The sequence below is a fragment of the Flavobacterium notoginsengisoli genome, assembly GCF_042686225.1.
GTDB classification, from domain to species: Bacteria; Bacteroidota; Bacteroidia; order Flavobacteriales; family Flavobacteriaceae; genus Flavobacterium; species Flavobacterium notoginsengisoli.
Genome location: NZ_JBHUOT010000014.1, coordinates 1 through 57,671, shown reverse-complemented (window position 1 = coordinate 57,671; position 57,671 = coordinate 1). Strand labels below are relative to the sequence as shown.

Below are 57,671 nucleotides of genomic sequence, written 5' to 3'. Positions count from 1 at the left end.
AAAATTCTTCTTTTTCTTTTTTTGTTTAAATCACTTTCGATTGAAGCCCATACATTATGGCCTGGACTTTTATCCAATAGTTCTAAGCTGTCTTTAAATATTTTGCCTATTTCTTTTTTATTTTCCATGGTTTGCCTGATAATTATGGAATGATTTTTTTGAAGTGATTTTTTCTTTTAGAATTAATTTTGCTCTGTGTAAATTAGATTTAGAAGTACTTTCAGATATAGAAAGCATTTCGGCAATTTCCTTATGACTATATCCATCAAGTTCATATAAATTGAAAACCAATCGATATTGATGAGGAAGTTCTTGTATTAATGACAGCAGGAAATCTATAGGGAAATCAAGTTCATTTTCATTAAGTGTAACTTCTTCCGGATTGTCATCTTTTATGGGAGTCAGAAAAAAAGAATTTTTGTATCTGCTGATTGCTTTATTGATTAAAATTCTTTTCATCCAGCCTTCAAAGCTCCCTGTATTTTTAAATTTTTTAATGTTGGTAAATATTTCAATAAAGGTATCATGGAGATTGTCTTCTGCTTCAGACTCATTTTGGCAATATTTTAGACTTATCACAAAAAGACTTTTATAATAGAGATTATAAAGTTCTTCTTGTGATTTTCGGTTTTGCCTGATGCAACCTTTTATGAGCTGGTCTAAATTCAAAAATTCAGTGGTTTATGGTTCTTAAATATATGAAATACAATGTTTTTATTTTTGATATTTAAAAGTATCTTATTGCTCTGGCTTTGATTGTATTTTTTTCAGGCACTTTTGACGTTGTGGTTTTTTCTCCCGTTTTAAAATTAATGGTACGTACTGAATTCTGATCTGTTTCGGTAGAAGTCCAATAGTTGAAATCGGTTAGTTCTCCCAGGTTTTTTAGATAAAGATTTTTATAGATAAGCTCTAATTCATCAACAGAAGGTAAAAACCAGTCATTGTAATAGTTTTGAGTATATTTTGTCGCCTCTTTTGCCAAAACAGTTCCGTTGTTTATGCTATTACAAACGGAAGGATTTAAATAATAATTGATTAGATTATCATGGTAATTTACTATTTGGGCGGTGTTGTAATATCCGCTTCCTAATTCTGTATTTCGTGCAGCAATTATAGACGAATTAGAACATCCCCATTCAGAATCTTTTAAATCTTTTGCAGCAACTTCGATATAACGCCATCCAAAACTATATTCGCCTTTGTCATAAAAAACAATTCCTTTTGAAGGACCAAAATCTCCAATATTATATACTTTTTGAGGAGTTAGCATAATTTCAAGATTAATGTTTTTAGGAAGCGTTTTTATCAAAATATTAGTGCCTTCCATTTCAATTTCCTGATCAAAACTCCAGTATTTTGCAATTTGCGAATCGCCTTCCAGTTTTATATTTAAATGCAGTTTATCGTCAACAAATAAAAAGAACCAGGAACCATTGTATTCTTTATTATTGTAATAGAAAACTAAACTGCTTCCGGGATTTATTGAAAATTTACCACTGAAATAAGTATTGTCATTGGTTTCAGCATATTTTACCCTCCAGAAAAACTTAGTCGGATTTTCAGTCGGAGGCACAACTATATCATTACAATATTGAATAATATCTTCTCTTGTACAGTTTTTAAGAGCTATATTTAATTCAGCATTATTATTTACAGCATATTTTGTGTTGTCTGCCAAAGTTGTGGTAATAGGATAACTGATACTCAACGACTGATCGCCTGAAAGATTTTCTAAGACGGTACTAAACTGAGCATCACTGTTTATACTTTTTATGCCAATTGTATTCAGATTAGCATCGTATAATCGTAAATTTAACGGATAAATAAACTCAACACATGGAGGTTCTTCGGCTTGTTGTGCTGTTTCCTGTACAGTTGTTTTTTGTAACGTCTGATAAAGATCAGAATCTTTTTTAATTGGAGCTCCGGCTTTACCGGAATCGAGCGTAATTTCGTTATGAAGGTTATCTTCAAAAGCGCATCCGGATAATAAAGAAGTAAAAAGCAGAAATATTGGCGCAACAGTTTTTAGTATGTAATTTTTCATCTTGACGACTTTTTAACTTGGTTTCTAATTAATAGTCTTTCAAAGTTGAAAAGGTTGCGTCTAAAATGATAAATATTTAAAAACCCAATTCAGAGGATTGAATTGGGGTTTTTAACAAGCGTGTGCCTCAGGTTGCAATTGCTTGATTAAAATGGGGGCAAAAAATCTTAATCTGAATAATCGTCAGAAGTATCTAAAATGTCGTCAAATATCTTTTTCAGCGATCTAATGTAAATTGGAAATGCAATTGACAATACAATATATTCAATTCTCATTACGGTAATGTCATCCAGAATTTTATATAGAGAAGGAATAATAGCTCCTAATGAAACCAGAACTCCAATCCACGGATTATTTATTGTTTTTTTTACGAGAGCTAAAATTTTCATTTCTGGTTGTCTGGTTAGTTCGATTCTCATCTACTATTACTTTTTTATTTGTTTATTTGTTTTCAGATGTAAAAGTAATTTTGATTTTTTCGGAAGGACTAAAAAATGTCATGAAAGCTCTTTTTTATGTCATGAAATCTTTATAAAATGATCTGCGGAAAGATTTTTCTTTAAATAAAAAAATCTCCTTGTATATAAAGGAGATTTGGTAGTTTGTCAGGATAAAATATTGATCTTTTTTATGAAATCTTTGTAAGTATCACTGAGGTTTATTTTATGATTACCTTTTAAGACAATGAGATTATCAGCCAGAATTATTTCTTCGATTTTATCTGAATTGACAATAGTGTTTCGATGTGTTCTGATGAATTTATTTTTATCTAATAAATCGCTGATTTTAGTTAACGAAATGAGAATGACAAACTTTTCTTTTTCGGTAATAATATTACAGTAGCGTTCTTCGACTTCAATGTAAATAATATCGTTTAGGGATACTTTTTTTAAGGCGTTTTTTTTCTTTATAAATAAAAAATCATTGCTGATTACAGTGTCTTGTTCTTCACTAAAAAATACATTTGTCTGAGCATAAAATTTCTCAACAGCCATTTCTATGGCGTATAAAATCTCAAGCTCATTAAAAGGTTTCATCAGGAAGCTGAAAGGTTTTGTAAGTTTAGCGCGTTCAAATATCTGGCGATCCTGAGAACTTGTCAAAAAAACAAATGGTTTTGAAGCATTCGGAATAATATTGATCGATTCAGCAAAGGTAATTCCGTCTGGTTTTCCGTCTAAGAAAACATCTATAATAATGATGTCGACCGTGTTTTCGTAAAAAAGTTTTAATGCATCAGTAAAGTTTCTGGCCACCCCTGCAACAGTAAAATTGTTTTGAAGCAATACTTTTACCAGAGCGTCACTTTGCTCTGGCGTATCTTCTATAATTAAAACATGAATATTATCCATTGTTTACTGTTTTTGGAAAAGTCAAAATCATTTTTGTTCCTTTGTTAAGATCGCTTTCTATGGCTAATTTACCATCATTTTTCCGAATCATTTGTTTGCATAGTTGTAAACCTAAACCAGTACCAATAATTTCAGAATTATCTTTTTTTGTTAGTAACTCGCTATCCGAAAGTAATGCTTCGATGGTTTCTTTTTTCATTCCAATTCCATTGTCCTGAATTATTAGTTGACAGGAATCAGAATCATTATTTTCGGTATAAAAACTAATTTTTCCGTTTTCATTAGAAAACTTAATCGCATTATCTAATAAATTCCGAAGTACAATTTTTAACGAATCAAGATCTACGAAGATAAAAATATTTTTTGAAACCAAATTTTCAAAAGTAATTTCTTTGTCCAGAAGCAATGGCTTGTAATTATATTCAATTTGTTGCACAATAGAATATAAATGCACCGATTCTTTATGAAAATATAATTGTTTGGTTTGTAACATAGCCCAATGCAATAAATTATCAAGTAAACTGTAAGCACTATTTGCAATACCGCTATTTTGTACAATTAGTTGATTTAATTCCTCATAATTTTTGGTTTCTAATGTGGAAGATAATTTTGCATTACTAGTTTTTAATGCATTTACAGAAGACCTTAAATCATGACTTACAATAGAGAATAATTGATCTTTTGTGGCATTGAGTTCGTCCAGTTTATTTTTTTGAAGCAATATGATTTTGGAGTTTTTAACTTTTTGGGCATACAGATAAACACCTCCGGTTAAAAGTAATAATAAGCCAATTGCAGCAAAAAAGAATCCGTTGCGTTGCGTATTTTTTAGTTTATTTTCAACCTGAAGGACTTTAATTTCTTTTTGTTTTTGAGCGACAGCAAATTTTTTCTCAAAATCAGCAACTGCCCAGACTTTATTTTGATTATTTAATGAATCTTTCCATTGTTCAGATTCTTTTCGATAAGATAAAGCTTCTTTAAAATTGCCCCTGTTTTCTTCTACAACAGCCATGTTTTTAGCAGCTACTCTCTTAGTATCTAGATCTTTAACTTTTTTTGATAATAAATAGGCATCTTTAAAATAAGGAATGGCCTGGGCATCTTTGTATTGCTCATAATATAAAGAAGCAATATTAAAATAAGAATTTATAAGTGGTAATGTATCATTACTACTTTGTAGCATTTCTGAATTTTTTAATAAATAAAATTCTGCTTTATCAAATTGACTTAAATGAAGATAACAGATACCAAGGTTGCCATAAACGCTATTTATATTGCAGTCATTGTTGTCTGTAGAAGGTTCAAGAACTTTTTGAAAATGAAGGATTGCTTTTTTAAATTCCTTTAAATCAATGTAATTACAGGCTAAATAATTATCAATATAATTATAGAAAACGAATTTTTTAGAAATTAATAAAAACTCTTTTTCAGCTTCTTTGAATAATTTTAATTGTCTAAAACTAAGTCCTCTTAATAAGTGACAGTAATCTGTCAGGGCTGTTTTTTTTGAGGAGCTTAATTGTTTCATCGAATAGACTAAAGTCGAATCCCAATTTTTTGTAGAATAAAAATATTGTGCTTTCCTGAAATTATCTTCAGACTTATATTCAAGAGATTTTAGTTTAATTTTAGTTTTTATAATTTCCTCACAATTTTTATTTTGTGAAAAAAGTAAAAACGGAAAAATTAATAGTACTAAAAATATTGAGAAACTGTTTTTAGACATTCAGAGGTTTATTTTTGATATGGAAACCATAAATAAAATATAAGTTTATGTCTTTTTTGATATTTCATTTATGGTTTCAGCTTATTTAAATTTTTATGGAGTTGTGACTTTTGTCTCAGTTCCTCTTGACGTTTCAGGATCAATATCTTTTAAGAAAGACAGAACTTCCGTAATATTACCAACCGTTTTAGAAGTATAATCAACTTCAACATACCAAACATCACAGCTTTCCGGAGTTTCTTCAGAAAAATCGTAATCATAAAACATTTGTAGAGTAGTGCCATCTATTTCAGTAGGTTCCTCAACAGTAGGATTATTTGTGTCTTCAGAGTTAATGTATAAAGTTGCTCTGATTTTTAAGGTAAGCGGACCTCCTTCCGGTGTGTAAAATCTTGCAGAAACTAATGGAGGAACGGGATAAGTAACAGTTTCAGGATGTGTAAAAATGAAATCTTGGGTATTGATTCTTGTGTTTTGTAAAACAGTGTAAGCCATTAACGTTGTTTTTTAGAGTTAAAATTTATCTTAAGGTATACTAAAGGTATTTTTTTTCTTGAAATAAAGCATAAAAATACCTTTAGTTTTTATCTAATTTAACTCTTGTTGAAGTAAAACATGCAAAAAAGGGGTTTCATCTTAAAGAATTAATCTATCCAAAAAGGAGGAACTATGTTAGATGAAAACTTTGTACAGTCACCACAAGCAGGTTTTACTAAAAAATAGGGAGAAAAACCGGAAAAATATATTAATTCGCGACTCCTGATTACAGAACGTAATTGTACAGCGGCGCATGGCGGATCTCCCGTACAGTCGGCAAATTCTTTCATTTCACAATCACTTTCATAATACGGAGGCAGAGGTTCTCTTGGAAATAAATCTTCATAATTAAAGTAGATTCTTTCTGAAGAAACTGCAGAAACTTCAAAGAAACCAATAACTTTTTCTGAAGGATTTTCTACTGATTTTATATTACCGTAGAAAAAACCGGGCTGCTTAGGAGAAAGGATACTTCCTGAAGATGATAAATCTTTTAAAGTTTTGTAATAAGTATGGGCAGCTAAATTTTGAATATATTGTTTTACAAAAATGGTATAACGATGTGAAATGATATAATTTTGATTACTAATAAAACGTACCGGAAAATGTACTCTATCTTCGCTGAGGGCATTAGTACTATTCAAAATTATGCTGTTTGATTTTTTGGTAGAGAAGCAGATTCTGACTTGCTTAGTTCTACGAACAATTGAGATATTTTCCGATGCAGGACTGCCGGGAGTGCCTTCTCTGGGATCTTCCGGAACAGCAGGGACATCAATTACAAAAGCTTCAAATGGACTCCATAATGGTGCAATAACTTTATAGGTTTCGGTATACTCGTATCTGTAATATTTTGAAGAATTGGTTGGATCAAAACTATTTACGTTGATTTGTACACCTCGCTCACCATTAACCGTTTCTACGGTAGCTGTAACATTATCAATTTTGGTTTCAGTAGTTAAAGCCTGTTCATCAGAAGTGTAGTTTTTGCCTGCACTTGTTTTAATTTTTAACTGATATTTTCTTCCCGGCTCAGCTTTAAAAGGAGTTATGGATTCGTAAACCGTATCTTTTTCTGCAAATTGATATTCATTTCCCTTATCGTCTAAAATAAATACATTTGCACCTTTTTCGAGTTTTGGACCAGTTTCTTCAAGCTCGTACACTTGTGAAAGTCTGATGGTCTGGTTTTTAAGTTCGTTTGTTATAGTTCCTTCAACCACAAGAGCACTTTCAAAACCGGTATTCTGAAAGACATATTGTTCTGTGCAGCTGCTAATCGCAAATGCTAAAATTAAGAACAGAGAGATTTTATATATATTCATGGTTCTAAAACTTAAAATTATTAGGTAATATCTTGAATTTAAAACTGTATTAATGTCGCCTGATTTACAGAATGAATTACTAATGTAAATATCAATTGTTTATTTTACACTAATAGTCTTAGAAACATAAACAGGTTGTCCGTTATCAGTAAAGCCTTCCAGTACAACTTCAAAATTTCCTTTAACATCAGAGGTGTAAAATGATAAATTATCTTCTTTTGTATCCAGTTTAATATTTGGTCTCCATAATAATTGATATCTGTAATCCGGGATTCTTTGTAATTTATTGCCTGCTGTATAATCAGGATTATTATAGATCTTTTCCGGATTAGGGCGTTGAATTTCCATTGTTTTTAAATATTTCTTAGCATAGTTTGTAGAAAATTCATTGCCTTTAGTTTCAAAACTAATTAATCCTCCGTATAAATTTGGTCCGTAAACATAAGGCTCCGTTATTAAACTTACTCTGCTTACATTTGCCATATTGTAATCAAAAAGATCACTTGGATCCTGAATCAATAATCCATCAACAAGGACCATTGGCGGACCATAAATCATTAAATCTTTTTGGTTATTTCGAATGTGCAGCTGATATTTACCGTTTTCTCTTCTATAATAAAGTTCAACAATAACTTCTACAATATTTTCTTTTAAAGTAGGAAATCGGGTATAATCATCTAAGACATACGATTTTTCAATAGTGGTAAAAAATGGATTCATAACCGCTTCAGTAACCAAACTGTCTTTCTTGATTTGATAGTAAGCATTTTGAATCTGACTGGCAGTAGATCTTTCTTCGATGTCTTTTCTTAATTCTGGTGATAAATTAAGTTTTGACGTAAATTGCAGTGAAGAAGTGTCAAACTTTGGAAATGCATCTAAATGAATAGTATATTCATTTCGCTTTTCGTCAATTACCTGTAATATTGCATTTGGGAAATTAGGAAACTGATCCAGTAAAAAAGCAAATTTTCCCTGAGCGTTGGTCTTCACAATTTTTAAAACATATTCTTTTCCCGGTAATGATAAAGCTATCGATTTATTGCTCAACTCACCATTGTTGGCAGATGTGATGTAACCTGTAATTAATTCAGATCTGATTTCCGGAATATAATCAAAAGTGTTTGGCGTATTTTTATAGGATTCCGCAGTTTTTTTTGCAAATTCTGAAGAAGTTAACTGTTTTGATGTGGGGATTTGGTCTTTTTTTCGAATCGAAACAGAATAGCTTCCTTTTTCTATTGTTTCGGTTAAAGATTTTAGTTTTAAATTGACTTTTTCTCTTGTATAATAGTTTTCTTTATCAAACACCAAATCAATTCTTTTATCATTTCCGGAGTTAGAATTTATTGTTTGAACCGCTACAGCTGTTTGCTTAGGATTAGAAATTTCAAAAGTGATGTTGTCATTAGGTTCCTGACTTTCAAACGGGTTTATAATAAAAATGTCTATTTCATTTTTTTGAGAATGTACATTGTTTAACATCCATTTTGTATATGCAATAACCTTGTAATTACCTGTTTTTAAGGTTGTAGGGATAAAATAGTCGCCGGTTCCTATTCCGTTATCCAGATAAACTTTGTTTTTCTGAATAGATGTCTTATCACTGTTTACAAGTTCAACATATGCGATTTTACTGATTTGACTTGTTTTGTTGTTTAATGGATTTAAACAATATAACTTGAAAAACAATGTCTCGCCAGTCAAAAATGTAGTGGTATTGGAGTGCAGAAAAATAGTTTCCTGAGTTGAAATATCAGGAATGGTATTTTTATTTTGTGAATTCTGTGCAAAAGTAAGTCCGCTCTTTATGAACAAAAGCATTAAGAGAGTCAATTGCTTAATTCTAAATGAGATAGTACTCTGATTATATATAGAAAAGTTTTTCATGAATTTTAAAGAATTAATCTACCCAAAAAGGAGGAACAATGTTAGAAGAAAATGAAGTACAGTCACCACAAGCTGGTTTTACCATTCCGTATTCATCTTCATAATTGGTTGATACTAATACTAATGATCGTGATCTTATTGCATCGCGTAACTGTGGTCCGCTGCAAGGAGGGAGTCCTGTGCAATCTACAAAATTTCTAATATCGCAATCTGATTCATAATAAGGTGGCAGAGGTTCTCTTGGAAATAAATCAGCATAATTAAAGAAGATTCTATCCGAAGAAACTGCAGAAACTTCAAAGAAACCAATAACTTTTTCTGAAGGATTTTCTACTGATTTTATGTTTCCGTAAAAAAATCCAGGTTGCTTTGGTGATAAAACACTTCCTGAAGAAGATAAATCTTTCAAAGTTTTGTAATAGGTATATGCGGCTAAATTTTGAATATATTGTTTTACAAAAATGGTATAACGATGTGAAATGATATAATTTTGATTACTAATAAAACGGACAGGAAAATGCACGCGATCTTCACTGAGACTATTAGTGTTGTTTAAAATTATATCATTAGATTTTTTGCTGGAATAACAAGTTCTGGTTTCTCTATTTCGGGGTCTTACTAAGATGTTTTCCCCGGCTGGAGAACCTGGAGTGCCTTCAACCGGATTTGCCGGAGTTGCAGGATAACTATCCATTACAGCTTCTCTGGGATCCCACACAGGAGCTACAATTTTATAGGTTTCGGCATATTCATATCGATAATATTTTGAAGTATTACTTGGGTCAAAACTATTTACATTGATTTGCACACCTCGTTCTCCATTTACTGTTTCTACAGTAGCTGTCACGTTATCAATTTTAGTTTCAGTAGTCAAAACCTGTTCATCAGAAGCATAGTTTTTACCTGCACTTGTTTTAATTTTTAATTGATATTTTCTTCCCGGCTCGGCTCTAAAAGGAGTTAAAGATTCATAAACCGTGTCTTTTTCTGTAAATTGATATTCATTTCCCTGATCGTCCAGAATAAACACATTTGCACCCTTTTCCATCCTTGGGCCTGTTTCTTCAAGCTGATAAACCTGGGAAAGTCTTATAATTTGATTTTTAAGTTCGTTTGTTATAGTTCCTTCAACCACAAGAGCGCTTTCAAAATCGGTATTTCGAAAGACATATTGTTCTGTGCAGCTGCTAATCGCAAATGCTAAAATGAAGAACAATGAGATTTTATATATATATTTTTTCACGGTTTTAAAACTTGAAATTATACGTAATACTTGGAATTGGAATTGAGAAAATAGAAGTTTTGTACGCTTTGATTTGTCCCTCTTTTGTTACAAAGAATACCGAATAAGGATTGTTTCTTCCTAATACATTGTAAACTGAAATATTCCAAAAACTATGAGCTAATTTTTTGATTTTATGATTTCCTTCAATATTCAAACCAAGATCCAGTCTAAAATAATCCGGAATTCTAAATTTGTTACGGTCGCTATATACAGTATATTGTTCGTTACCATAATCGTATCTCCCAATTGGATAAGTAATTGGTCTTCCGGTTTGATAAGCAAAGTTACTTGAAACACTATAACGTTTTGTAATTCTGTAGTTTAAAACAGCGCTGAAATCGTGTGGTTTATCAAAATTAGAGGCAAAATATTTTCCGTCATTTACTTTTTCCTGTTGAAACTGACTGTCAAGTTTTATTAAAGATCTTGAATAAGTATAACCAACCCATCCATTTAATTTACCTACTTGTTTTTTAAATAAAACCTCTATACCGTAAGCTTTACCTTCTCCTTGTAAAAGCTCTGTTTCAATGTTGTCGTTAAGTAGTAATTCAGCACCAACTTTATAATCCAGAATGTTTTTAGATCTTTTGTAGTACCCTTCTAAACTAACTTCGACATCGCCATCTTTTAAATTCTTGTAGAAACCTAAAGAAACTTGTTGTGCACTTTCCGGTTTGACGTTCAAATCTGAAAGTTTCCAGATATCGGTTGGAGACTGTGTTGTATTATTGGATAATAAATGAATGTACTGATAGGTTTTGTCATAACTTGCACGTACAGAAAAATCATCTGTAATAAAATACCTTGCGGCAAGTCGTGGTTCAAATCCGCCGTATCTTTTGATTACTTCATTATTGCCAAAAGTTTTTGTTTCAGTTACTGTAGCATCACTTATAGGCAGATTTTCTTCGTAAATTCTCTGAGTAGATTTACCTAAAGCGGCAAAGGTGGAATAACGCAAACCAAAATCCAGAAGGAATTTATCGCTTATTTTAAAATTGTCTCCAATATATGCAGCAGATTCCAAACCTTTCTCGGTTTCAATATCAATTGGAATTAAAGTCGACTGAGGATTTTTTGGATTTAAATATCCTGGATCAACAGCATATAGTTTTGTAGAAAGACCATAACTGAATTTATGTTTTGCATTGAATTGATATGTCATTTTTAGCATTGCCTGCGTCTCATCAATTTTATAGCCAAAATCAAAATTGTTTATTCCTTCAGACTGATAATCGATATTAAACTTGTATTCACTATTAGTAACTATCAGAGAGCCTTTATTTTTTTCATTAAAAGTATGATTCCATTTTAAAGTTGCTAATCTGTTACTGTATTTGTATAACGAATCTGAAGAGACACTAAATTTATCTTTACTATAATAGAGAGTAGATTCAATATCATTATTGGCGTTTATTTTATGATTGTATTTTAGGATAAGATCATAAAAAGAAGCTTGACTATTTTTTAGACTTTCATCATCCAGACTTTTTAAAATATAATCGGAGTAAGTTGCTCTTCCTCCTGCAATCAGACTTGATTTTCCTTTTACAACAGGTGTAGAAAGCATTAAATTACTCGTAACGGGACCAATACCGCCTTCTCCCTGAAATTCATTAACGTTACCGCTTTTAGATGAAATATCAAAAACAGATGATAATCTTCCTCCAAATTCAGCAGGAATACTTCCTTTATAAATGTCTACTTTTTTAGTGGTGTAAGGATTCAAAGCAGTAAAAAAGCCAAAGAAATGTGACGGATTGTATAAAGTAGCATGATCCAGTAAAAATAAATTCTGATCTTCTTTACCACCTCTGACATTAAATCCTGCAGATCCTTCTCCCGCTGTTTTTATCCCGGGCATAGTTAAAGCAACTTTAAGTATATCACGTTCGCCAAGAACCAACGGAACATTTTTAATTCCTTCAGCGTCAATGGTCGTTACTCCCGTTATGGCAGATTTTGCACTTTTACTTTTATTGGTTTTAATAAGTACTTCGTCCAGCTGGTTTATGTTGTCTGTTAAAGAAAAATTTAATGCACCATCATTATAAACCATAATGTTTTTAGTCACCTTATTGTATGAGAAACTTTCTGTTTCAACAACATTTAATCCTCCCGGAACCTGCAGGGTGTAATATCCTTTTTTGTCTGTCGTAGCAGAAAATTCAGAGTTTGGTACTTTTACTATAATATTAGCAAGTGCAGAATTGTTTTTTCCACCTCGTATAACTCCGGATAATGTATAGGTTGGTTTCTTTTTTTGATTTTTAACCTCTTTGCCAATAAGGACAAGATCCCTAATGTTTTTATTAGGATTTCGTGAGTTTGTTTTTTTTATCGAATCATATTGTTGATAAAATATTGGGGTTGTAATTTGTCCATTTTCATCTCTTTCAAGAGGAATTCCGAAATAATCATCAGGTAACTGACTATAAATGATACTGTTATTTGTAACAATAACTTTATTGTCAGAAATATAAAAGTTAAAGCTGGTATTTTGAAAAACATCTTCAAGAACTTCTCCAATTCTGGTGTCTTTATATCGTTTAACGATTGAAGTACTATCATTTTCAAACCATTTTTCGTCAAAGTAAAATTTATAATAAGATACTTTTTCAATGTCCTGAATAGCAGTTTTTATATTGGCATTTTTAAATTCAACTGATATTTTGTCACTGATTACCTGAGAATATATGATTTGTTGAAAGGCTATTAAAAATAGAATAAGAGTAATTTTTTTCATTTAATTAGAACTTTTTTTTAAAAGACCATTGATTTGTTTCGTTAGACTTTCCATGAATTGTGGTTTATTGGAACGTTCTAATTTTTTTTCAGTACTATAAATACCGTTTATTTCCTTTTTATAATTTGGAAAGATTTTCTTAAAATCTTTAGCTGTTTCAACCTTATAGAAATAGCTGTTGTATTTTAAGATATAGCTGATTTTATAAATGAAATTATAATAAATAATGTCTGCTTGCAGGGATTTTACTTTTTCTTTAGAATGTTTGATATAAAGAGAAACATTGTCGCCAACATATGTTTCTTCATATATACCTTTTATCGTGGAAGGAAATTTTATGGACTCTTCTTTAAGATTAACAAATTTTTTGTTTTTGATAAAGAAATAATCAACTTTTTCTGTAATCAGGTTGATTGGTAAATTCTCTGAAGATCCGTTTTGTTTATAGATAACCTGATCCTGTAGAATATCATATTTGAGATTAACACTAGAATAAATCTGATTTTCAAAACTAATATCGCCAAGATTAAACTCGTCAATATAGTATCTGTTTTTACCAGCCAGTGGACGAAAAGGCTCGCTGTGAACGATTCCGTTATTGATGTTTAGATTGTCTTTTCCTACTGCTTCATCGAAGTAATCGTACAATGACGATTTTTCAACAGATTGAGAGTGTAATTGCGATATATTTAATAAGCTTGTGAATATCGCAAGTGAAATGATTTTTTTTTGGTAATTTTTCAAGGGAACGTGATTAGTTGTTTTTGGATTGATTGGTTCCAAAAGTATTAAAAAAATGTTATAAAAATCACGTGTAGGTGTTAAAATGTAATAATTTTTTTATGTTATTAAAATCAAAAATACCAATCTGTTAATTGGATAGCAAAAATGCTAAATAGTGTTTCATGAAAAAAAAAAGATGCGTTTAAAACAATAAATCTACTTGCGAATTTATTTTTTCGAGATAATAATCTATTTTTCTAATGGCTCGATTAAAGAAAACATGCTGTTCTTTAATGCCGGACAGACCTAAAGGAATTGAATTAAGAATTTGTTGTTTGAAAAACTGATGTACATTTTTGCAGCTGTCTTCGTTATCTGTTATAAAATACCCTAAAAGTGTATAAGGAACAAACATGGTTAATTTATCTTCCGTTTCTATAAGCATGTTATTGTTTAATAATATGAGCTCATTATAATAGATAGAAAATTTTTCGTTTGGTTCGTTGCACTTCGTTTTTATCAGTTCAATAATTCTTTTTAGGTCAATGCAAAGAGCATTTGCACTTTTTAGACTTAGAAGACCAGCTTCGTAAAAATAGAGGATTTGTTGCAAACTACTGTTTATAGTGGTATCATTCCATACTTCATTTACGATTGTGTTCTCGTAGATTTTTTTTAATTTTTGCATGTATTCTGTAAAAGATTCGTCAATTACAAAATTTTCAAATGATGTTTTCTTTTGATTGGAATTTAAAAGATTCAGCCATACAAAAGCTTTAAATTTTGATAATATGGTTCCGTCCATAAAATAAAATAGCGGAATGTCTTTTGCAGAATAAAAGAGCTTTGTTTTTTTATTTTTTGTTAATACTTCGATATTTTCTGCAGATGATTTAAAATATTGAAGCATGTCTTTTAAGTTTTCAATTTCAATTGTTTTCTCAACAATTACCTTTCCCTTATTCGAAAATAAATTATCTAATGAAATGTTGAAATGACTAGCCAGTCTAATTGTTTCATCAATAGAAAATTTGCTTTTTCCTGAAATTCTTCGGTAGGAAGCATCGTAGCTAATTTCTAAAACACCGGCAATTTCATCAATCAAAGAAATGGACTGAGGGATTTTCTGTTTTATAGCTTTTAAAAATAATTCTTGTGATTTCATATTTTGCGATATTCACAAATTTATAAAATTTTTTTATTGGTTTTCGCAAATTGATATGTGATAAATGCAATAGGTTTGTCCTGTAATTTTAAAATAATGATTTATGAAAACATCAATTTTAATAATCTTAAGTTTTGTTTTTGGATGTTCTTACGGTCAGAATGCTGTTCTTGTTGAAAATGATTCTGTGGTATTGCATTCTCAAATTTTCAGTCTTTCGCCAATGTCTAAAAATGTAGATAAAGTAAACGGATTGGTTTTTGGAGTAGGGCATGTTGAAAATAAACGTGTTGCAAGTCAGACTATTAATGGTATAAATGCAGAAGTTAACCCTGCGCCGGTTGCAGGAGCATTTATAGCTTTTATGTCATTAGTTTATCTGCCTGAGATTATCAGGAATAATAAAAAATCGGATAGTATAAAAAACACTGAAGATTACTATAGGATTAAGAATATGAATTACGCTCCTCATTTAAAATTAAATGGTTTGAATGTTAGTTCAGGATGCTTTTTTACTACTACCAGCATGAACGGATTAAATATTTCTGCAGGAAATAAATTTAATGATTTTAATGGACTTTCGCTTACTGTTTTAGGAACGATTGCAGATCATCAAAACGGACTTTCGATTGGAATTTATAATGCTAATAATGATTTGACTGGTTCAACGGTTGGAATTTATAATCAATCCTACCAATTAAGCGGATTACATCTGGGAATTTTTAATCAAACCAGAATGAATAAAGGTTTGCAAATAGGAGTTTTGAATAAGTCAAATTCTAAAGGTTTTCAATTAGGTCTTTGGAATATAAATAATAAAAGGTCTATGCCTTTTTTTAATTGGTAAATTATGAGACAATTTTTAATGCTATTGATTTTTATATTTTCAGAATTTGCATTTGCTCAAAATGAATCTCAGAATTTGTCTGATACATATGAGAGGATTTATGTAGAAGCTGGATTTGTGCAGCCACTAGGGAAACTTTCTGAAAAGTTTGATTTATCGCCATCATTTGGTTTTTGGTTTAGAAATAAACTGAGCCAGGATGATTTTGTAGATTTTGGATTCAATTTTTTTGTACCAAAAAAGCCATTAAATGTCAATTTTGAATATCGGGATTCTATTGTACAGTACAAATCAAGCCATTTTGCAATTAATATCGGAACACGTTTTGCAAAAATTATCCCGCTATCGCAACGAAAAACAGATTTTAATTTAGAATGGAATTCCGGAATTGGGCTGGCTTTAAATTTTTATAACGCTCCAAAAGAATTAGAATTTGAAGATGGAGAGCATACAAAAGAAGTTTTAACTACATTTTATTTGTCACAAGGAATTAAGCTAAATTATAGAAATACAGGATTACAATGTCATTATCAATGGTCTCCTTACGGAATATTTAATGATAAAGTAGAAAAAAACTTTGGCTCTCAGACCCTGATGTTTGGGATAGTTTACAGGCAATAAATTAAACTTAAAAACCCCAAATCAAATACATGAATTGGGGTTTTCTATGAATAAACCTTTAGTAAACTAAGATCTGATTACTCTTTTTTCTCCTCACGTGGAGGTCTTGGAACTAGTGCTTTTTTAGACACTTTTTCTTTTTTAGTTTTAGGATCAATTCCGAGGTATTTCACTTGGAAAACGTCTCCCATTTTAACTACGTCAGCAACGTTTTCAGTACGTTCCCAAGCTAGTTCAGATACGTGAAGCAATACCTCGTTTCCTGGTGCAGCAGTATATTCAACTACAGCTCCGAAATCTAGCATTTTGATTACTTTAACTTCGTAAGCTTCTCCCATTTGAGGTTTGAAAGTTAAGGCATCGATTTTAGCCAATACTGTTTTGATACCTTCAGGGTCAGTTCCTAAGATTTCAACAACACCTTGCTCATCAACTTCGTTGATCACAATAGTTGTTCCAGTAGCTTTTTGTAATTCCTGAATTACTTTTCCACCAGGTCCAATTAATGCTCCAATAAAGTTTCCAGGAATAGTTCTGGTAATGATTTTCGGTGCATGAGCTTTTACGTCAGCTCTTGGAGCAGCGATTGTCTCAGTTAATTTTCCTAAGATATGTAAACGTCCATCACGAGCCTGAGCTAAAGCTTGCTCCATAATGTCATAACGTAAACCATCGATCTTGATGTCCATTTGACAAGCAGTAATACCGTCAGCGGTTCCGGTTACTTTAAAGTCCATATCTCCCAAGTGATCTTCATCACCTAAAATATCAGACAATACAGCAAATTTCTCACCGTCAGTAATCAATCCCATAGCAATTCCAGAAACTGGTTTTACCATTTGAACTCCAGCATCCATAAGTGCCATTGTTCCGGCACAAACCGTTGCCATAGAAGAAGAACCGTTAGATTCTAAAACCTCAGAAACAACACGAATTGTATAAGGACAATCAGCAGGAATCATATTTTTTAACGCTCTTTGAGCTAAGTTACCGTGACCAACTTCTCTTCTTGAAGTTCCTCTTAATGGTTTTGCTTCACCAGTTGAGAAAGGAGGGAAGTTATAGTGTAAGTAGAATTTCTCTTCACCTTGTTCAGATGGAGAATCGATTTGGTTTGCCTCTCTGGAAGTTCCTAAAGTTACTGTAGCCAAAGCCTGAGTTTCTCCACGTGTAAATAAAGAGGATCCGTGAACTCTTGGTAAATAATCCGTTTCACACCAGATTGGTCTGATGTCTGTAGTTTTTCTACCATCTAAACGAACGCCTAATTCTAAAACTACATTACGAACAGCTTCTTTGTTTGTTTTGTAGAAATATTTAGAAACTAAATCACCGTCAGCAGCTAATTCTTCTTCTGTAAATAAAGCTTTAACTTCTTCTTTTACTTCAGCAAATGCAGCGCCTCTTTCGTGTTTAGCTGAACCAACTTTTGCAATAGCATAGATTTTATCGTATGCTGCTTCTTTTACTTTTTTGTAAATTTCTTCGTTTTCTCTCTCTCCTTCGTAAGTACGGATTTCTTTTTTACCAAAAGCTTCCTGTAGACGATATTGAGCCTGGATTTGAACTTTGATCGCTTCGTGAGCAAATTTAATAGCTTCGATCATTTCAGCTTCTGAGATTTCTTTCATCTCACCTTCAACCATTGCTACAGAATCCATAGAAGCTCCAATCATCATATCGATGTCAGATTTTTCTAATTCTTCTCTGCTTGGGTTGATCACTAATTTTCCATCGATACGTGCAACACGAACTTCAGAAATCAAGTTGTAAAATGGAATATCTGAAACTGCTAATGCTGCAGAAGCAGCTAAACCAGCTAAAGCATCTGGCATAACAGTTTCGTCATGAGACATTAACTGAATCATAACTTGTGTTTCAGCATGGTAATCGTCTGGGAAAAGCGGACGCAATACACGGTCAACTAATCTCATTGTCAATACTTCGCTGTCGCTTGGACGTGCTTCTCTTTTAAAGAAACCTCCAGGGAAACGACCTGCTGCTGCGAATTTTTCGCGGTAATCTACCGTTAACGGTAAAAAATCAACGCCTGGGTTTGATGTGCGAGCTGAAACTGCTGTTGCAAGAATCATAGTGTCGCCCATTCTAACTACTACAGAACCGTCAGCTTGTTTAGCTAAACGTCCTGTCTCGATTGTGATGCTTCTGCCATCACCTAAATCGATCTTTTCTACAAATAATTGTGGAATCATAAATTTTTTCCTTTTGATTATACAATGGGTTTTAGTTGTGTTGTAGTTGTTGTTGTGTGTAGTTGTTGTTGTCTAAAACCCAATGAAAAACCAAACTTTTTTTCTTGTAATAGTATGCGTGTAATGTAAAAACAAAAAGAGGCACTTTCGCACCTCTTTTCTATATTGATTATTTTCTGATATTCAATACTTTGATAATCTCACGATATCTGTTGATCTCTTTCTTTTTCAAGTAATCAAGTAAAGCTCTTCTTTTACCTACTAATAGTACAAGAGAACGCTCAGTGTTGTAATCGTGACGATTTTTTTTCAAGTGTTCAGTTAAGTGAGAAATTCTGTAAGTGAACAATGCGATTTGACCTTCTGCGCTTCCAGTGTTTGTTGCACCACCGTGTTGTGCGAAGATTTCTTCTTTCTTTTCTTTAGTTAAATACATTCCAATATTATTTAATGATTTTTATGTATGTCATACAACTCTTGTAAGACGGGTGCAAAATTAGATTAAAAAAACAAAAGAATCAAACAAAAATAAAAGAATCTTAAAATAGAGCTCTATAAAATTTAATTTTAATGATTTGAAGGTGGTTTTTTAATTAAGATTTTTAATTTTATTTTGCCATTATCGTTATTGGTAATTTATAAAGAGCTCTCACCGGAATACCTCTGTTCTTCCCGGGATTCCATTTTTTTGCTTCTTTAATCAATTGTATTGCATTTTCATCGATACCGTAACCAACGCCTTTTATTACTTTTGGTTCGACCAGATTTCCTTCTTCATCTACTATAAAGGTCATGTATATTTTTCCGGAAACTTTTCTGGCTTCAAAAGGAATGCGCATTGACTTTCCAATATAACTGTAGAATGAATTTATTCCATTCTGAGGACTTGGCTGAAGGTATTTTGTACCGTAGGAATGTTTTATATTTAGAGAATCTGTGGTAATGCCGGAAACCAATTTCCCATTTTTATACATTTCAATGAAACTTGATTTTCTCCTAAAATCACTTCCTTTCCATGTTCCTTCCGGTTCGCCGTCTTTTATTTGTCCGGCTTCTTCACTGTTTTTGCTTTTATAGGAGTAATATCCATTTCCATCTGTTATAATTTGTTCTTTTTCAGGATTCCAAAAGTTATTTAGTTTGCCCTCAATACTGCCTTTTTCATCTTCTGGATAGTAAACCTCAGATTTTATGTTTCCATTTTCGTACCAGTTAAATTCTTTTCCTGATTTCTTTGAATTGACATAGTTGACAGTGTATTTTTTATTTCCATTTTCATAGTAAGAGACAGCTTGCCCCTCAATTTTTATAATATCTCTGTCTGTGGTAGTAGCAATAAATTTTATCTTTCCTGATTTGTAATAGTCTTTATAGATATAAGACTTTTTATCTGAATAGTATTCTTCAATAAGTCTGGTGTATTTATAATTTTCCTGAGTAGCCGGAACCCACATAGAATCTAAATAAATTAACTTATTAGCAGTTACAGCATTTTGAGAAAAAGCTTGTATAGAAATTAAAATAAAAAATAAAAGACGTAAAATTTGTTTCATATAGGTTTTGGAAATAAAATTAAGCCAAAGTAATATTTTTAATACAAATGAACAAAGTTTAGAAATTAACAAATTAAGAAATTTCGACAAGTAGTTTTATTTTAATTTCGAAACTTTCTTGCCTGTCTGTTTTTCGTTTAAAGAAGAGTAGAAAGTTTTTACATTGTTTGCATCGATACTAATTCCCGAAATTAAAATGCCTTTGGCATAATTGTCTGTAAACGAAATATTTTTAGATGAATCATTTCCTTGCCATATTCCTTCTTTTAAGCCGTTTTTTATTTCTCCTTTTTGAGTTACAGGTCCATCGGTTTCTTCATATTCTCCATTTCCGTCGGTTACAGTTTGCATTTTGTTTTCATTCCAGCAGTTAAGGATCAGAGTTTGTGATTTTTTTGCTTTAGGATCCCATAAATTCTGCTTTTCAGACTTTTTGTTTTGGTTTTGGTACCAATTAATTTCTTTACCTGCTTTATGATCATCAGAATACTCTACAACCGATTCTTTTGCTCCGTTTTTGTAATAACAGATGAATTCTCCTTCTCTTTTCAAAATATCTCTGTCGAGAGTTGCCCCGGTCATTTTCTTTCTTCCGTTTTTGTAAAAATCAGTAACAACGTACCTCGCACTTTTTTGGGAATAATTGGTGATTACTCTTGTGTAGCTGTAGTCTGGAGAAGTGGTTTCACGATTTAACGAGTCAAGAAAAATTTTTTTCGAGACCATGTTAATTTGTGCTGATAGACCAGTTGAAAATATAACAAAGAGTATTATTAAAATGCTTTTTTTCATTCTGGTCTATTTTTTATACTAAAAATAGGGCTTCTAGAATAATTTAGCAACTTCCTGATTTACGAATTCCAAAAATCTTTCGTCAGCTTCTGTAAACGGATCAATAACATGGCTGTCAATATCAATCTGGCCAATATTTACTCCATTAACAAAAAGTGGTACTACGATTTCAGATTTAACCGTCAGACTACAAGCAATATAATTATCCTGTGCCTTAACGTCCGGAACTACAAAATTAGCATTGCTTTCTGCAACCTGACCGCAGATTCCTTTTCCAAAAGGAATAACAGTATGATCTGTTTCTGCACCCACATAAGGTCCCAGGTGTAAAGTTTTAGTGTCATGATTGGCAAAATAGAAACCAACCCAGTTGTAATAATCTATGTTTTCATTTAGCAGTTGACAAACCGCTAATAGTTTTTCGTCTCTATTTGGTTTATTATCAGTAATAATACTGCTTATCTTTGGTTGTAATTCCTGAAATGTCATGATGTAAAATTTTATACAAAAGTATTTAAAGCTAAACTCAAAAAATGCATAAATTTGAAAAAAAAATCTCTTGAAAAAATATTTAGTCCAATTTAAACCGTTTTTGATTTTTGTAGGGATCTTTTTCTTGACCTATATTGTTCTTACGGTACTTTATAAATTCTATCTAAATAGTTTTGGAGCAAATGATCTTGATGATATAACTTTAATCGTAGGCAGAAACACAGAACAGTTGTTGAAGCTTTTTAATTATGATGTAATCATACAGAAAAGCGCTCAGTATCCATGGATGAATGTTTTGCTGAATGGCATGAAAATCGCACTTATTGTTGAAGGATGTAATGCAATAAGTGTAATGATCCTTTTTGTTTCTTTTGTTACGGCATTTTCAGGAAAACTGAAGCAAACATTCTTATTTATAGTTTTCGGGATTGTATCTATTTATATTTTGAATGTAATTAGAATTGCTTTACTGACAGTTCTTTTACTTTGTTTTCCATCCCAAAATCACTTACTGCATGGTGTTGTGTTTCCGTTAATTATTTATGGATATGTTTTTATTTTGTGGATTTTCTGGATCAATAGATTTTCAAAATATGCTGGATAATTTAAAAGAAAATAAACTGCAGATTTTTATTGCTGTAATTGTGATAATGTGTTTCGCTCTAATTAGGAGTTTTGAAACACAATTATTTTATGATCCTTTTCTGAATTACTTTGAGGATGACTTTACAAATCTGCCTTTTCCTGAATTTGATACTCTAAAGCTTTTTTTGGGACTTCTTTTCAGGTATTTTCTGAATTCCGGTTTGTCTCTTTTATTGATTTATGTATTATTTCAGGATCGGGATATTTTTAAATTCAGTTTGTTTGTCTATACCTTTTTTCTGGTATTGCTTTTAGCAATGTTTTTCGTAATAGTGCAATTTTTCCAGGATGCGGGCTGGCTTCTTTTTTATGTACGTCGATTTATCATTCAGCCTATTTTAGTGCTGTTGTTTATTCCTGGCTTTTACTATCAGCTTCAAAAATCAAAAAAATAACATTTATTTTGGTTTTTTTATCGATAGTTTTTGAATAGTTTTGCAGTATGAATTTAAAAAAGTGTACAGGACTGTTTTTAGCGTTCCTATTATTGGTTTCCAATATTGGGTTTGCTCTTGATGTACACTATTGCGGAGGAAAAATAGCTTCGATTTCTTTAAATACAACTTCAAAACCAGTAATCGAAAAGAAATGCTGTGGTTCTAAAGAAAAAAAGAACTCTTGTTGTAAAGACAAACACGTTCAGATTGAGAAAAAGTCTGATAACGCAACGCTTAAATTCTTCTTCTTTCAATTTGATTTTCCTGCGGTTCTGCAAGATTACAAACCTTTAGCTTTTTTAGAACTTCCAAGTTTTAAAAAGAGAGAAGTCCTTTCGTATTACGCTGATGCTAATGCACCTCCCTTATTCAAATTATACCATCAGTATATTTTCTATTCCTGATTTTAATGTTTTTAAGATAAAATGCAAGTCTTATTAGGCTTCGCGTTTACATTTTGATTGTTTTTTGTTTTCGAACAAAGATCAAAAATGTAATTCTATTTAACATTAAAATCATTTTTATGCAAAAAAATATAATGCTTTTTATGGCGTTTTTGCTTTCTGTTGCTGCTTTTTCACAAGAAGATTTAGAGGAAGTAAAAATCAATAAAAAACAAAAGGGAATTAAAAAATCCTTCACCGTAACAGCCAATACATCTGTAATTACCAGTAAAGAACTGCTTAAAGCCGCTTGTTGTAATCTGGCTGAAAGTTTTGAAACCAATCCATCAATCGATGTTAATTTTTCTGATGCCTTAACAGGAACCAAACAAATTAAAATGCTTGGTTTAACAAGTCCGTACTTAATGATTACAGAGGAGAATATACCTTCTGTTCGCGGGGCGTCTCAGGCTTACGGTTTGTCATTTACTCCCGGAACCTGGATCGAAAGTGTTCAGATTACCAAAGGAGCGGGAAGTGTTATCAACGGTTACGAAAGCATTTCGGGTCAGATCAATACAGAACTTTTAAAACCATTAAGTGATATTCCTTTCTTTTTGAATGCTTACGGTTCAACCGATTCCAGATTTGAATTAAATACCCATTTCAATAAAAAACTTTCTGATAAATGGGCAACAAGTTTATTTGTACACGGAAACACGCGTGTGGCAAAGAACGACATGAATAATGATGGATTTTTGGATAATCCGTTAGGAAAACAGATCAATGTTTTAAATCGTTACCAATATTATAATCCAGAAAGCGGTTTAGTCAGTTTTATTAATTTCAGATATATGAATGATAAAAAACAGACCGGAGAATTGGATTTTGATAAAGACCGTGACCGTGGTACAACAAATTTCTGGGGTTCAGAAATCAATACAGAACGTTTTGATGTTTCAACCAAAATTGGTTATGTGTTCAAAGATATGCCGTATCAAAGTATTGGTTTTCAAAATGCCTTTAACAGTCATAAACAAGATTCTTACTTTGGTTTAAATCAATACGATATCAAACAAAACAGTTTTTATTCTAATTTGATTTTCAATTCGATCATTAGTAATACAATGCACAAGTTTACAACGGGTTTGAACTTTACATACGATCAATATCAGGAATTTGTAAATGTTGCAGATTACAGCAGAATTGACAATTCGGTTGGAGCATTCTTCGAATATACTTATGATAACACAGATAATTTCAGTTTGATTTTAGGAGGAAGGGTAGACAACCATAACCGTTTAGGTTTCTTTGTAACTCCAAGATTGCACATGAGATACAATCCATGGAAAAATGGTGTGATTCGTTTTTCTGCAGGAAGAGGAAAACGAACAGCCAATATTTTTGCTGAAAACCAACAGCTTTTTGCTAGTTCAAGAACGTTTTCAATTTTAGATTCTAGCGGAAAAGTGTATGGTTTGAATCCAGAAATTGCTTGGAATTACGGGGTAAGTTTTTCTCAGAAATTCAAGATTTTTGGTAAAAATGCCGATGCTGGTTTTGACTTTTACAGAACCGATTTTCAAAATCAGGCGGTTGTAGATGTAATGCAGAGTCCGCAGCAAGTTTTGTTTTATGATTTAAAAGGAAGCTCTTTTGCAAACAGTTTTCAGGTAGAATTTAATTACGAGTTGATTCACAATTTGAATTTGAGAACAGCTTATAAATATTACGATATTCAAACCGATTATTTGAGAGGTTCTTTCCAGCGTCCGTTGCAGGCAAAACATCGTTTCTTAGGAAATCTGGAATACGAAACAACTTTAAATGATGACAAACAATGGAGATTTGATTTTACATATAACTGGTCAGGTAAACAGCAGTTGCCTTATACGGCTTCAAATCCTGCAGAAGATCAATTCCCTGATTTTTCGCCTGCTTATGCCGTTATGAATGCACAAGTAACCCGTGTTTTTTCTTCTGTTTTTGAAGTATATGTAGGAGGAGAAAATATTGGAAATTACAGACAGGAAAAAGCAATTTTAGGAGCAGAAAACCCTTTTGGACCTAATTTTGATGCATCTGTAGCATACGCGCCAATTTTTGGGCAAATGTATTATGCGGGTCTAAGGTTTAAGATTAAATAAACAATAACAATTTCAAAAATCAATTTTAATAACAATAAATAATAATTAAGATGAACAAATTAGTTTTAATAGTAATGATAGCTCTTTTCGGATTTTCGGCGCAGGCGCAAACTAAAAAGAACAAAAACTTAAAATACACCACAGAAGTAAACGGAAACTGTGAGCAATGTAAAAAACGAATTGAAAAAGCGGCTTTTGGTGTTCCTGGTGTAAAAACAGCCAGCTGGGATATTAGTTCTCATCAGCTTTCGGTTATTTTAAACGAAGAAAAAGCCTCTCCTTTGGATTTAAATAAGGCAGTTGCAAAAGCAGGTCATGATACTAAAGAGGTCAAAGCAACAGATGCAGATTATGAGAATCTTCATAGCTGTTGTAAGTATGTGAGAGAATAATTATAGCTTTGGGCCCAAACATTAGTTTGGGCTTTTTTTAATAGTTAATTTATGTTTAAAATACCGCATTTTATTGCGGTTAAGGTAAATTATTGTTACTTTCACAAACTTATAAAAATAACCAAATTCGATTTATGAATAATTTTGATTGGACTCAGTTAATAAACCCTGAATTTTATATTACTTTAAGTGTTGGAGGTTTTCAGATTGGGTTGTTTATTGTGCTGTTTATAGTCTTTGCTGAAACAGGACTTTTTGCAGGTTTCTTTTTACCTGGAGATAGTTTGCTTTTTTTAGCTGGTATTTACAGCCGTGATTTAATTGAAAATGTTGCATTTATTCCGAATGATTTTATAAACGTATTTTTACTTTCAACAGCAGTTGCGGTTATGGGAGTTTTAGGAAATATGACAGGATATTGGTTTGGTGCTAAAAGCGGTTATTATTTGTTTAAAAAAGAAGACAGTTTTTGGTTTAAGAAAAAATACCTGCTTCAATCAAAAGATTTCTTCGAAAAGTATGGTGGAAAAGCAATCATTTACGCTAGATTTCTTCCCATTTTTAGAACATTCGCTCCAATAGTTGCAGGAATTGTTTCGATGGATAAAAAGAAGTTTATGTTTTATAATATCTTAAGTTCTTTCCTTTGGTCATTCATTTTGATCTTTGCAGGACATTATTTGTATGGCATATTTTTAAAACAAGGAATAGATTTGAAAAAACATATCGAATATATCATTATAATCATCATAATAATATCAACGTTTCCAGTCTTAGTAAAGCTTTTAAAAAAGAGACCGAACGAACAGATTTAATTAAAGAATAAAAAAATCCGAAGCTTTTTGCTTCGGATTTTTTTTATGTTGATATCAGGGTTTTAGTATTTTGCATAACCTGTGGTTTCAACTGTAGTAAAATAACTTATGCATTCTCTGTTTAAGATTAAAAACGTTAGAGATGTTAAGTCGATAAAAAAAAATAATCTTTTCTGGGCTTAAGTCCTGTTTAGAATTTTTAAGAATTGAATGTTTTTAAATTACCATTCATTTACTTTATTGGCATCCATTTTAAGGAAAATAAACAACAATATCGTAAATCCCCAAAGTCCGGAACCTCCGTACGAAAAGAAGGGCAGAGGAACTCCAATTGTTGGAAAAATTCCAATTACCATGGCGATGTTTACAAAGAAATGTATAAAGAGAATTCCTGCGACACAATAGCCATAGACCCGGCTGAATTTTGTTTTCTGTCTTTCGGCTAAATAAATAACTCGAAGAAGTAATGTCACAAAAAGAGCAATTACAGTCAAAGAGCCTGCAAATCCCCATTCTTCGCCAACGGTTGTAAAAATATAATCGGTATGCTGTTCCGGAACGAATCCTCCTTTAGTTTGTGTTCCTTCTAAGAAACCTTTTCCGATCCATCCGCCAGATCCGATTGCAATTTCAGATTGATTAGTATTGTATCCAATACCTTTCATGTCGACTGTTTTCCCTAACAAAATATTGAAACGATCCCTGTGGTGTTGTTTAAAAACGTTATCAAACACATAATCAACAGAAAATACAAAACCGGACATTAAAGCCAATAAGATTGCGCTTAGTAATAAGTTTCGATCAACAACTCTTCCTTTGAAGTGTATAATAGCCAAAACGATGAAAGCGATTCCAATCACTACATACGGTTCTAATACTAATGTAAGGACGAAAAGCACAATGGTTATAAAAGCCGTCCATACGTACCAGGAAGGTAATCCCTCTCTGTATAAAACTAAAATAAAGACACTGTAAATTAATGCGCTTCCAGGATCCGGCTGTGGTAAAATAAGCATTACAGGTAATAACATAATAGCTAAAGCCTGAATCTGTCTATTGGTTTCCTTTAAATTAATCTGTGTGTCGCTTAAGTATTTGGCTAAGGCTAATGATGTAGCCGCTTTAGCAAACTCTGAAGGTTGTAAAGTAAAGCTCCCGATAGCGTACCAGCATCGCTGTCCGGCAATTGTTTTTCCAAAGAGGAATAGACCTGCCAGAGATAGTAATGAAACTCCAAAGATAATACTGGCGTATTTTTCGTAAAATTTACCATCAACAAAAAGTACAACAAATATCAAAGGAATTGTACAGCCAATAAAAATAAGCTGTTTTTGGTAAGTTCCATCTGTTGATAATAGGGAAGACGAATAGATATTCAGCCAACCTAAAACTACCAGCGCAATGTAGATAAAGACACTTATCCAGTCAATATTATTTTTTACACTTTGATTTTTCATTTGAAATACTTTCTCTTAGTTTTTCTTAGTAGTGTCTACTGCTGTTTTCTTAACTTCTGTTTTTGGTGTCGTTGTAACAGGTGCTTTTGGTTTTATGATTTTTGCTTGTAAAACAGAATCTTTTGGTACTGATTCGATTTTGCTAGCCTCATTCATTCCTCCTAATTTTGCATATTCAGCAGCTAAGCTTTTGTTTAATACCCTTGTTTCTAAGTCAGTCCTTGTGATTTTGTTTCTTAGGTATTTTTCAATCATTAAACTTGCAATCGGACCCGCAACTGTTGCTCCAAAACCTCCATTCTCAATCATAACGGCAATCGCAATTTTTGGATTGTCTTTTGGTGCGAAAGCCACAAAAATAGAGTGGTCTTTAAGCTTTTCTCTTTTACCGTTTATTTTGGCATAATTCTCAGCAGTCCCTGTTTTTCCGCAAATGTCAATTCCTTCTACTCTAAGGGCATAAGCCGTACCTTTGTTATATACATCAAACAATCCACTGATTACCGGAGGGAAATATTTTTGATCAATGGTTGTTACATGTTTAGTAGTGAACTTTTCATCAATCTTTTCTCCTTCAATCTTTTTAATGATATGAGGGGTGTAATAATACCCTTGATTAGCAACTGTTGCCATCATATTGGCTAACTGGATAGGTGTCATCAAAACCTCTCCCTGACCAATTGCATTAGATACAATGGTTGAGCTTCTCCACCCTCCGTTAGGATAAATTCTTTTATAGGTTTTTGAAGTCGGGATATTTCCTCTTTTTCCTGTAGGTAAGTCGTAACCCATAAATTGTCCTAACCCAAAACTTTTTACGTGGTCACTCCAAACGTCAACAGCCTGGCCTGGATCTTTGTATTTGTTGATGGTGAGCATGTAAGCTTGTCCAAAATAAGTGTTGCAGGAATTGTAGATTCCATTATGCAATTGATGAGGACCAAAGCCGTGGCATTTCATAAATCTTCCACCTCCATAGCTAAAACCATGATGACACATAAAAGTGGTCTGTTCATTTATGACTCCCTCCTGTAGAGCAACCAATCCGGTTAAAATCTTAAAAGGAGAACCTGGAGGATATTCAGCAAGAAGTCCTCTGTCGTATAATGGTTTAGCAATAGAATCGTGATATAATAATGTATAGTTTTTAGATCGCTGACGGCCAACTAAAATTCCAGGATCATAAGAAGGAGCAGTAACAAGTGCTAAGATTTCCCCGGATTTAGGTTCAATAGCTACAATACCGCCTCTTTTATTGATCATTAATTCTTCGCCATATTTTTGGAGCGCCGCATCAATCGTTAGATTAATATCTTCTCCAGCAACGGCAATAGTATCGTATTTTCCTTCTTTATAAGGCCCGATTTCTCGATTGTATTTATCTTTTTGAATGTATTTTACACCTTTTATACCGCGTAAGATATCTTCGTAGCTTTGTTCTACACCTTGCATTCCATGTAAATCTCCACTATTATAATAAGGATTCTTAGCTAGAAATTTTTCGTTAACTTGTGTAATAAAACCAAAAATATTGGCGCCATAATCTACTTCATAGTCACGCAAAGATCTTTTCTGAAAATAAAAACCTTCATATTTCCTGATTTTTTCCTGAAAAGCAGCAAATTCATTTTTATTTAATTGTGATAAAAAAACAGAAGGAAGTCTTGGACTGTAGACTGTTGCCTTTGCAATGCGTTTATGATAGTCTTCCTGAGTAATATTCAGTAGGGCACAGAATTCGGCAATATTTAAATCTTTTTTAACCTCTCTTGGGATAACCATGATGTCATAAGAAGCCTGATTGGCTACGAGAAGTTTTCCATTTCTATCGTAGATATAGCCTCTTTCAGGGTAGTCGTAGACTTTTTTTATCGCATTATTTTCTGATTTCAGTTTAAAGGAATCGTCAACAATCTGCAAATAAAAGATCCTGATCACTAGCAAAGATGCTGCAATAATAATTATAGTGGGCAGCAGAACTTTTCTCATCGTTTATTGGGCTTAATAAGATAAATTATTATTATGGAGGTGATTATGGTGAAAATAGAGCTAAATAAGGTTCGGAGTAGAATGTCCCAGATGAATTTGAATTGAAATGCTTCAAGTACAAATAATACAATATGGTGCATTAGAACCGAAACCAGTATAAATGAAAATCGCTCTGGTGTTAAAGATTCGTTTAGTTTGATGGTTTGATATTCGTAACTGAGTCCAAAAGAGAACTTAAAAATATAAGGTCTGTAGTAAGCCAGAATTACGCATGCTGTTGCGTGTATTCCACCGGAATTACAAAACATATCCATCATTAACCCAAGTAAAAAGCTAGAGATTATCAAACCTGCTTTGTTGCTGTTTACGGGATATAAAATAATATATAAGATATATGGAAAAGGACTTATGTATCCCAGGAAATTCATATTGTTGAAAATAACAATCTGAACTGCCAGCAGCATAATAAATCGAAAAATATTTACCAACAAAGCGCTATTCATCTTTTTCTTTGCTTTTGTTTTCTAAATTAATAAGTTCTTCTCTTCCTTTACTTTTAATGATATAAACGTGTCCTAGATTAGTCATGTCATTGAATAACTTCACTTTTATAACATAAAAACTTGTGCCTTCTTTTTTATAGACAATATCAACTGTTCCAATATTAATTCCTTCAGGAAAAATTACAGATTGTCCGCCGGTAACAATAGTGTCTCCTTTTCTAATAGAGGCTAATCTTGGAACATCTTCAAGCTGTACATATCCAGTGCTTTTTCCGTTCCAGGTTAAGGAACCAAAATGATTTGATTTTTTTATTTTCGCATTAATATGCGATTTCATATTTAAAATACTAACCACAGTTGAGTAGTTTGGCGAAGTATTATCGATAACGCCTACAATTCCCAGACTATTGATAACTCCCATATCTTGTTTGACTCCATCTTTACTTCCGGAGTTTAAAGTGATATAGTTCTCGTGGGTGTTGTATGAATTATGAATTACTTTAGATACAATTATATCTGAAGGTTTTACGCCTTTGATACTGTCAGGTGTAGGTGGTTTTGTAGTGTCTTCTTTGTTGAATAAAAGACTTTTTAATCTTGCGTTCTCAAGTACAAGTTCGTCGTTTTCTGCTCTTAGATTCAAATATTCATTTACACGATTGATTCTTTCGTAAACACCGCCGCTTAAAAAATTAGCTGAACTTATTACTCTGCTTCTATGAAAGGAATGAGACTGAATTGTGAGTCCTAACGATATACCTAAAAGCAGCAAAAACAGTAACCGATTACTGTTTCTTATAATGAAATTAAATATTTGCTGCATTTCTTGTCTGGTTATTTTGTTTCAGGATATGCTTTAAGGTTTCAGATTTTACGAGGGTTAAATATTAAAAATTTAACCCTCATAAAAGTAAATTGATTGTTATTTTGGATCTTATTTAATTAAGATACTTTTAAATTTTGCAATGTTTTTAAGCGCCATTCCAGTACCGCGAACAACAGCTCTTAATGGATCTTCAGCTATGTAAACTGGTAAATCTGTTTTTTGAGAGATACGTTTGTCAAGACCTCTTAACATAGATCCACCACCAGCTAAATAGATACCAGTGTTGTAAATATCGGCAGCTAATTCAGGAGGAGTTTGTGATAATGTTTCCATTACAGCATCCTCGATACGCTGGATAGATTTGTCTAATGCTTTTGCAATCTCACGGTAAGAAACATCTACTTGTTTTGGTTTCCCAGTAAGCAAATCTCTACCTTGAACTGACATATCTTCTGGCGGTCCGTCTAAATCTTCGATAGCCGCTCCAATTTGAATTTTGATTTTCTCAGCAGTACTTTCTCCAACAAATAAGTTGTGCTGTGTACGCATGTAATACACGATATCATTTGTGAAAACGTCACCTGCAATTTTTACAGATTTGTCACATACAATTCCACCCAAAGCGATTACAGCAATTTCAGTTGTACCACCTCCGATATCTACAATCATGTTACCTTTTGGTTGCATGATATCAATACCAATACCAATTGCAGCTGCCATTGGTTCGTGAATCAAATAAACTTCTTTTCCGTTTACACGTTCACAAGATTCTTTTACAGCACGCATTTCAACCTCTGTAATTCCAGACGGAATACAAACTACCATTCTCAATGCAGGTGTAAACATTCTCTTTTTTAATGCAGGAATACTTTTAATGAACATATTGATCATTTTTTCCGAAGCATCAAAATCGGCAATTACACCGTCTTTCAAAGGCCTTATGGTCTTAATGTTTTCATGCGTTTTACCTTGCATCATGTTGGCTTCTTTACCAACAGCGATGATTTTGCCTGAAACTCTGTCGCGTGCTACGATAGAGGGGCTGTCAATAACAACTTTATCATTGTGAATGATCAAAGTGTTTGCGGTACCAAGGTCTATTGCAATATCCTCGGTCATGAAATCAAAAAATCCCATAAGTTTTTTAGGGGTTTAAAATGTTATAAATTATTTTGAACAAAGTTAAACAAATTAATGTTTAAAATGACGAGTTCCTGTAAATACCATTGCAAGATTATTTTCGTTGCAATAATTTATGCTTAATTCGTCTTTTATCGAACCTCCTGGCTGAATTACAGCAGTTATTCCTGCTTTTTTGGCTAATTCTACACAGTCCGGAAATGGGAAAAATGCATCACTTGCCATTGAAGCTCCGTTTAGATCAAATCCAAAAGCTTTTGCTTTGTCAACAGCTTGAATTAAAGCGTCAACTCTTGAAGTCTGACCTGTACCTGATGATATCAATGTTCCGTTTTTAGCAAATACAATGGTGTTTGATTTTGTATTCTTGCAGATTTTAGAAGCAAAGATCAAATCTTCGATCTCCTGAGCAGTAGGTTCTGTAATGGTAACGGTTTTTAAATGCTCTTTATTATCCGTAATATTATTTCTGTCCTGAATTAACAAACCATTAAGACAAGTTCTTACTTGACGAGAAGGTAATTCAACTTCATTTTGAACTAATATAATTCTGTTTTTCTTTTCTTGTAAAACGGTAACTGCTTCATCATCATAAGCTGGAGCAATAACTACTTCGCAGAATAGTTTGTTGATTTCCTGTGCAGTTTCTAAATCAATTTTAGTATTAGAAATTAACACTCCTCCAAAAGCAGAAGTAGGATCACAAGCTAAAGCCGCCAAATAAGCTTCGCTGATTGTTTTTCTTGAAGCCAATCCGCACGCATTGTTGTGTTTTAAAATGGCGAATGTAGGTCCGTCCGTTTTAAATTCAGCAATTAAGTTAACTGCAGCATCAACATCTAGTAAGTTGTTGTATGATAATTCTTTTCCGTGATGTTTGTTGAACATCGCGTCAAAATCTCCGAAGAAGAATCCTTTTTGGTGAGGGTTTTCACCATATCTTAAAACCTGACCGTTTGCAATGCTTTCTTTGTAAATAGTCTCGTCTGTATTGAAATAATTAAAAATAGCTCCATCATAGTGAGAGGAAACGTGGAATGCTTTAGTTGCAAACAATCTTCTGTTTTCAAGAGTTGTTGTTCCATCTTGCTCTGTAATCAAATCTAAAAGCAGACTGTACTCGTTAACCGAAGCAACAATTACAGTGTCTTTGAAATTTTTAGCACCAGCACGAATTAATGAAATACCTCCGATATCAATTTTTTCAATAATATCTTGTTCACTTGCTCCAGAAGCAACTGTTTTTTCAAAAGGATATAAATCAACAATTACCAAATCAATTTGAGGAATGTCAAATTCCTTCATTTGCTGAACATCACTTTCGTTGTCCTGACGATTTAAAATTCCACCAAAAATTTTCGGGTGTAATGTTTTAACTCTTCCTCCAAGAATTTCAGGAAAAGATGTGATATCTTCAACAGGAACTACCGGAATACCAAGGTTTTTGATGAAATCTTCAGTTCCTCCAGTTGAATAAAGTGTTACATTTTGTTCGTGTAGTTTTCTAACAATTGGTTCTAATCCATCTTTAGAAAAAACAGAAATTAATGCCGATTGTATTTTTTTTGTTGTGCTCATTGTGTAGTTATGATTTTGAGACTGCAAAAGTAGTTTTTTTATATATTATATTAAAGAAAATTAGTGTAACAAAATGCTAAAAAAATCTACTGATGAGTAAGTTAACTTTTATTAGGTTTTTGATTTTTAATTATTGAATTTTACTTTATTGAAAAATACTAAAATATGATCGTTTATTTAAGATTATTAAAAGAAAGTCTCAGCTTTGCTATCAATGCTTTGCGAAATAATAAATTGCGTACATTATTGTCGCTCTTAGGTGTTACAATCGGTATTTTTTCAATTATTGCTGTTTTGGCCGCTGTTGATTCTTTAGACAAAAAAATCTCTAAAGATCTGAGCAGTTTAGATAAAAATACAATTTATTTAATGAGATTCAGTTTTGGGCCTTCAGAAATTCCACAATGGAAAAGAGAACAGTTTCCAAATGTAAAATACGATGAATATATTAACTTAAAAAATTCTCTTAATAATACAGATCAGGTGGGGTATCAGCTTTGGGTTAATAAGGAAACTTTAAAATACGATTCTAAAACGGTATCGGATGTCAGAATTAATCCTTCGTCATTTGAAATGGGAGATATTGATGGTTTAAGTTTTGAAGAAGGGCGTTTTTATAATGAATCTGAATCAAATTCAGGAACAGCTGTAATTGTTCTGGGATATGAAATCGCCCAAGGTCTTTTTGGAGATCTTGATCCGATTGGTAAAAATATTCGTTTGTATGGACAGCGTTTTACTGTAATTGGTGTAATTGAAAAACAAGGAGCCGGTTTTTTTGGAGACAGCAACGATACTTCAGTTTATATTCCAGCCAATTTTTTACGAAGAATGTACGGCGATAGTGATGCAATGACTCCTATGATTATTTTGAAACCTCAAAAAGGGGTTGACATGGAAGCTTATAAAGCTGAAGTTTCACAAAAGTTACGTGCCATTCGTGGCATGAAAGCAGGTGAAATGGATAATTTCTTTATTAATGTACTTTCCGGATTTACTGATTTTATTGATGGAATTTTAGGTCAAATGAATTTTGTAGGCTGGGTCATTAGTGGATTTTCTCTTTTGGTTGGTGGTTTTGGAATTGCAAATATTATGTTTGTTTCGGTTAAAGAAAGAACCAATCTTATTGGAATTCAGAAATCTCTAGGCGCAAAAAATAAATTTATCTTATTCCAATTTTTGTTTGAAGCTGTAATTTTATCAGTTATCGGAGGAATCATCGGTTTGTTGATGGTTTGGGGAATTGCTTTTGGTTTGACAAAATTACTGGATTTTGAATTTGTATTAAGCTTAGGAAATATTCTTTTAGGAACTGGTTTAGCCGCTTTGATTGGTTTGGTTTCGGGAATTCTTCCTGCTATTTCTGCTGCAAATCTTGATCCTGTTGAGGCAATTCGAACAGGGATGTAGGTTTTTTGAGATGCTACGATTCTGAGGTGCTAAGATGCTAAGTTTTTAGTGGTAAAGTTGTAAAGTTTTTTAGATTCTAAGGTACTGAGTTTTTATAACAAGATCTAATCTTTAGTTTTAGATAATAAATTCCGCAGGAATAAAATATTGGTAGCAACTTAGTTTTATGTATTGAGTTAAAATTGATATTGTATATTAAGAGAATTCCGTAGGAATAAAGATCTTGTAGCAACGGATTTCAATCCGTTGAGAAATGAAACCGTACGATGGTAAGTTCCGTAGGAACGATACATATTATTTATTGCTTGGAAGTTTAATCTTCGTCTTATCCCATTTTATAGAATCTGGATAATAGTAGATATGTTTGTTTTGGTTGTTTTTGTATTTCAAAACAGTATCTTCTTCTTGAGTTGTTCTTCTTATATGATACGTTTGTATAATGTTGCTTTTTAAAAAATCCAAGAAGTAAGGATTTTTAATTGTATCGGTTTGTGAACCTATTATCAAAATATGTCTCTTTTTCTCTTTTGATAAAATATTTTCTGATAGAAAATCGTTTAGACATTTTTTCGGAATTTTGACAATGTCTTTTGGTTGTAAATTAAGAAAATGTGGAAGTGTGTCTTTTTCACTACCGTAGCTGCATAAGATTTGAATATATTCTTTTTGATAAAAATATAAATTTCCTTTTTTGTCAATTATTAATTGGCTTTCTCCATAGAAAAATCCTTTTGTTGATGGAGGAGCTACTATTAATGAATCGTAATATTTTTCAAGTTCTTTGTCTTCATAGGAGATGATGTAAGGTTTGTTCTTATTAACAGCTTTTTCCTCTTTTTTAGCACAATTCAAAAGAAATAAACAAACCATAAAATAAATAAAAACTCTCGCCATACAAATAAGATTTGAATTAAAGATATAAAAAAATCCCAAGAAGCAAATTTCCTGGGATTTTATGTTTTAAAATAGTCTTAAGAACTATTTTCTGATATCATTATTTTGAATCAAATCGATGTATAAGTTGATCTTATCTTTCAATTCTTTTCTAGGCGTGATAAAGTCTAAGAAACCGTGCTCCAATAAGAACTCGGCAGTTTGGAAACCTTCTGGCAAATCTTTTCCTGTAGTGTCACGAACAACACGAGGACCAGCGAAACCAATCAAAGCGCCAGGCTCAGAGATGTTGATGTCTCCTAGCATAGCGTAAGATGCAGTTGTTCCTCCAGTTGTTGGATCTGTACAAAGAGAGATATAAGGTAATTTAGCTTCAGCTAATTGAGCCAGTTTTACAGATGTTTTTGCTAATTGCATTAAAGAATAAGCAGCTTCCATCATACGGGCTCCACCAGATTTAGAAATCATTACAAAAGGAAGTTTGTTTTTGATAGCGTGATCAATACCTCTTGCGATTTTTTCACCTACAACTGCTCCCATAGATCCACCAATAAAAGCGAAATCCATACAGCAGATTACAAGTTCTCTTCCTTTAGATTTTCCTACTCCTGTACGTACAGCGTCTTTAAGATGAGTTTTTTCCATTACATCTTTCAATCTTTCTGCATATTTCTTTGTATCCACAAAGTGCAGAGGATCTTTTGATGTCATGTTTTTGTCTAACTCAACAAATTCATTGTTGTCGAATAAAATTTCAAAATAGGTTGCGCTTCCAATTCGAACGTGAAAATCATCTTCAGGGCTAACGAATAAATTTCTCGCTAATTCATCAGCATCAATAATTTTTCCAGTAGGAGATTTGTACCACAATCCTTTCGGAACGTCCATCTTGTCTTCTGTCGCGGTCGTAATCCCTTTTTCTTGTCTTTTAAACCAAGCCATTTGTTCTAGTGTTCAGTGTTCAGTAATCAATTTTTAGTGTTCAGTTCTTAGCGTTAAGTAAAACTGAACACTAAAAACTGAACACTGAATACTATAAAGTATTTACGTTATTTAAATCAGCAAAAGCTTGTTCAAGTCTTGCGTTGAATGTTACTTCGCTTTCACGAACCCATCTTCTTGGATCGTAATATTTTTTGTTTGGAGCATCCGGACCTTCTGGGTTTCCAATTTGAGATTTCAAATAGTCAAGGTTTTTAACCATATAATCGCGGATTCCTTCAGTATATGCAAATTGTAAATCTGTATCGATGTTCATTTTGATAACTCCGTAGCTAATTCCTTCTCTGATTTCTTCAAGTGTAGAACCTGAACCTCCGTGGAAAACGAAATCAACTGGATTGTGTCCTGTGTTGAATTTGTTTTGTACGAAATCCTGAGAATTTTTTAAGATTTTTGGAGTTAATTTTACGTTTCCTGGTTTGTAAACACCATGAACGTTTCCAAAAGCAGCAGCAATTGTAAATTTAGGACTTACTTTAGATAATTCTTCGTAAGCGTAAGCTACTTCTTCTGGCTGAGTGTATAATTTTGAGCTGTCAACATCAGAGTTATCAACACCATCTTCTTCACCACCTGTAATACCAAGCTCGATTTCTAATGTCATGCCCATTTTGCTCATTCTGGCTAAATATTCTTTGCAGATCTCGATATTTTCTTCGATTGGCTCCTCAGACAAATCGATCATGTGAGAACTGAATAATGGTTTTCCTGTTTCTGCGAAATGTTTTTCAGAAGCATCTAATAAACCATCAATCCAAGGTAATAATTTTTTTGCACAGTGGTCAGTATGTAAAATTACAGTTGCACCGTAAGCTTCTGCTAAAGTGTGAATGTGTTTAGCTCCTGCGATTCCTCCCGCGATTGCTGCTTTTTCACCTGCATTTGATAATCCTTTTCCAGCGTTGAATTGAGCTCCTCCGTTAGAAAATTGAATGATAACTGGCGCGTTTAGTTTTGCTGCAGTTTCAAGAACACCATTAATTGTGCTTGATCCAGTAACGTTTACTGCCGGAAGAGCAAAACCCTTCTCTTTAGCATAATTAAAGATCTCTTGAACTTGATCTCCTGTAGCTACTCCTGGTTTAATGTTGTGTGCCATTGTAATTTTTTTTATAGTTGTTTTTAGTTTTTAGGTTGCAAAAATAAGAATTAATTAGCATTAGAACGGATAATTTATCCCAAAATTTAAAACCGAGTGCCCAAAATTGTATTCTTTAAACCATCGTTCGCCCTTCTCATGTGCCGGATTATAAGTCTTAAAGCCTAAATCTAAACGAATAACGAAAAAGCTTAAATCGTATCGTAAACCAAATCCTGTCCCTAAAGCAATTTCTTCTAAATCGTTTAAGTTGTCAAATTTTGCTTTTGGATCTACAACATTATCGAGTACATTCCAGATATTTCCGGCATCTGCAAAGAGAGCTCCTTTAACATCTCCAAAAACTTTGAAACGATATTCGATACTCGCGGCTATTTTCATATTGGCCTCGTTAAAGTCATTTACGGCGTTGGTACTTCCCGGTCCTAAAGCATAAGGCTGCCAGGCACGATTGTCGTTTGAACCTCCGCCATAATAACTTCGTGAAAAAGGAATGTAATTAGAATTTCCAAAAGGAATAGCAATTCCAAAGAAACTTCTAACAGCCAAAACTTTTTCTTTTCCAAAATCCCAGTGTTTGATATAATCAAACTCTGTTTTTATATATTCGGAATATTCCAAATTGAATATCTCATAATTTCCTCTGTTGTTTTTAGGAAGATTACCGATGCTGGAAATAGCGGTTAGCAATGTTCCAGCGGATTCGATTTTAGTTCTAAATTGATAGAAATTATTGTCGGCGAGATCTTTTTTAGTTGTTTTTGTAAAAGAAAAACTGGTTGCTAAAATAAAGTCGTTTTCGGTCAAACGAACTCTTCTTTCTTCAATGCTTGCTACTTCTTGGTATTGCGGATTTCCCGGCAACAAAGCAGTTTGGTTTGTTAAAACGTCATTAGTAAAACCAGTTGTTCCTGTAGGTATAGTTAGGTTTTTGTTAGCTTGTTCTTCTGGAGTTGTTCCCCAGTTTAGAGCTTTTTCATTATAATCTTTACCAATGTTATTTAAATCATTATAAGATGAAGTATAAACTCTAAAATAATTGTCTGGATTTAAATTGCGAACAAACTGCGCATTTAATAATTCAAATTTTGCTGTATTGTGACGTTTTGGTGTCCAGTTGTAAGCAATACCTCCTGTGAAATTTTCTTTATCCAAACCAATATTTCGCTGTTTCGAAAAGCCTGAAGTTATAGAAGTGTACGGAATCATGCTTTTTGGGATAATTTTTTCAGTTCCAAAAGGAAACAAAATCCTTGGAAAGTTTAATTTCATATCCAGACCATATTCGGAAACATTAAAGAAATTATTGTTAGGATTGGCCATATCTCTGGAAGAACCAATATTTAAACGGGCGGAGATTTCTAAAGTTTCAGCACGATTAAATACATTTCGAATGGTTTCTGAAATACTGGCTCCAATTCCAAAATCCTGAATGTTAGAATGTGTTACGTCAAAAGTAGCTCCAAAACTGTACTTTTTTCTTGGAGTTAAATATACGTTTGCAATAAGAGATTGGGCTGTAGAATCTCTTTTGTCAACTTCATATTGGATAGATGGATAGTTAAAAATCTTCAGATTATTCAAATAACGAGAAGAAAGAGTGGTTCTGAAATCGGCAAAAGTACTTCCTTTGGTAATAAAAATAGCATCTGTAATAGCACGCGGTTTGTACTTTAGTGTTTTGTAGCTGTATAGGTTGAAGTTATTATACGTTGTACTGTCAGTTGGTTTTTTCTTTGCATTTGCTGCTGAATAATCTGTATAGATATTAACGTCGCTGATAGTGTATAACTTGAAAGGTTCAGTTCTGCTGGAGTCTCTTCCCTGGATAATATTGTTGCTAATATTCAGCATTACATTGGCTTTGTTTTTTTTGCCAATTGTATCAATATCAAATGTCACATAAGTAGGTTGAAAATAATAAGCACCATGATTTCTGAAATAAGTTGTAATACGGTTTTTCTCTTCCTCAAAATCAGTAGTTTTGTATTGATTTCCTGATTTTAATAAAGAAGGTTCATTGTTGGTTTTGTATAATGAATCTAATGCAGGGGTTGTTATATTTGTATTGATGGTGTCCAATTTATAAGCGGGCCCTGTTGTGATGTTATAATTAATTGCAGCTCTTTTTTTACCAACAGTGTCAATTGTATAACCTGTTTCGACATTAAAAAAGCCATTGTTGAAATAATAATATTTTAAACGCAGTAATGATTTTTTTGTTTTTGCAGTGTCGATGATTACAGGTGGTTCACCGGTATTTTTTAAAAACTCGTGAATTCCTTTGTAATAAAAAGATTGTCCAAGACGGTCTACCTGTTTTGCAGAATATATTTTAGACATACGCTCATACTTACCTGGATTATTTTTGAATTTTGCCTGATAAGTTGAATCTGGATTTAAATTGGCTAAATTGTATAAATTTAATCGAAGTTTATAACCTAATAATTTTCCATTCGGTTTCTGATACATCTGATTGGAAGCAACTTCGTCATTAGTAGATTTTCCGTTAACCAGAATGTTGTTTTTTACAAGAAGGTTTTTTCCATCGGGAACTCTTTTTACAGCATTACAAGCGCAAATTAATATTGCAATTAGAAGAAATGCTATTATTTTTGTGGAATTATTTTTCAAGTGTTTTTAAATATTTAATTCAAAAGTACATTATTTTATGGTTAGTAAAAACCAAATAAAACTTATCTCAGGTTTACATCAAAAAAAGCAGCGTTTTGCAAATCAATTATTTTTTGCTGAAGGAGTAAAAGTAATTCAAGAATTGCTGCAATCCAATTTTGAATTAGAACATTTATACACCACACTAAACGATTTCGAAACGGTTCAGGTTTCCAAACGAACTCTTATTAATGAACAAGAACTAAAAAAAATAAGTGCGTTATCAACTCCAAATTCTTGCTTGGCAGTTTTTAAAATGCCAGCAGAAAAGACCATAGTCGATTCCGGTTTAATCGTGGCTTTAGACGATATCAGAGATCCTGGAAATTTAGGAACTATTTTGCGCCTTTGTGATTGGTTTGGTATCAAGCAAATAATTTGTTCCAAAGAAACAGTGGATATTTACAACCCAAAAGTAGTACAAGCAACAATGGGGTCAATTACCAGGGTAAATGTAAATTATATTGACTTAAAAGCTTTTCTTAACCAAACTAAAATGCCTGTTTTTGGAACATTTATGGACGGAGAAAATATTTATCAATCAAAATTACCAAAAGAAGGCATCATAATTATGGGTAATGAAGCCAATGGTATTTCAGAAGAGATTGAGAAAATAGTAACGTCTCGTCTTTCAATTCCAAGATTTGGAGAGCTTCAAAAAACCGAAAGTTTAAATGTAGCTACTGCAACAGCAATTATTCTTAGTGAATTTAAACGAAATAGTTAAGATTTTGTTTTAATGAAAAGTGAAATTTATTAGAATCGCTCTGGATTTCATTGAATCAATATTATCTGTATAAGGGCTAACAGGGTGTTCTGCCGTTACATTATCAGGAATAATTTCATTGGTAATACCAAACATTCCTCTTACAGAAGGTGAAAAGATAAAATATTCGGTAAAAATATCGATTCCAAATCCAACTTCATAAGCAGCTGTCCATTGCTTTACTCTAAATTTTTGCTGCCAGTTATCGTCCTGAGATTTTGAGTTGCTTGACAGGTTTAGAGTGGTTGACATACCACCAACTAAATAAGGACGGATATTCCCTGTTCTTAAAGCAGAAAATTTTAATAGCAAAGGAAAGTGAATATAAGTACTGTTCACTTCTCTTAAATAATCTTTTTCTAAAGTTCCTACACCGGGAAAATATAAATCACGTTTTGTGTAATACAATCCAGGTTCAAAACGCAGGTTTATATATTCCTGTAATCTTAAATCGGCTACAACACCCACATTAAATCCAGTAGTTTTTTTTACCTGAATATCTTGTTGTACAGGTGTTTTGTAATCGAATTTAAAATCAAAACTGTTAAACCCTAAATAATAACCAAAGTAGACGCGCTGTTTCTGCCAGTTTTCAAGGTTAATAATAGGGTCTTTGCTAAACATGTTTTTAGCAAATTGCGAGTACCCTTTTGTTGTTAAGACTAATAAAATTAAGATTACAGCTTTTTTCATACTATTTTTTAGATGCAGAATAAATCGTTGCGACACCAAAAGTTTGTGGCATTGCCACAACATCTATAAACCCAGTTTTTTTCAAAATATTGTTTAAGGCTTCTCCATACGGAAAAGCAGCAGCAGATTCAGATAAATAGCCATATGCATCATTATCTTTTGAAAATAATTTTCCAATAAGAGGCAATATGTTTTTGCTGTAAAAATTATAACCTTGTTTATAAGGGAATTTATCCGGAACAGAAGTTTCTAAGATAACAAAAACACCATTTGGCTTAAGTACTCTTAAAATTTCTGAAAAACCTTTTTCTAAATTTTCAAAGTTTCTAACGCCAAAACCAACAGTGATAGCATCAAAATAATTGTCCTCAAAAGGCATGTTTTCAGAATCACCTAAGACTAATTCAATAATATTAGAGAGGTTTTTTTCCTGAACTTTCTTTTTTCCAACTTCCAACATTCCGGCAGAAATATCTAAGCCAATAATCTTTTCTGCATTAGTTTGAGCTAATAAGATTGCTAAATCACCTGTTCCTGTTGCAATATCTAAAACAACCTTAGGTTTTTTGTCTGATACTATTTTTAATACTTTTTTGCGCCACTTGATATCGATACCGAATGAAATGACACGATTTAAATTGTCGTAATTCCCAGAAATGGTGTCAAACATTTGGGTTACCTGCTCTTTTTTACCTAATGAAGAGTCTTTATACGGAGTTACTTTTTCAGACATTTTTTTAATTTGGACAAATATAAACAATCTAGTTTAACTGTAATTGAGTTTTGATTTCTAAAATAAATGTTTTGGGTGATTTATTTTGTAGTTAGACTCATTATGTTTAGCATCCCTAAATTTAGGGATATTAATAAAATCCCTAAATCACGGTATTGTATAATCGCCCTAATATAGACAACTTTGCTAAAGTAAAAATGATTAAAGTTTAATGATTGGTATTAGCACAAAGACTTAAACAAATGATTGCTTTTTTTGCGCTTGCAATTTCATTTGTTCTTGAAAAAGTTTTGTAAGTATTATTCTTGGGGGGAAATACTAATTAGATAGTGCAAAATACGTTCTTAGGATTAAATTTGTTTTTGGAAATTTTAATTTTCTGCCTTTAATATCTTAGTGGTATTTGTTGTTAAAGGCGTTTTTGAGATTTAGGTCTCAAATAACATAAAATGTTATTCAGTTATTACCAATGTTTCTAACATTAGTGATTTTTAAACAAAAACTTTTTCTTGAGAGAGTCGGGTTAAAAACCAATTATTTAAAAACATCCTCCTTAAAAGAGGATGTTTTTTATTTATTTTCTAATGTAAGTTTCGTAAGTATAGTCATAAAGATGTTTTTCGTCTTTATAGTTTTCTTCAGATTCTACTAAAAGCCATTCACTTTTATTGATTTTAGGAAAGAAAGTATCTGCTTCAAAAGTGTGGTGAACTTTCGTTAATTCTATTATATCTGTAAACGGAAGTGCGAGATTGTAAATTTCGCCACCACCAATAATGTAACTATCATCATTTTCCGGACAGGCAGCAATTGCTTTTTCAATACTGTCAACAACAATACATCCTTCCGGTTGATAATTTTCCTGACGTGTAATTATAACATGTACTCTGTTTGGTAATGGTTTAGGAAAGCTCTCAAAAGTTTTTCTTCCCATTATAATATGATGACCGGTAGTAAGCGATTTAAATCTTTTGAAATCATTTGGAAGATGCCACACTAATTCGTTGTTTTTTCCAAGCTCATTATTTTCGGCTGCAGCCGCTATCATTATAATCATGGTATGCTTAACTAAATTTTATTTTCATTTTCTTCATTGATAGAAGATTCAAGCTGACTGATTCTTTTTTGTTGTAAAGCAACTAATCGGTCAATTTGTTCTCTTTCCCATTTTTTATTCATAAAACGGTCGGTAATGTACACTTTTATAAAATGAAGAATAAAAAGAAACAACCAGATTGTAATACCCCAGATACACCAATTTTGAGTTGTACCTTCTCCGAAACCAAAAAATCTATTGGCAATAAATAAAAATAAACTTCCCAGAAGGAAAAGAACAAAATGAAAATAAAGGATTTTTTTTTGTCTTAATCGTCGTCTGGCGTATTCGTATTGTTCGTGCACTTCTTTTTCCATAAGATAAAAATGAGATCATAAAGTTAAAATTTATTTTTGAAAGTCAATATTTTGGGAAAAGAATATTTGATTTGAAATGATATAAGAATTTGAAAAGCAAAATTTTACGTGCTTTAAATTACAGATATAATTAAAAAAATGTATTGTTTTTAGTATTATGATAAATCGATTAGTCAGGTAGTGAGGATTTGAACGATTTTACTTAATTTTAGAGGTATAAATCTAAAAACGAAATAGTTATGTCTTTGAAAAAACAATTTATCAAAACGAAGCCTGTTGTTAAAGTTACATTTTCTATAGATGCCAAAGATGCTGATTCAGCAGCAGTTGTTGGAGATTTTAATAACTGGAACCCTTCAGAAGGTACTTTAAGTAAATTGAAAAATGGAACTTTTAAAGCTACTTATGACTTGGTAAAAGATGCAATTTACGAATTTAAGTATGTGATTGACGGAGCTTACGTAAACGACCCTGAAGCAGATTCTTATAAGTGGAATGATTACGCCGGAAGTGAAAATAGTGTTTTAATAGTATAAAAAAAATCCGCTTGAAATTTTCAGCGATTTTTGTTTTTTATACAGCAACACTTCCTTTTATTGCAGGATGCGGATCGTAGTCTATTAAAGTGAAATCATCATAATCAAAATCAAAAATGTTTTTAATCTCAGGATTCAAAATCATTTTTGGTAATGGTTTTGGTTCACGGGTTAATTGCAGTTCTAATTGTTCAAAATGATTATTGTAAATGTGTGCGTCGCCAAAAGTGTGGATAAATTCACCTGGCTCCAGATCGCAAACCTGAGCGATCATCATTGTAAATAATGCATAAGAAGCAATATTAAAAGGAACTCCTAAAAAGATATCCGCACTTCTTTGGTATAACTGGCAGGATAATTTTCCTTTGGTTTCTCCTTTTTCTAAATCAGGTGCCGCTACATAAAACTGAAAAAAGGCGTGGCATGGAGGTAAAGCAGCTTTATTATTTGCTACATTTTCCTCAAAAGATTTTTTCGTATCCGGCAGAACCGAAGGGTTCCATGCAGAAACCAACATTCTTCGGCTGTTAGGATTTGTTTTTAATTCGGTAATTAATTCCGAAATCTGATCAATTTCTTCACTGTTCCAGTTACGCCACTGATGTCCGTAAACAGGTCCTAGATCTCCATTAGAATCAGCCCATTCATCCCAGATTTTTACTCCGTTTTCTTTTAGGTATTTAATGTTAGTATCTCCTTTTAAAAACCAAAGCAATTCGTAAATGATCGATTTTAAATGAAGTTTTTTTGTTGTAACCATTGGAAAACCTTCACTTAAATCAAAACGCATCTGATAACCAAAAACACTTTTTGTTCCGGTTCCTGTACGATCTCCTTTTTGATTGCCGTTTTCTAAAACGTGTTTTACTAAATCTAAGTATTGCTTCATTATCGCTATAGGCTTTAGGCTTTGAGCTTTAGTTTTTTTTCTAAATGCTTTCGGCTTGTTTTTTTATGTTTTCGTGTTAAGCTTATTGCTTAAAGCTTACTGCCTTAAATTATCTTCTTGAGATTTCGTCTCTAATTTTGGCTGCTTTTTCATAATCTTCCTGAGAAACCGCCTGATCTAAAAGATCATTAAGTTCTTGTAGAGTGTGTTTTGAATAAACATCTCCGGATTGATTGGTTTCTTCTTCATGTCCAAAAGTTTCAGGATTAGAAAGCACATCGTCAATTTCCTGAGATCCCTGATCAGAATCAGCAGTGTTTGATTTTAAATAAATTCCGGCTTTATCCAGAATATTTTTGTAGGTAAAAATCGGAGCATTGAAACGTAACGCTAAAGCAATAGCATCAGATGTTCGGGCATCAATAATTTCTTCGATTTTATCTCTTTCGCAGATTAAACTTGAATAAAAAACACCGTCGACAAGCTTATGAATAATGACTTGTTTTACTACGATATCAAATCTTTCTGCGAAGTTTTTAAATAAATCGTGCGTTAACGGACGAGGTGGTTTTATTTCTTTTTCTAAGGCAATAGCTATTGACTGGGCTTCAAAAGCACCAATAACAATAGGTAGTTTTCTTTCACCATCAACTTCATTCAGAATTAGGGCATAAGCGCCATTTTGAGTTTGGCTGTATGAAATTCCTTTTATAGATAATTTTACTAGACTCATATATGTTTGTAAAAAAGGCACTTAGCGCCTCATCTTATTGCTTTTTTTGATTGAAAAATAAAGCTGCAATTTTAATCAAAAAATATGGAACAAAAAAGCTGCCTTAAAACAAAGATACGATTATCTTGTTTTTAGGCAGCTATATTTTAAGAGAGAATTTTAATTTAAGAATGCTGAGCTTTAAAAGCTTTTAGTTTCTCTGTTAATTGCGGTACAATTTCGAAAGCATCACCAACAATTCCGTAATCAGCTACTTTAAAGAAAGGAGCTTCAGGATCGTTATTGATTACCACTTTTACTTTTGATGAGTTAATACCTGCAATGTGCTGAATAGCTCCGGAAATACCTACAGCGATGTATAAATTAGTAGCAACTGGTTTACCTGTTTGTCCAACGTGTTCGCTGTGAGGTCTCCATCCTAAATCTGAAACTGGTTTAGAACATGCTGTTGCTGCGCCTAAAACTTCAGCTAAATTTTCAATTAATCCCCAGTTTTCCGGACCTTTTAATCCACGTCCGCCAGAAACTACGATATCAGCATCAGCGATAGAAACTTTTCCAGAAACTTTTTCAACAGAGTCTACTTTAATTCCGAAATCATTTTCTCCAAGTGTTGGATTAAAATCTTCTGCAGCCGCCGCTCCTGTACTTTCGAAAATTCCGTAAGAGTTTTTAGCTAAACCAAGAACTTTCACATCAGTATCGATTTGTGTGATGTTGAATGCTTTGTTTGAGAAAGCATTTCTTTTTACCTGAAAAGGAGAAGTGCTGACTGGTAATCCCACAACATTTGAAGCGAAACCAGCATTTAAAGCTACTGCTACTAATGATGAAAGATAAATACTGTCTGTTGTAGAAGAAAGTAAAACTACTTTTGTTCCTTCTTTTTCAGCAGCTTGTTTGATTACATCGGCATAAGCTTTAGCTGTAAAACCAGCCAATTTATCGTTGTTTATTTTTAGAACTTTGTCCACTCCGTATTTGCCTAATTCGCTAACGTCGCTAATGTTTACAGTTAAAGCTGTAACTGTTGTCCCTAATGATTCTGCTACTTTCTTAGCGTAAGAAGCCAATTCGAAAGCAACTTTTTTAAATTTTCCTTCTGCAGATTCTGCATATATTAATATTGACATGATTTTTTTGTTTAGAGGGTTTCAAGTTTCAGGTTTCAAGTTTGAAAACTGAAAACTAAAAACTGATTACTAGATTACTTTTGCTTCGTTGTGTAATAAATTGATTAACTCATCTAAATTATCAGCAGAAACTAGTTTCACTGCTGATTTTGGAGCTGGTTTTTCAAATTTTACCGCTTTTGTGTTTACAGGGGCATCAACTGGCTCAAGAATAGTTAAAGCTTTAGTTCTTGCAGTCATGATTCCTCTCATGTTCGGGATACGTAAATCTTTTTCTTCTACAAGACCTTTTTGAGCACCAATAATTAATGGAAGAGTAGTACTTACAGTTTCTTTTCCACCGTCAATTTCGCGAACTGCTTTTACGTTGTTCCCGTCAACAGTTAAACTTGTACAAGAGTTTAAGAAGTTAGAACCTAAAATACCAGCAACCATTCCAGGAACCATTCCTCCGTTGTAATCTAAAGATTCTTTACCGGCAATCACTAAATCGTAACCTCCGTTTTTAATTACTTCTGCTAATTGTTTCGCAACAAAGAATCCGTCAGTTGGATTTGCGTTTACACGAATTGCTTCGTTAGCACCAATTGCCAATGCTTTACGCAATGTTGGTTCAGTATCAGGACCTCCAACGTTTACTACGGTTACATTTGCGCCTTGCTGTTCCTGGAACCAGATAGCACGTGTAAGACCAAATTCGTCGTTAGGATTAATTACATATTGTACGCCGGCTGTATCAAATTCTGAATCGCCGTTAGTAAAGTTAATTTTAGAAGTAGTATCAGGCACATGGCTGATGCAAACTAGTATTTTCATAAGTATATATTTTGAATTTATAATATGCTTTTACAAATTTAGAATTTAATTTGGAATAATTATACTATGCATGCATAATATTTTTTAAAACTATTACGATTTCGCAGATTATGCGATTTCAAGTGATTTTCATCGGAATCTAAAATTAAAAAAATACTCATTTTGCCTGATTGTTAGGAATTTTGCAATATTTGAGTTCTAATAGAGAAGTTAAATATTGTATAAAAAATACTATTTTTTTATTTTTTACGTTTTTATGATTGAATTTCGAAGAAACAAGAATTAAACAAATCAATTAAAGTTTGTCTAAAAAATATTTTGGATGAAATAAGTGTCGATTATACGTTATTATATCGATTTCGTAAATATCACAATAAGTATAAAAAAGTTAAAACCTAAAGATCTAAAGAAGTTCGTACGATTTTAAATTCAATTTATGCTTTTAAGTTATTTAAAATATTTATTTTTGCTCTTCAGAAAATTCAACATACAATATAAAATATGAGAACAATACAATTTAGAGAGGCCATTTGTGAAGCGATGAGCGAAGAAATGCGTCGCGATGAATCCATATATTTAATGGGAGAAGAAGTTGCAGAATACAATGGAGCCTACAAAGCTTCAAAAGGAATGCTTGCTGAGTTTGGTGAAAAAAGAGTAATTGATACTCCAATTGCTGAGCTTGGTTTTTCAGGAATTGCAGTAGGTTCTGCAATGAACGGAAACCGCCCAATTGTAGAATATATGACATTCAACTTCTGTTTAGTTGGTATTGATCAAATTATAAATAACGCTGCTAAAATGCGTCAAATGACTGGTGGACAATTTAATGTGCCTATCGTTTTCCGCGGACCAACAGCTTCTGCTGGTCAATTAGGAGCTACGCACTCACAAGCTTTAGAAAACTGGTTTGCAAATACTCCAGGTCTTAAAGTTGTTGTTCCTTCAACTCCTTACGATGCAAAAGGATTATTAAAATCTGCTATCCGTGATAACGATCCAGTTATTTTCATGGAATCTGAGCAGATGTACGGAGACAAAGGTGAAGTGCCAGACGGAGAATACACAATTCCTCTAGGTGTTGCTGATGTTAAACGTGAAGGTACTGATGTAACTATTGTTTCTTTCGGAAAAATAATCAAAGAAGCTTTTATCGCTGCTGATGAATTAGCAAAAGAAGGAATCTCTTGTGAGATTATCGATTTAAGAACGGTTCGTCCAATGGATAAAGATGCAATCTTAAAATCGGTTAAAAAAACAAACCGTTTAGTAATTCTGGAAGAAGCTTGGCCAGTTGCCAGTCTTTCTTCTGAAATCTCTTATATCGTTCAGGAACAGGCATTCGATTTCCTTGATGCGCCAATTCAACGTATTACAACTGCAGATACTCCGGCACCATATTCTCCGGTATTGTTAAAAGACTGGTTGCCAAACGCTGGTGATGTAGTAAAAGCAGTTAAAAAAGTATTATACAAATAATACATATTTAAAATACTCACAAAACTTCATCATTCATAGTTAATTGATGAAGTTTTTTTTTGCCCGGACAATGAAAAAAATAATTTTACTCAGCCTATTTTTTGTATTCGCATTTGCGGCTATTGCTACTGCACAAACGAAAGTGAGTGGAATTGTTTTGGACAAGTCTAATCAGCCGATACCTTTTGCAAATGTTGTGTTTAAGGGCTCTAATACCGGAATCGTTTCTAATGAAGACGGACGTTTTTATTTAGAATCGCCTAATACTTACACAGCATTATTAGTTACTTCGGCAGGATTTTCAGATAAAGAAGTGCCGCTGGAAAAAGCAGTCAATTATAACTTTAAAATTATTTTAGGCGAAGCCGAAGCATTGAATGAGGTTGTAATTTACACAGGAAAAACGTCCAAAAAGAACAATCCGGCGCTGGATATTTTGAGGAAAATTTGGGAAAGAAAACGTAAAAACGGACTTTACCAATTCAATCAATATCAAATGCAGAAGTATGAAAAAGTGGAGTTTGACATGAACACAATTGATAGTGCCTTCATGAAAAACAAACTTTTTAAAGGAATGGAGTTTGTCTTCAATCATGTCGATACTTCTGATGTTACGGGGAAAACCTATTTGCCTATTTTTATAAACGAATCAGTTTATGATGTTTATGGGGATAATAAATTAAAGAAGGTAAAAGAAAATCTTACCGGAAATAAAATGTCTGGTTTTAACGGAAACCAGCAGATTTTAGCTTTCGTAAAAGACCTTTATTCTGATTATAATATTTACGATAATCACCTTAAATTTTTTGATAAAAGTTTTACCAGTCCGCTTTCAAGAACCGGAATTGACGTTTATAATTATGTCTTAAAAGACAGTGCTTATATCGATAAAAAATGGTGTTTCAATATTGTTTTTTATCCAAGACGTAAAAACGAATTAACTTTTAAAGGAGATTTCTGGGTTAATGATACGACTTTTGCAATCAAGAAAATTAATATGGGCGTTACCAAAAGTGCCAATATTAACTGGGTAAAAGATATTTATATCGAACAGGAATTTGAAGTAGAAAATGACTCGATTTTCCTTTTGACCCGTGATTATATGATGTCTGATTTTGCTTTGAATAAAAAAGAAAAATCAAAAGGAGTTTATGGAAAACGAACGACCTTATATCGAAACCATACCTTCAATATTCAAAAACCTGAAAAATTTTATAAAGAGGAAGTCAATTTCATAGACAATGCGGTCTATGATCGACCGCCTGAATTCTGGGAAGAAAATCGTTTTGAAAAATTAAATAAAGATGAAGCGGGTATTTATAAAATGCTCGATACACTGCAGACGGTCAAGCGATTTAAGCAATTGTATAGTCTCGTCTCCATTTTAGGAAGTGGTTACGTCGAATTTAAGAACTTCGATTATGGACCTATTTATTCGACTTTCGGTTATAACGAAGTGGAAGGTTTAAGGTTAAGAGTAGGAGGAAGAACCTATTTTGGGCCAAACGATCCTTGGCGTATACAGGCTTATACAGCTTATGGATTTGACGATAATAAATTCAAATACGGACTTTCTGGTAAATGGATGGTGGATAAGAAAAACCGTGTCATTATTTCCGGAGGAAACAGGCGTGATATTGAACAAATTGGAGCCAGTTTAACGACTACAAATGATATTCTCGGACGAAGTTTTGCCTCTTCGGCTTTGTTTACAACAGGAAGTAACGGTAAATTGACCAACATCAATTTGAGTAATGTCTCTGTTGAGATGGAACCTAAGAAGAATTTTATTGTTTCTGCAGGATTCTCGTATCGAACATTAGAATCGGCTTCAAAGACTTTTAGTTTAGATTATTATACCACTTTACCAACTACCGCAGACCCAATGGGAGTTATCAAAAGTGATGTAAAACAAACGGAAGCGAATATTCAGTTTGAATATATGCCAAACCGAAAAACAATTGGTTATGGTGTAGAAAGAGATTTAGTTGACAGTCCGTTTAGTCATTTCTTTGTAAATTTCAGCTATGGACTTAAAGGAGTTTTAGATAGTGATTTTGCTTATGAGAAAATACAAATTTTCTATAAACAGCCTATTATAATTGGACCGTTAGGAAGATCTAATATTATTTTGGAAACAGGAAAAACGTTTGGTACTATTCCGTTAGGATTAATGAGTGTAATTCCAGGGAACCAGACTTATTTTACGATTGAAAATACGTTTAGCAACCTGAATTTCTACGAATTTGTAACCGATCAATATACTACTCTGCAATGGAATCATGATTTTGGTGGAAGATTGTTTGCCAGAATTCCATTTATGAGAAAGTTAAACTGGAGAGAGTTTATTGGAGTTAGAGCTGTTCACGGTACAATTTCTGATGCCAATCGTGCTATAAACGCTTCGGGATTACCATATAACGCTCCTGAAAAAGTATATTGGGAATATAATGCAGGAATTGGAAATATCTTTAAAGTTTTCCGACTTGACTTTTCTTGGAGAGGAAATTATCTAGATATGCCAGATGCTCATAAATTTGCTATAAAAGGATCTTTTGGGTTCTATTTCTAGTCAGATTAATAAAATATAATGAAACAAATGAACAAGAATTTCTTTGTAAAAACTCACGGATTAGGAAATGAATATATAGTGCTGGACAGCCAAAATATTACATTTGAACTAACTCAAAAAGCCATAACAAGAATTTGCAACGTAAATTTTGGAATAGGTTCTGATGGTATTCTTTTATTAGTTAATTCAGACCGTGCAGATATTGGTTTACAGATCTTTAATCCGGACGGCTCTGAAGCAGAGAAAAGTGGAAACGGATTACGTATATTCTGTAAATATGTTTTTGATTATGGTATAATAACTAAAAACGAATTTACTGTTGAAACAAAAGGCGGAATCGTAAAAGCGACAATTGAAGAAGCGGTGAACAACAAAGCGAAAATTATAACTGTGGATATGGGACAGGCAATTTTTGAATCTAAATTGATCCCTACAAAGTTTGAAACTCCGGAAGTTGATAACGTTACGATTGAGGCAAATGGTAAATCTTTTGATGTAAACTGTGTTTCCGTTGGAAATCCGCATTGTGTTATTCTGAAAGAAGATTTAAGTATTGATGAAATCAAACAATTTGGTCCGTTTTTAGAAAACCATGAAATGTTTCCGAATCGAATCAATGTACAGTTTGCCAAAGTCATTAACCGAAATGAAGTAGAAGTATTGATTTGGGAAAGGGGAGCCGGATTTACCCTTGCGTCAGGAAGCTCGTCCTGTGCAGTGGCAAGTGTAATGAAGAAGAAAGGTTTAGTAGATGAAAACATCACAATTAAAATGCAGGGAGGAACATTAAAAATTAAAGTTGATCCTGATTTTAATATCAGAATGACAGGAGAAGTTAGAGAAATTTGCTCTGGTATTTTGAGCGAAGAATTGATAGAAGACGCTAATTTGTAAAACCTTTTATTAACTCTCTGTTAGATAACATAGAAAGTGCATTAAATTATGAATAAACTTCATAGATTAATGCACTTTTTTCATTGTAAAAAGGGATTCTTTAGTTACTTTTGCAACCGAAATTATAGAAACATTAAAAAACGAAAATGACCGCAGACAAATTAACGACTTTCGATGTATTAATCGAAATACCAAGAGGAAGCAGAAATAAATACGAGTACGATTTTGAAATTAAAAGAATGCGTTTCGACAGAATGTTATTCTCTTCAATGATGTACCCAGCTGATTACGGATTTATTCCGGAAACTTTAGCTTTAGACGGAGATCCTCTTGACGTATTAGTTTTGGTAAACGAGCCAACTTTCCCTGGGTGTGTTATGGAAGTTAAGCCAATCGGAGTTTTCCATATGGCAGATGACAAAGGACCAGATGAGAAAATTATTTGTGTACCAGTTTCAGATCCAATTTGGAATTCATTAACTGACTTATCAGATATCAACCCTCACTTAGTAAAAGAAATCGAACACTTCTTCCAGGTTTACAAAGATCTTGAAAATAAAAAAGTTGATGTTGAAGGATGGGGAGACGTAAAAGAAGCATTCGATATTATTGCTGAATGTACTAAGCGTTTTAACGATATTGAAAATAAACCAGAGGGATTATTTAGTATTAAATAATTTAAGTACTCATAATATATAAAAAAAGCAATACTGCCGTCAGGAGTATTGCTTTTTTGTTTAAATTCGTTTTAGTTAGATTGTTGACTATTAACCAAAACCATTACTATATTATGAATGCATTTATGATTTACCTGCCAATTGTCATGGCAGTTTTAGGATTACTTTTCATGGGAATAAAAAGGAGTTGGGTTTTAAAACAAGACGCCGGAGACGGTAAGATGAAAGAGATTTCAGATTACATCTACGAAGGAGCCTTAGCCTTCCTCAAAGCAGAATATAAGCTGTTAACAATATTTGTAATAATCGCGAGTTTAGCCTTAGCAGGAATTACTTTTATCCCCGGAGTTAAAACACATTTATTAATCGTAATTGCCTTTATTTTTGGTGCCCTGTTTTCAGCCTATGCTGGAAATATAGGGATGAAAATAGCAACAAAAACAAACGTTAGAACTACTCAGGCTGCACGTACCAGTTTACCTCAGGCTTTAAAGGTATCTTTTGGAGGAGGAACGGTAATGGGATTAGGCGTTGCAGGGCTGGCAGTTTTAGGATTGACAGCTTTTTTTATCCTCTTTTTCAATTTATTTTCTGATGGAGTCTGGAAAGATACCGATACAATGACCGTTGTGTTGGAGACTTTGGCAGGATTTTCATTAGGAGCTGAATCAATTGCATTGTTTGCTCGTGTTGGAGGTGGAATTTACACTAAAGCTGCCGATGTTGGCGCTGACTTAGTAGGTAAAGTTGAAGCAGGAATTCCGGAAGATGATCCGCGTAATCCGGCAACAATTGCAGATAACGTGGGAGATAATGTGGGCGACGTTGCAGGTATGGGAGCCGATTTATTTGGTTCTTATGTGGCAACAGTTTTAGCGGCGATGGTTCTTGGAAACTATGTTATAAAAGATATGGGCGGAAGTATCAATGACGCTTTTGGCGGTATTGGTCCAATCTTACTTCCAATGGCAATTGCCGGTTTCGGAATCTTATTTTCTATTATCGGAACGTTGTTAGTGAAAATTTCAGATGATAATGCAAGAGAAGCTCAGGTTCAGAAAGCATTAAATATAGGAAACTGGGTTTCTATTGTTTTAACTGCTGTGGCATGTTTCTTTTTAGTACAATATATGCTTCCGGAAACTATGCAAATGAGCTTTTTTGGAGAAGGATCTAAAGCCATTTCATCAATGCGAGTTTTCTACGCAACTTTAGTAGGATTAGTGGTTGGAGGAGCTATTTCTTCAGTAACAGAATATTATACAGGATTAGGTACAAAACCAGTTTTGGCAATTGTACAAAAATCATCGACTGGTGCAGGAACAAATGTAATCGCGGGTTTAGCAACAGGAATGATTTCTACTTTTCCAACGGTATTATTATTCGCTGTGGCTATTTGGATTTCTTATGCTTTAGCAGGATTTTATGGAGTGGCGCTGGCGGCTTCTGCAATGATGGCTACAACAGCAATGCAATTAGCAATCGATGCTTTCGGACCAATTTCAGACAACGCTGGTGGAATCGCCGAAATGAGTGAATTACCAAAAGAAGTTCGTACCAGAACCGATATTTTAGATTCTGTTGGAAATACTACTGCTGCAACTGGAAAAGGATTTGCTATTGCATCTGCAGCCCTAACATCATTGGCTTTATTTGCAGCTTATGTAACCTTTACAGGAATAGACGGAATTAATATTTTCAAAGCGCCAGTTTTAGCCATGCTATTTGTCGGTGGAATGATTCCTGTTGTTTTCTCTGCTTTAGCAATGAATTCTGTTGGAAAAGCAGCAATGGATATGGTTTACGAAGTACGTCGTCAATTCAAAGAAATTGCAGGAATTATGGAAGGAACTGCAAAACCGGAATATGGAAAATGTGTTGAAATTTCTACAAAAGCCGCTTTACGCGAAATGATGCTTCCAGGAATTTTAACCATCGGATTTCCAATTTTAATTGTACTTATTGGCAAATTAGTTTACTCAGACAACAATCAGTTAATTGCTGAAATGCTGGGAGGATATATGGCTGGAGTTACAGTTTCGGGGGTTCTTTGGGCAGTTTTCCAAAACAATGCCGGAGGAGCTTGGGATAATGCCAAAAAATCTTTCGAAGCAGGAGTTATGATTAATGGAGAAATGACATACAAAGGTTCAGATGCGCACAAAGCAGCAGTAACCGGAGATACAGTTGGAGATCCGTTTAAAGACACTTCAGGTCCATCTATGAATATCTTAATTAAATTAACTTGTTTGATTGGATTGGTAATTGCGCCAATTTTAGGAGAAGGACATGGGGCGTCTGATATTGCAGGAAAAGCTTCTTGTTGTACAAAAACAGAAATGCATGCCGGAATTTCGAAATGTGGCGACATGTCCGGAATGACAAAAGAAGAGTGCATTAAAATGTGTAAGGAAAAAGGCTGTTCTCCGGAAGAAACAGCAAAATGTTTAGCACATTTTGATGAAAATGGAAAACCGTACAAAAAAACAGACTGTTTTGATACTAGTAAATATGAGAAAAAATCTGTTCGTGTTGAAGTTAAAAACATAAATGGTAAAACGACCGGAACTGTCACAAAAACGGAAAACGGTAAAACAACAACTGAAGTTTACGAAGGAACAGAAGAAGAAGTTCAGGCAAAAATTAATGCTGCGGAATAGAAATAATAGAATTGTAATTATAGTGACAGTTTTCTAAAGCCTGTTAGAATATCAAAAGAAAAAGCCTCTAAAATATTAGAGGCTTTTTTTTATTGGTTCAAAATATATTCTTTAATCAAGGTTGAGGCTGGAATATGAAGTTTTTCATTTAGAACTCTAATCTGCTTTATTGTCAAAGCTCTTTTCCTGTTAAATAATTCAGACACTCTTGAACGACTATTAATCATAATACCTAAATCAGCGTCAGTAAGTCCATTTTGTTCCATCATAAATTTAATAGCTTCAATAGGATCGGGTTCAGGAATCGGATAATGAATTTCTTCATATTTTTCTATTAATGTAACTAGAATGTCCAGCTCATCTCCTTCAGAAGTATCAGGTTTGGCATCAAAAAGAGAATTAACTCTTTCCAACGCTAAACTATAGTCTTGTTCTGTTTTTATTGGTTTTATATTCATGTTACATGTTTTTTATGTCTGTTAAATCATCATATTCACTATGAGTTCCCACAAAAAGTATATATATAATCTGAGTTTCGTAATTAACTTTTACAATTAAACGATAATGGTTCCCGCAAATATTGAAAACTACTTTATTATTGCCAACAAAATCCGCGGTTCCAAAAAGTGATTTTATTGTATTTGAATTAGTAAAATTATTTTTAGCAAATACTTGGTACCAGGCTATTAATTGTTGTTTTGAATTTGGGTATCGTTCCCAAAAATTCTGCAACGTTCTTTTTGCTATTATTCTCATAATATAATTTTGCAAATATAAATAATTTTCCCAAAACGGGAAATTGTTTTTTTTAATGAATCCAAAAGTAAGTAAATATTGAGTCGTCCTGAAATAGGTTGACAGGTTTCACAATATTAATTAAAACCAGTAAAGTTCTCTTTGCTGGTTTTTTGATATACAAAATTAGGTGTTTTCATTTTCAAGCTTAAATGCGGCCTTTTTT

General features: G+C 32.8%; 54 protein-coding genes (1 of these 54 running past the window's edge). 16 read left to right on the top strand and 38 right to left on the bottom strand.

The features are described from left to right. The 13 genes from ACFS3A_RS24225 to ACFS3A_RS24165 form a co-directional block, all read right to left on the bottom strand. Positions 1-128 carry the beginning of a hypothetical protein gene (locus tag ACFS3A_RS24225; RefSeq protein ID WP_379828132.1) on the bottom strand. Its footprint begins 1,414 nt before the window's first position, so the window shows 128 of its 1,542 coding nt (coding positions 1-128); it begins with the start codon at positions 126-128; its stop codon lies beyond the left edge, outside the window. Continuing rightward, on the bottom strand, positions 118-669 hold the full coding sequence (locus ACFS3A_RS24220; RefSeq protein WP_379828131.1) for an RNA polymerase sigma factor: 552 nt from the start codon (positions 667-669) through the stop codon (positions 118-120). The genes ACFS3A_RS24225 and ACFS3A_RS24220 overlap by 11 nt, the downstream gene beginning before the upstream one ends. Before the next feature lie 58 nt (positions 670-727). Continuing rightward, positions 728-2,050 (bottom strand): hypothetical protein, encoded by a 1,323-nt coding sequence (locus ACFS3A_RS24215; RefSeq protein ID WP_379828130.1) that lies wholly within the window; start codon positions 2,048-2,050, stop codon positions 728-730. Positions 2,051-2,217: 167 nt separating this feature from the next. After that, positions 2,218-2,469 carry a hypothetical protein gene (locus ACFS3A_RS24210; RefSeq protein ID WP_379828129.1) on the bottom strand — a complete coding sequence of 84 codons (252 nt, stop codon included), beginning with the start codon at positions 2,467-2,469 and terminating at the stop codon, positions 2,218-2,220. 186 nt (positions 2,470-2,655) lie between these two features. After that, positions 2,656-3,402, bottom strand: coding sequence for a LytR/AlgR family response regulator transcription factor (locus ACFS3A_RS24205; protein ID WP_379828128.1), 747 nt, complete (start codon positions 3,400-3,402; stop codon positions 2,656-2,658). Further along, a complete protein-coding gene (locus ACFS3A_RS24200; RefSeq protein WP_379828127.1) occupies positions 3,395-5,131 on the bottom strand; it encodes an ATP-binding protein in 1,737 nt (578 codons plus the stop codon). The genes ACFS3A_RS24205 and ACFS3A_RS24200 overlap by 8 nt, the downstream gene beginning before the upstream one ends. Before the next feature lie 93 nt (positions 5,132-5,224). Further along, positions 5,225-5,626: a hypothetical protein gene (locus ACFS3A_RS24195; protein ID WP_379828126.1), complete on the bottom strand. Its 402-nt coding sequence runs from the start codon at positions 5,624-5,626 to the stop codon at positions 5,225-5,227. 149 nt (positions 5,627-5,775) lie between these two features. After that, positions 5,776-6,993 carry a DUF4249 domain-containing protein gene (locus ACFS3A_RS24190; RefSeq protein ID WP_379828125.1) on the bottom strand — a complete coding sequence of 406 codons (1,218 nt, stop codon included), beginning with the start codon at positions 6,991-6,993 and terminating at the stop codon, positions 5,776-5,778. A gap of 99 nt (positions 6,994-7,092) precedes the next feature. Continuing rightward, a complete protein-coding gene (locus tag ACFS3A_RS24185; RefSeq protein WP_379828124.1) occupies positions 7,093-8,883 on the bottom strand; it encodes a hypothetical protein in 1,791 nt (596 codons plus the stop codon). Positions 8,884-8,896: 13 nt separating this feature from the next. Continuing rightward, positions 8,897-10,126: a DUF4249 domain-containing protein gene (locus ACFS3A_RS24180; RefSeq protein WP_379828123.1), complete on the bottom strand. Its 1,230-nt coding sequence runs from the start codon at positions 10,124-10,126 to the stop codon at positions 8,897-8,899. 4 nt (positions 10,127-10,130) lie between these two features. Next, positions 10,131-12,917 carry a TonB-dependent receptor gene (locus ACFS3A_RS24175; protein ID WP_379828122.1) on the bottom strand — a complete coding sequence of 929 codons (2,787 nt, stop codon included), beginning with the start codon at positions 12,915-12,917 and terminating at the stop codon, positions 10,131-10,133. Continuing rightward, positions 12,918-13,661 carry a hypothetical protein gene (locus tag ACFS3A_RS24170; protein ID WP_379828121.1) on the bottom strand — a complete coding sequence of 248 codons (744 nt, stop codon included), beginning with the start codon at positions 13,659-13,661 and terminating at the stop codon, positions 12,918-12,920. Positions 13,662-13,842: 181 nt separating this feature from the next. Then, positions 13,843-14,805 carry a hypothetical protein gene (locus ACFS3A_RS24165; protein WP_379828120.1) on the bottom strand — a complete coding sequence of 321 codons (963 nt, stop codon included), beginning with the start codon at positions 14,803-14,805 and terminating at the stop codon, positions 13,843-13,845. Between the two features lie 103 nt (positions 14,806-14,908). Here ACFS3A_RS24165 and ACFS3A_RS24160 point away from each other — a divergent pair, with 103 nt between their 5' ends. Together ACFS3A_RS24160 and ACFS3A_RS24155 are read left to right on the top strand one after the other, a co-directional pair. Next, positions 14,909-15,652 carry an LA_2272 family surface repeat-containing protein gene (locus ACFS3A_RS24160; protein WP_379828119.1) on the top strand — a complete coding sequence of 248 codons (744 nt, stop codon included), beginning with the start codon at positions 14,909-14,911 and terminating at the stop codon, positions 15,650-15,652. A gap of 3 nt (positions 15,653-15,655) precedes the next feature. After that, positions 15,656-16,273, top strand: a complete 618-nt coding sequence (locus ACFS3A_RS24155; protein ID WP_379828118.1) for a hypothetical protein — start codon at positions 15,656-15,658, stop codon at positions 16,271-16,273. Positions 16,274-16,350: 77 nt separating this feature from the next. On the opposite strand, the gene ACFS3A_RS24150 is transcribed toward ACFS3A_RS24155, so the two are convergent. The 5 genes from ACFS3A_RS24150 to ACFS3A_RS24130 form a co-directional block, all read right to left on the bottom strand. After that, complete coding sequence (locus tag ACFS3A_RS24150) at positions 16,351-18,486, bottom strand: polyribonucleotide nucleotidyltransferase (protein WP_379828117.1); 2,136 nt, start codon at positions 18,484-18,486, stop codon at positions 16,351-16,353. Between the two features lie 169 nt (positions 18,487-18,655). Further along, positions 18,656-18,922, bottom strand: coding sequence for a 30S ribosomal protein S15 (gene rpsO, locus ACFS3A_RS24145; RefSeq protein WP_007804772.1), 267 nt, complete (start codon positions 18,920-18,922; stop codon positions 18,656-18,658). Between the two features lie 172 nt (positions 18,923-19,094). After that, a complete protein-coding gene (locus ACFS3A_RS24140; RefSeq protein ID WP_379828116.1) occupies positions 19,095-20,039 on the bottom strand; it encodes an energy transducer TonB in 945 nt (314 codons plus the stop codon). Between the two features lie 96 nt (positions 20,040-20,135). Then, positions 20,136-20,831 (bottom strand): hypothetical protein, encoded by a 696-nt coding sequence (locus ACFS3A_RS24135; protein WP_379828115.1) that lies wholly within the window; start codon positions 20,829-20,831, stop codon positions 20,136-20,138. Between the two features lie 33 nt (positions 20,832-20,864). Then, on the bottom strand, positions 20,865-21,320 hold the full coding sequence (locus tag ACFS3A_RS24130) for a GAF domain-containing protein (RefSeq protein WP_379828114.1): 456 nt from the start codon (positions 21,318-21,320) through the stop codon (positions 20,865-20,867). A 70-nt stretch (positions 21,321-21,390) separates the two neighbouring features. On the opposite strand from ACFS3A_RS24130, the gene xrtF reads away from it, so the two are divergent. The 6 genes from xrtF to ACFS3A_RS24100 all read left to right on the top strand — a co-directional run bounded on the left by xrtF (position 21,391) and on the right by ACFS3A_RS24100 (position 26,142). Further along, positions 21,391-21,927, top strand: a complete 537-nt coding sequence (gene xrtF, locus ACFS3A_RS24125) for an exosortase family protein XrtF (protein ID WP_379828113.1) — start codon at positions 21,391-21,393, stop codon at positions 21,925-21,927. Beyond that, positions 21,917-22,363 carry an exosortase F system-associated membrane protein gene (locus tag ACFS3A_RS24120; protein ID WP_379828112.1) on the top strand — a complete coding sequence of 149 codons (447 nt, stop codon included), beginning with the start codon at positions 21,917-21,919 and terminating at the stop codon, positions 22,361-22,363. The genes xrtF and ACFS3A_RS24120 overlap by 11 nt, the downstream gene beginning before the upstream one ends. Positions 22,364-22,410: 47 nt before the next feature. After that, entirely contained in the window at positions 22,411-22,809 is a 399-nt protein-coding gene (locus ACFS3A_RS24115; RefSeq protein ID WP_379828111.1) for an HYC_CC_PP family protein, read from the top strand. A 119-nt stretch (positions 22,810-22,928) separates the two neighbouring features. Continuing rightward, entirely contained in the window at positions 22,929-24,935 is a 2,007-nt protein-coding gene (locus ACFS3A_RS24110) for a TonB-dependent receptor plug domain-containing protein (protein ID WP_379828110.1), read from the top strand. 50 nt (positions 24,936-24,985) lie between these two features. Beyond that, entirely contained in the window at positions 24,986-25,327 is a 342-nt protein-coding gene (locus ACFS3A_RS24105) for a heavy-metal-associated domain-containing protein (protein WP_379828109.1), read from the top strand. 134 nt (positions 25,328-25,461) lie between these two features. Then, positions 25,462-26,142: a DedA family protein gene (locus ACFS3A_RS24100; protein ID WP_379828108.1), complete on the top strand. Its 681-nt coding sequence runs from the start codon at positions 25,462-25,464 to the stop codon at positions 26,140-26,142. A gap of 221 nt (positions 26,143-26,363) precedes the next feature. Here the strand turns inward: ACFS3A_RS24100 and rodA are convergent, their stop codons facing one another. The 6 genes from rodA to purH form a co-directional block, all read right to left on the bottom strand. Next, the gene (rodA, locus tag ACFS3A_RS24095) at positions 26,364-27,599 is read right to left on the bottom strand and encodes a rod shape-determining protein RodA (RefSeq protein ID WP_379828107.1); all 1,236 of its coding nucleotides are present in this window, start codon (positions 27,597-27,599) and stop codon (positions 26,364-26,366) included. A 15-nt stretch (positions 27,600-27,614) separates the two neighbouring features. Continuing rightward, positions 27,615-29,588, bottom strand: a complete 1,974-nt coding sequence (gene mrdA / locus ACFS3A_RS24090; protein WP_379828106.1) for a penicillin-binding protein 2 — start codon at positions 29,586-29,588, stop codon at positions 27,615-27,617. Beyond that, a complete protein-coding gene (locus tag ACFS3A_RS24085) occupies positions 29,585-30,091 on the bottom strand; it encodes a rod shape-determining protein MreD (protein ID WP_379828105.1) in 507 nt (168 codons plus the stop codon). The genes mrdA and ACFS3A_RS24085 overlap by 4 nt, the downstream gene beginning before the upstream one ends. Further along, entirely contained in the window at positions 30,084-30,914 is an 831-nt protein-coding gene (mreC, locus tag ACFS3A_RS24080; protein WP_109191619.1) for a rod shape-determining protein MreC, read from the bottom strand. The genes ACFS3A_RS24085 and mreC overlap by 8 nt, the downstream gene beginning before the upstream one ends. A 111-nt stretch (positions 30,915-31,025) precedes the next feature. Further along, positions 31,026-32,054: a rod shape-determining protein gene (locus ACFS3A_RS24075; RefSeq protein WP_008466528.1), complete on the bottom strand. Its 1,029-nt coding sequence runs from the start codon at positions 32,052-32,054 to the stop codon at positions 31,026-31,028. A gap of 54 nt (positions 32,055-32,108) precedes the next feature. Next, entirely contained in the window at positions 32,109-33,635 is a 1,527-nt protein-coding gene (purH, locus tag ACFS3A_RS24070) for a bifunctional phosphoribosylaminoimidazolecarboxamide formyltransferase/IMP cyclohydrolase (RefSeq protein ID WP_379828104.1), read from the bottom strand. Between the two features lie 165 nt (positions 33,636-33,800). On the opposite strand from purH, the gene ACFS3A_RS24065 reads away from it, so the two are divergent. Continuing rightward, positions 33,801-35,048, top strand: coding sequence for an ABC transporter permease (locus tag ACFS3A_RS24065; protein ID WP_379828103.1), 1,248 nt, complete (start codon positions 33,801-33,803; stop codon positions 35,046-35,048). A gap of 294 nt (positions 35,049-35,342) precedes the next feature. On the opposite strand, the gene ACFS3A_RS24060 is transcribed toward ACFS3A_RS24065, so the two are convergent. The 4 genes from ACFS3A_RS24060 to tamL all read right to left on the bottom strand — a co-directional run bounded on the left by ACFS3A_RS24060 (position 35,343) and on the right by tamL (position 40,677). Continuing rightward, positions 35,343-35,942 carry a hypothetical protein gene (locus ACFS3A_RS24060; RefSeq protein ID WP_379828102.1) on the bottom strand — a complete coding sequence of 200 codons (600 nt, stop codon included), beginning with the start codon at positions 35,940-35,942 and terminating at the stop codon, positions 35,343-35,345. An 84-nt stretch (positions 35,943-36,026) separates the two neighbouring features. Then, on the bottom strand, positions 36,027-36,884 hold the full coding sequence (accD, locus tag ACFS3A_RS24055) for an acetyl-CoA carboxylase, carboxyltransferase subunit beta (RefSeq protein WP_135221320.1): 858 nt from the start codon (positions 36,882-36,884) through the stop codon (positions 36,027-36,029). Positions 36,885-36,975: 91 nt separating this feature from the next. After that, on the bottom strand, positions 36,976-38,043 hold the full coding sequence (fbaA, locus tag ACFS3A_RS24050; RefSeq protein WP_012023542.1) for a class II fructose-bisphosphate aldolase: 1,068 nt from the start codon (positions 38,041-38,043) through the stop codon (positions 36,976-36,978). A 60-nt stretch (positions 38,044-38,103) separates the two neighbouring features. Further along, entirely contained in the window at positions 38,104-40,677 is a 2,574-nt protein-coding gene (tamL, locus tag ACFS3A_RS24045) for a translocation and assembly module lipoprotein TamL (RefSeq protein ID WP_379828101.1), read from the bottom strand. 37 nt (positions 40,678-40,714) lie between these two features. Here tamL and ACFS3A_RS24040 point away from each other — a divergent pair, with 37 nt between their 5' ends. Beyond that, a complete protein-coding gene (locus tag ACFS3A_RS24040) occupies positions 40,715-41,443 on the top strand; it encodes an RNA methyltransferase (protein WP_379828100.1) in 729 nt (242 codons plus the stop codon). A 9-nt stretch (positions 41,444-41,452) separates the two neighbouring features. Here the strand turns inward: ACFS3A_RS24040 and porT are convergent, their stop codons facing one another. The 4 genes from porT to ACFS3A_RS24020 all read right to left on the bottom strand — a co-directional run bounded on the left by porT (position 41,453) and on the right by ACFS3A_RS24020 (position 44,321). After that, a complete protein-coding gene (gene porT / locus ACFS3A_RS24035; protein WP_379828099.1) occupies positions 41,453-42,175 on the bottom strand; it encodes a type IX secretion/gliding motility protein PorT/SprT in 723 nt (240 codons plus the stop codon). A gap of 1 nt (position 42,176) precedes the next feature. Beyond that, complete coding sequence (gene ubiE / locus ACFS3A_RS24030) at positions 42,177-42,908, bottom strand: bifunctional demethylmenaquinone methyltransferase/2-methoxy-6-polyprenyl-1,4-benzoquinol methylase UbiE (RefSeq protein ID WP_379828098.1); 732 nt, start codon at positions 42,906-42,908, stop codon at positions 42,177-42,179. A 574-nt stretch (positions 42,909-43,482) separates the two neighbouring features. Beyond that, the gene (locus ACFS3A_RS24025; RefSeq protein WP_379828097.1) at positions 43,483-43,965 is read right to left on the bottom strand and encodes a dihydrofolate reductase; all 483 of its coding nucleotides are present in this window, start codon (positions 43,963-43,965) and stop codon (positions 43,483-43,485) included. 11 nt (positions 43,966-43,976) lie between these two features. Continuing rightward, on the bottom strand, positions 43,977-44,321 hold the full coding sequence (locus ACFS3A_RS24020) for a 2TM domain-containing protein (protein WP_091493889.1): 345 nt from the start codon (positions 44,319-44,321) through the stop codon (positions 43,977-43,979). Between the two features lie 239 nt (positions 44,322-44,560). Between ACFS3A_RS24020 and ACFS3A_RS24015 the strand changes: the two genes are divergently transcribed. Then, on the top strand, positions 44,561-44,857 hold the full coding sequence (locus ACFS3A_RS24015) for an isoamylase early set domain-containing protein (RefSeq protein WP_379828096.1): 297 nt from the start codon (positions 44,561-44,563) through the stop codon (positions 44,855-44,857). 37 nt (positions 44,858-44,894) lie between these two features. On the opposite strand, the gene ACFS3A_RS24010 is transcribed toward ACFS3A_RS24015, so the two are convergent. The 4 genes from ACFS3A_RS24010 to ACFS3A_RS23995 form a co-directional block, all read right to left on the bottom strand. Next, positions 44,895-45,746: a thymidylate synthase gene (locus ACFS3A_RS24010; RefSeq protein WP_379828095.1), complete on the bottom strand. Its 852-nt coding sequence runs from the start codon at positions 45,744-45,746 to the stop codon at positions 44,895-44,897. 109 nt (positions 45,747-45,855) lie between these two features. Next, positions 45,856-46,479 (bottom strand): bifunctional nuclease domain-containing protein, encoded by a 624-nt coding sequence (locus ACFS3A_RS24005; RefSeq protein ID WP_379828094.1) that lies wholly within the window; start codon positions 46,477-46,479, stop codon positions 45,856-45,858. Between the two features lie 164 nt (positions 46,480-46,643). Continuing rightward, positions 46,644-47,612 carry an electron transfer flavoprotein subunit alpha/FixB family protein gene (locus ACFS3A_RS24000; RefSeq protein ID WP_379828093.1) on the bottom strand — a complete coding sequence of 323 codons (969 nt, stop codon included), beginning with the start codon at positions 47,610-47,612 and terminating at the stop codon, positions 46,644-46,646. A gap of 69 nt (positions 47,613-47,681) precedes the next feature. Beyond that, entirely contained in the window at positions 47,682-48,428 is a 747-nt protein-coding gene (locus tag ACFS3A_RS23995) for an electron transfer flavoprotein subunit beta/FixA family protein (protein ID WP_379828092.1), read from the bottom strand. A gap of 501 nt (positions 48,429-48,929) precedes the next feature. Between ACFS3A_RS23995 and ACFS3A_RS23990 the strand changes: the two genes are divergently transcribed. The 5 genes from ACFS3A_RS23990 to ACFS3A_RS23970 all read left to right on the top strand — a co-directional run bounded on the left by ACFS3A_RS23990 (position 48,930) and on the right by ACFS3A_RS23970 (position 56,710). Next, positions 48,930-49,907, top strand: coding sequence for a pyruvate dehydrogenase complex E1 component subunit beta (locus ACFS3A_RS23990; protein ID WP_008466560.1), 978 nt, complete (start codon positions 48,930-48,932; stop codon positions 49,905-49,907). Between the two features lie 70 nt (positions 49,908-49,977). Then, the gene (locus ACFS3A_RS23985; protein ID WP_379828091.1) at positions 49,978-52,479 is read left to right on the top strand and encodes a DUF5686 family protein; all 2,502 of its coding nucleotides are present in this window, start codon (positions 49,978-49,980) and stop codon (positions 52,477-52,479) included. A 27-nt stretch (positions 52,480-52,506) separates the two neighbouring features. After that, the gene (gene dapF / locus ACFS3A_RS23980; RefSeq protein ID WP_379828090.1) at positions 52,507-53,373 is read left to right on the top strand and encodes a diaminopimelate epimerase; all 867 of its coding nucleotides are present in this window, start codon (positions 52,507-52,509) and stop codon (positions 53,371-53,373) included. Positions 53,374-53,519: 146 nt separating this feature from the next. Further along, complete coding sequence (locus ACFS3A_RS23975) at positions 53,520-54,050, top strand: inorganic diphosphatase (RefSeq protein WP_091493871.1); 531 nt, start codon at positions 53,520-53,522, stop codon at positions 54,048-54,050. 113 nt (positions 54,051-54,163) lie between these two features. Beyond that, a complete protein-coding gene (locus ACFS3A_RS23970; RefSeq protein ID WP_379828089.1) occupies positions 54,164-56,710 on the top strand; it encodes a sodium-translocating pyrophosphatase in 2,547 nt (848 codons plus the stop codon). Positions 56,711-56,799: 89 nt separating this feature from the next. On the opposite strand, the gene ACFS3A_RS23965 is transcribed toward ACFS3A_RS23970, so the two are convergent. Together ACFS3A_RS23965 and ACFS3A_RS23960 are read right to left on the bottom strand one after the other, a co-directional pair. After that, positions 56,800-57,168, bottom strand: coding sequence for a helix-turn-helix domain-containing protein (locus ACFS3A_RS23965; RefSeq protein WP_379828088.1), 369 nt, complete (start codon positions 57,166-57,168; stop codon positions 56,800-56,802). A 1-nt stretch (position 57,169) separates the two neighbouring features. Beyond that, a complete protein-coding gene (locus ACFS3A_RS23960) occupies positions 57,170-57,466 on the bottom strand; it encodes a type II toxin-antitoxin system HigB family toxin (protein ID WP_379828087.1) in 297 nt (98 codons plus the stop codon). Positions 57,467-57,671: the final 205 nt, after the last annotated feature.

Coding starts and splice junctions, on each gene's coding strand:
- ACFS3A_RS24215 (WP_379828130.1), bottom strand. CDS start 2,050: ATGAAAAATTACATACTAAAAACTGTTGCGCCAATATTTCTGCTTTTT.
- ACFS3A_RS24210 (WP_379828129.1), bottom strand. CDS start 2,469: ATGAGAATCGAACTAACCAGACAACCAGAAATGAAAATTTTAGCTCTC.
- ACFS3A_RS24205 (WP_379828128.1), bottom strand. CDS start 3,402: ATGGATAATATTCATGTTTTAATTATAGAAGATACGCCAGAGCAAAGT.
- ACFS3A_RS24200 (WP_379828127.1), bottom strand. CDS start 5,131: ATGTCTAAAAACAGTTTCTCAATATTTTTAGTACTATTAATTTTTCCG.
- ACFS3A_RS24195 (WP_379828126.1), bottom strand. CDS start 5,626: ATGGCTTACACTGTTTTACAAAACACAAGAATCAATACCCAAGATTTC.
- ACFS3A_RS24190 (WP_379828125.1), bottom strand. CDS start 6,993: ATGAATATATATAAAATCTCTCTGTTCTTAATTTTAGCATTTGCGATT.
- ACFS3A_RS24185 (WP_379828124.1), bottom strand. CDS start 8,883: ATGAAAAACTTTTCTATATATAATCAGAGTACTATCTCATTTAGAATT.
- ACFS3A_RS24175 (WP_379828122.1), bottom strand. CDS start 12,917: ATGAAAAAAATTACTCTTATTCTATTTTTAATAGCCTTTCAACAAATC.
- ACFS3A_RS24165 (WP_379828120.1), bottom strand. CDS start 14,805: ATGAAATCACAAGAATTATTTTTAAAAGCTATAAAACAGAAAATCCCT.
- ACFS3A_RS24160 (WP_379828119.1), top strand. CDS start 14,909: ATGAAAACATCAATTTTAATAATCTTAAGTTTTGTTTTTGGATGTTCT.
- ACFS3A_RS24155 (WP_379828118.1), top strand. CDS start 15,656: ATGAGACAATTTTTAATGCTATTGATTTTTATATTTTCAGAATTTGCA.
- ACFS3A_RS24150 (WP_379828117.1), bottom strand. CDS start 18,486: ATGATTCCACAATTATTTGTAGAAAAGATCGATTTAGGTGATGGCAGA.
- rpsO (WP_007804772.1), bottom strand. CDS start 18,922: ATGTATTTAACTAAAGAAAAGAAAGAAGAAATCTTCGCACAACACGGT.
- ACFS3A_RS24140 (WP_379828116.1), bottom strand. CDS start 20,039: ATGAAACAAATTTTACGTCTTTTATTTTTTATTTTAATTTCTATACAA.
- ACFS3A_RS24135 (WP_379828115.1), bottom strand. CDS start 20,831: ATGAAAAAAAGCATTTTAATAATACTCTTTGTTATATTTTCAACTGGT.
- ACFS3A_RS24130 (WP_379828114.1), bottom strand. CDS start 21,320: ATGACATTTCAGGAATTACAACCAAAGATAAGCAGTATTATTACTGAT.
- ACFS3A_RS24120 (WP_379828112.1), top strand. CDS start 21,917: ATGCTGGATAATTTAAAAGAAAATAAACTGCAGATTTTTATTGCTGTA.
- ACFS3A_RS24115 (WP_379828111.1), top strand. CDS start 22,411: ATGAATTTAAAAAAGTGTACAGGACTGTTTTTAGCGTTCCTATTATTG.
- ACFS3A_RS24110 (WP_379828110.1), top strand. CDS start 22,929: ATGCAAAAAAATATAATGCTTTTTATGGCGTTTTTGCTTTCTGTTGCT.
- ACFS3A_RS24105 (WP_379828109.1), top strand. CDS start 24,986: ATGAACAAATTAGTTTTAATAGTAATGATAGCTCTTTTCGGATTTTCG.
- ACFS3A_RS24100 (WP_379828108.1), top strand. CDS start 25,462: ATGAATAATTTTGATTGGACTCAGTTAATAAACCCTGAATTTTATATT.
- rodA (WP_379828107.1), bottom strand. CDS start 27,599: ATGAAAAATCAAAGTGTAAAAAATAATATTGACTGGATAAGTGTCTTT.
- mrdA (WP_379828106.1), bottom strand. CDS start 29,588: ATGAGAAAAGTTCTGCTGCCCACTATAATTATTATTGCAGCATCTTTG.
- ACFS3A_RS24085 (WP_379828105.1), bottom strand. CDS start 30,091: ATGAATAGCGCTTTGTTGGTAAATATTTTTCGATTTATTATGCTGCTG.
- mreC (WP_109191619.1), bottom strand. CDS start 30,914: ATGCAGCAAATATTTAATTTCATTATAAGAAACAGTAATCGGTTACTG.
- ACFS3A_RS24075 (WP_008466528.1), bottom strand. CDS start 32,054: ATGGGATTTTTTGATTTCATGACCGAGGATATTGCAATAGACCTTGGT.
- purH (WP_379828104.1), bottom strand. CDS start 33,635: ATGAGCACAACAAAAAAAATACAATCGGCATTAATTTCTGTTTTTTCT.
- ACFS3A_RS24065 (WP_379828103.1), top strand. CDS start 33,801: ATGATCGTTTATTTAAGATTATTAAAAGAAAGTCTCAGCTTTGCTATC.
- ACFS3A_RS24060 (WP_379828102.1), bottom strand. CDS start 35,942: ATGGCGAGAGTTTTTATTTATTTTATGGTTTGTTTATTTCTTTTGAAT.
- accD (WP_135221320.1), bottom strand. CDS start 36,884: ATGGCTTGGTTTAAAAGACAAGAAAAAGGGATTACGACCGCGACAGAA.
- fbaA (WP_012023542.1), bottom strand. CDS start 38,043: ATGGCACACAACATTAAACCAGGAGTAGCTACAGGAGATCAAGTTCAA.
- ACFS3A_RS24040 (WP_379828100.1), top strand. CDS start 40,715: ATGGTTAGTAAAAACCAAATAAAACTTATCTCAGGTTTACATCAAAAA.
- porT (WP_379828099.1), bottom strand. CDS start 42,175: ATGAAAAAAGCTGTAATCTTAATTTTATTAGTCTTAACAACAAAAGGG.
- ubiE (WP_379828098.1), bottom strand. CDS start 42,908: ATGTCTGAAAAAGTAACTCCGTATAAAGACTCTTCATTAGGTAAAAAA.
- ACFS3A_RS24025 (WP_379828097.1), bottom strand. CDS start 43,965: ATGATTATAATGATAGCGGCTGCAGCCGAAAATAATGAGCTTGGAAAA.
- ACFS3A_RS24020 (WP_091493889.1), bottom strand. CDS start 44,321: ATGGAAAAAGAAGTGCACGAACAATACGAATACGCCAGACGACGATTA.
- ACFS3A_RS24015 (WP_379828096.1), top strand. CDS start 44,561: ATGTCTTTGAAAAAACAATTTATCAAAACGAAGCCTGTTGTTAAAGTT.
- ACFS3A_RS24010 (WP_379828095.1), bottom strand. CDS start 45,746: ATGAAGCAATACTTAGATTTAGTAAAACACGTTTTAGAAAACGGCAAT.
- ACFS3A_RS24005 (WP_379828094.1), bottom strand. CDS start 46,479: ATGAGTCTAGTAAAATTATCTATAAAAGGAATTTCATACAGCCAAACT.
- ACFS3A_RS24000 (WP_379828093.1), bottom strand. CDS start 47,612: ATGTCAATATTAATATATGCAGAATCTGCAGAAGGAAAATTTAAAAAA.
- ACFS3A_RS23995 (WP_379828092.1), bottom strand. CDS start 48,428: ATGAAAATACTAGTTTGCATCAGCCATGTGCCTGATACTACTTCTAAA.
- ACFS3A_RS23990 (WP_008466560.1), top strand. CDS start 48,930: ATGAGAACAATACAATTTAGAGAGGCCATTTGTGAAGCGATGAGCGAA.
- ACFS3A_RS23985 (WP_379828091.1), top strand. CDS start 49,978: ATGAAAAAAATAATTTTACTCAGCCTATTTTTTGTATTCGCATTTGCG.
- dapF (WP_379828090.1), top strand. CDS start 52,507: ATGAACAAGAATTTCTTTGTAAAAACTCACGGATTAGGAAATGAATAT.
- ACFS3A_RS23975 (WP_091493871.1), top strand. CDS start 53,520: ATGACCGCAGACAAATTAACGACTTTCGATGTATTAATCGAAATACCA.
- ACFS3A_RS23970 (WP_379828089.1), top strand. CDS start 54,164: ATGAATGCATTTATGATTTACCTGCCAATTGTCATGGCAGTTTTAGGA.
- ACFS3A_RS23965 (WP_379828088.1), bottom strand. CDS start 57,168: ATGAATATAAAACCAATAAAAACAGAACAAGACTATAGTTTAGCGTTG.
- ACFS3A_RS23960 (WP_379828087.1), bottom strand. CDS start 57,466: ATGAGAATAATAGCAAAAAGAACGTTGCAGAATTTTTGGGAACGATAC.